At 47.1% G+C, this 57,671-nt stretch carries 57 protein-coding genes (1 of these 57 running past the window's edge); 40 read left to right on the top strand and 17 right to left on the bottom strand.

What is annotated here, in order from left to right:
• Positions 1–130: the final stretch of an L-threonine 3-dehydrogenase gene (locus tag C3B52_RS05740; protein WP_103105130.1), read on the top strand. It extends 833 nt beyond the left edge of the window; only the last 130 of its 963 coding nucleotides appear in the window; its start codon lies off the left edge, out of view; its stop codon occupies positions 128–130.
• A gap of 96 nt (positions 131–226) precedes the next feature.
• Here the strand turns inward: C3B52_RS05740 and C3B52_RS05735 are convergent, their stop codons facing one another.
• Positions 227–511 carry a hypothetical protein gene (locus tag C3B52_RS05735; RefSeq protein WP_103105129.1) on the bottom strand — a complete coding sequence of 95 codons (285 nt, stop codon included), beginning with the start codon at positions 509–511 and terminating at the stop codon, positions 227–229.
• Between the two features lie 139 nt (positions 512–650).
• Here C3B52_RS05735 and C3B52_RS05730 point away from each other — a divergent pair, with 139 nt between their 5' ends.
• Positions 651–986: a hypothetical protein gene (locus tag C3B52_RS05730; protein ID WP_103105128.1), complete on the top strand. Its 336-nt coding sequence runs from the start codon at positions 651–653 to the stop codon at positions 984–986.
• Between the two features lie 29 nt (positions 987–1,015).
• Positions 1,016–1,168 carry a hypothetical protein gene (locus C3B52_RS36330; RefSeq protein WP_164684711.1) on the top strand — a complete coding sequence of 51 codons (153 nt, stop codon included), beginning with the start codon at positions 1,016–1,018 and terminating at the stop codon, positions 1,166–1,168.
• Between the two features lie 85 nt (positions 1,169–1,253).
• Here C3B52_RS36330 and C3B52_RS05725 read toward each other — a convergent pair whose 3' ends face one another.
• The 4 genes from C3B52_RS05725 to C3B52_RS05710 form a co-directional block, all read right to left on the bottom strand.
• The gene (locus tag C3B52_RS05725; protein WP_103105127.1) at positions 1,254–1,445 is read right to left on the bottom strand and encodes a YozQ family protein; all 192 of its coding nucleotides are present in this window, start codon (positions 1,443–1,445) and stop codon (positions 1,254–1,256) included.
• 87 nt (positions 1,446–1,532) lie between these two features.
• Positions 1,533–1,901 carry a hypothetical protein gene (locus C3B52_RS05720; protein WP_103105126.1) on the bottom strand — a complete coding sequence of 123 codons (369 nt, stop codon included), beginning with the start codon at positions 1,899–1,901 and terminating at the stop codon, positions 1,533–1,535.
• Positions 1,902–2,033: 132 nt separating this feature from the next.
• Positions 2,034–2,618 carry an adaptor protein MecA gene (locus tag C3B52_RS05715; protein ID WP_103105125.1) on the bottom strand — a complete coding sequence of 195 codons (585 nt, stop codon included), beginning with the start codon at positions 2,616–2,618 and terminating at the stop codon, positions 2,034–2,036.
• Positions 2,619–2,944: 326 nt separating this feature from the next.
• Entirely contained in the window at positions 2,945–4,546 is a 1,602-nt protein-coding gene (locus C3B52_RS05710) for an S-layer homology domain-containing protein (protein WP_235615611.1), read from the bottom strand.
• 162 nt (positions 4,547–4,708) lie between these two features.
• Here C3B52_RS05710 and C3B52_RS05705 point away from each other — a divergent pair, with 162 nt between their 5' ends.
• Positions 4,709–5,686, top strand: a complete 978-nt coding sequence (locus C3B52_RS05705) for a YpdA family putative bacillithiol disulfide reductase (protein WP_103105123.1) — start codon at positions 4,709–4,711, stop codon at positions 5,684–5,686.
• 4 nt (positions 5,687–5,690) lie between these two features.
• Here C3B52_RS05705 and C3B52_RS05700 read toward each other — a convergent pair whose 3' ends face one another.
• From C3B52_RS05700 to C3B52_RS05690, 3 genes are all read right to left on the bottom strand, one after another.
• Positions 5,691–6,029 (bottom strand): histidine triad nucleotide-binding protein, encoded by a 339-nt coding sequence (locus tag C3B52_RS05700; protein WP_103105122.1) that lies wholly within the window; start codon positions 6,027–6,029, stop codon positions 5,691–5,693.
• A 273-nt stretch (positions 6,030–6,302) separates the two neighbouring features.
• Positions 6,303–6,632 (bottom strand): DUF3147 family protein, encoded by a 330-nt coding sequence (locus tag C3B52_RS05695; RefSeq protein ID WP_103105121.1) that lies wholly within the window; start codon positions 6,630–6,632, stop codon positions 6,303–6,305.
• A 99-nt stretch (positions 6,633–6,731) separates the two neighbouring features.
• Positions 6,732–8,018 (bottom strand): acyl-CoA thioesterase/bile acid-CoA:amino acid N-acyltransferase family protein, encoded by a 1,287-nt coding sequence (locus C3B52_RS05690; RefSeq protein WP_103105120.1) that lies wholly within the window; start codon positions 8,016–8,018, stop codon positions 6,732–6,734.
• A 152-nt stretch (positions 8,019–8,170) separates the two neighbouring features.
• Here C3B52_RS05690 and C3B52_RS05685 point away from each other — a divergent pair, with 152 nt between their 5' ends.
• From C3B52_RS05685 to C3B52_RS05615, 15 genes are all read left to right on the top strand, one after another.
• Positions 8,171–8,608 carry an Rrf2 family transcriptional regulator gene (locus tag C3B52_RS05685; protein ID WP_103105119.1) on the top strand — a complete coding sequence of 146 codons (438 nt, stop codon included), beginning with the start codon at positions 8,171–8,173 and terminating at the stop codon, positions 8,606–8,608.
• Positions 8,609–8,719: 111 nt separating this feature from the next.
• A complete protein-coding gene (locus C3B52_RS05680) occupies positions 8,720–10,027 on the top strand; it encodes a sigma 54-interacting transcriptional regulator (RefSeq protein WP_103105118.1) in 1,308 nt (435 codons plus the stop codon).
• A 196-nt stretch (positions 10,028–10,223) separates the two neighbouring features.
• Positions 10,224–10,613 carry a response regulator gene (locus C3B52_RS05675; protein ID WP_103105117.1) on the top strand — a complete coding sequence of 130 codons (390 nt, stop codon included), beginning with the start codon at positions 10,224–10,226 and terminating at the stop codon, positions 10,611–10,613.
• 154 nt (positions 10,614–10,767) lie between these two features.
• The gene (locus C3B52_RS05670) at positions 10,768–12,129 is read left to right on the top strand and encodes an ethanolamine ammonia-lyase subunit EutB (RefSeq protein ID WP_103105116.1); all 1,362 of its coding nucleotides are present in this window, start codon (positions 10,768–10,770) and stop codon (positions 12,127–12,129) included.
• Positions 12,130–12,149: 20 nt separating this feature from the next.
• Positions 12,150–12,977, top strand: a complete 828-nt coding sequence (gene eutC, locus C3B52_RS05665; protein ID WP_103105115.1) for an ethanolamine ammonia-lyase subunit EutC — start codon at positions 12,150–12,152, stop codon at positions 12,975–12,977.
• A gap of 83 nt (positions 12,978–13,060) precedes the next feature.
• The gene (locus tag C3B52_RS05660) at positions 13,061–13,270 is read left to right on the top strand and encodes a hypothetical protein (RefSeq protein WP_103105114.1); all 210 of its coding nucleotides are present in this window, start codon (positions 13,061–13,063) and stop codon (positions 13,268–13,270) included.
• A 107-nt stretch (positions 13,271–13,377) separates the two neighbouring features.
• A complete protein-coding gene (locus C3B52_RS05655) occupies positions 13,378–14,328 on the top strand; it encodes a helix-turn-helix transcriptional regulator (protein WP_103105113.1) in 951 nt (316 codons plus the stop codon).
• Positions 14,329–14,393: 65 nt separating this feature from the next.
• Complete coding sequence (locus C3B52_RS05650) at positions 14,394–14,885, top strand: GyrI-like domain-containing protein (RefSeq protein ID WP_103105112.1); 492 nt, start codon at positions 14,394–14,396, stop codon at positions 14,883–14,885.
• 131 nt (positions 14,886–15,016) lie between these two features.
• Positions 15,017–15,610, top strand: a complete 594-nt coding sequence (locus C3B52_RS05645) for a TVP38/TMEM64 family protein (RefSeq protein ID WP_103105111.1) — start codon at positions 15,017–15,019, stop codon at positions 15,608–15,610.
• A gap of 110 nt (positions 15,611–15,720) precedes the next feature.
• Positions 15,721–16,131 carry a VOC family protein gene (locus C3B52_RS05640; protein ID WP_103105110.1) on the top strand — a complete coding sequence of 137 codons (411 nt, stop codon included), beginning with the start codon at positions 15,721–15,723 and terminating at the stop codon, positions 16,129–16,131.
• A 171-nt stretch (positions 16,132–16,302) separates the two neighbouring features.
• Positions 16,303–16,647 (top strand): hypothetical protein, encoded by a 345-nt coding sequence (locus C3B52_RS05635; RefSeq protein WP_103105109.1) that lies wholly within the window; start codon positions 16,303–16,305, stop codon positions 16,645–16,647.
• A gap of 29 nt (positions 16,648–16,676) precedes the next feature.
• A complete protein-coding gene (gene secD, locus C3B52_RS05630; protein ID WP_164684710.1) occupies positions 16,677–18,839 on the top strand; it encodes a protein translocase subunit SecD in 2,163 nt (720 codons plus the stop codon).
• A gap of 80 nt (positions 18,840–18,919) precedes the next feature.
• On the top strand, positions 18,920–19,546 hold the full coding sequence (locus C3B52_RS05625; RefSeq protein ID WP_103105107.1) for a LysE family translocator: 627 nt from the start codon (positions 18,920–18,922) through the stop codon (positions 19,544–19,546).
• A 6-nt stretch (positions 19,547–19,552) separates the two neighbouring features.
• Positions 19,553–20,098 carry a GNAT family N-acetyltransferase gene (locus tag C3B52_RS05620; RefSeq protein WP_103105106.1) on the top strand — a complete coding sequence of 182 codons (546 nt, stop codon included), beginning with the start codon at positions 19,553–19,555 and terminating at the stop codon, positions 20,096–20,098.
• Positions 20,099–20,222: 124 nt separating this feature from the next.
• Entirely contained in the window at positions 20,223–20,582 is a 360-nt protein-coding gene (locus C3B52_RS05615) for a cupin domain-containing protein (RefSeq protein ID WP_103105105.1), read from the top strand.
• Positions 20,583–20,635: 53 nt separating this feature from the next.
• On the opposite strand, the gene C3B52_RS05610 is transcribed toward C3B52_RS05615, so the two are convergent.
• A complete protein-coding gene (locus C3B52_RS05610; RefSeq protein WP_235615625.1) occupies positions 20,636–21,736 on the bottom strand; it encodes a COG1470 family protein in 1,101 nt (366 codons plus the stop codon).
• Between the two features lie 226 nt (positions 21,737–21,962).
• Positions 21,963–23,192: an MFS transporter gene (locus C3B52_RS05605; RefSeq protein WP_103105103.1), complete on the bottom strand. Its 1,230-nt coding sequence runs from the start codon at positions 23,190–23,192 to the stop codon at positions 21,963–21,965.
• A gap of 214 nt (positions 23,193–23,406) precedes the next feature.
• Between C3B52_RS05605 and C3B52_RS05600 the strand changes: the two genes are divergently transcribed.
• The gene (locus tag C3B52_RS05600; RefSeq protein WP_103105102.1) at positions 23,407–24,390 is read left to right on the top strand and encodes an NAD(P)H-quinone oxidoreductase; all 984 of its coding nucleotides are present in this window, start codon (positions 23,407–23,409) and stop codon (positions 24,388–24,390) included.
• Between the two features lie 83 nt (positions 24,391–24,473).
• On the opposite strand, the gene C3B52_RS05595 is transcribed toward C3B52_RS05600, so the two are convergent.
• A complete protein-coding gene (locus tag C3B52_RS05595) occupies positions 24,474–25,907 on the bottom strand; it encodes a SulP family inorganic anion transporter (RefSeq protein WP_103105474.1) in 1,434 nt (477 codons plus the stop codon).
• Between the two features lie 262 nt (positions 25,908–26,169).
• Here C3B52_RS05595 and C3B52_RS05590 point away from each other — a divergent pair, with 262 nt between their 5' ends.
• The 5 genes from C3B52_RS05590 (at position 26,170) to C3B52_RS05570 (ending at position 32,679) form a co-directional block, all read left to right on the top strand.
• Complete coding sequence (locus tag C3B52_RS05590) at positions 26,170–27,351, top strand: P1 family peptidase (protein WP_123058846.1); 1,182 nt, start codon at positions 26,170–26,172, stop codon at positions 27,349–27,351.
• A gap of 237 nt (positions 27,352–27,588) precedes the next feature.
• Entirely contained in the window at positions 27,589–29,340 is a 1,752-nt protein-coding gene (locus C3B52_RS05585; RefSeq protein WP_103105101.1) for an ABC transporter ATP-binding protein, read from the top strand.
• Positions 29,341–29,372: 32 nt separating this feature from the next.
• Positions 29,373–30,155: a (2Fe-2S)-binding protein gene (locus tag C3B52_RS05580; protein ID WP_103105100.1), complete on the top strand. Its 783-nt coding sequence runs from the start codon at positions 29,373–29,375 to the stop codon at positions 30,153–30,155.
• A 217-nt stretch (positions 30,156–30,372) separates the two neighbouring features.
• Complete coding sequence (locus tag C3B52_RS05575) at positions 30,373–30,624, top strand: hypothetical protein (RefSeq protein WP_103105099.1); 252 nt, start codon at positions 30,373–30,375, stop codon at positions 30,622–30,624.
• Between the two features lie 12 nt (positions 30,625–30,636).
• Complete coding sequence (locus tag C3B52_RS05570; protein WP_268811878.1) at positions 30,637–32,679, top strand: EAL domain-containing protein; 2,043 nt, start codon at positions 30,637–30,639, stop codon at positions 32,677–32,679.
• 77 nt (positions 32,680–32,756) lie between these two features.
• Here C3B52_RS05570 and C3B52_RS36325 read toward each other — a convergent pair whose 3' ends face one another.
• The 4 genes from C3B52_RS36325 to C3B52_RS05555 all read right to left on the bottom strand — a co-directional run bounded on the left by C3B52_RS36325 (position 32,757) and on the right by C3B52_RS05555 (position 38,489).
• Positions 32,757–32,900, bottom strand: a complete 144-nt coding sequence (locus C3B52_RS36325) for a hypothetical protein (protein WP_164684708.1) — start codon at positions 32,898–32,900, stop codon at positions 32,757–32,759.
• 9 nt (positions 32,901–32,909) lie between these two features.
• Positions 32,910–35,768: a DEAD/DEAH box helicase gene (locus tag C3B52_RS05565; RefSeq protein WP_103105097.1), complete on the bottom strand. Its 2,859-nt coding sequence runs from the start codon at positions 35,766–35,768 to the stop codon at positions 32,910–32,912.
• Complete coding sequence (locus tag C3B52_RS05560) at positions 35,765–37,369, bottom strand: SWIM zinc finger family protein (RefSeq protein WP_103105096.1); 1,605 nt, start codon at positions 37,367–37,369, stop codon at positions 35,765–35,767. The genes C3B52_RS05565 and C3B52_RS05560 overlap by 4 nt, the downstream gene beginning before the upstream one ends.
• 76 nt (positions 37,370–37,445) lie before the next feature.
• Positions 37,446–38,489: a DUF4855 domain-containing protein gene (locus C3B52_RS05555; RefSeq protein ID WP_103105095.1), complete on the bottom strand. Its 1,044-nt coding sequence runs from the start codon at positions 38,487–38,489 to the stop codon at positions 37,446–37,448.
• Positions 38,490–38,707: 218 nt separating this feature from the next.
• Here C3B52_RS05555 and C3B52_RS05550 point away from each other — a divergent pair, with 218 nt between their 5' ends.
• The 13 genes from C3B52_RS05550 (at position 38,708) to cdaS (ending at position 53,213) form a co-directional block, all read left to right on the top strand.
• A complete protein-coding gene (locus C3B52_RS05550) occupies positions 38,708–39,589 on the top strand; it encodes a YitT family protein (protein ID WP_103105094.1) in 882 nt (293 codons plus the stop codon).
• 162 nt (positions 39,590–39,751) lie between these two features.
• A complete protein-coding gene (locus C3B52_RS05545; RefSeq protein WP_103105093.1) occupies positions 39,752–40,549 on the top strand; it encodes an IclR family transcriptional regulator in 798 nt (265 codons plus the stop codon).
• Positions 40,536–41,504, top strand: a complete 969-nt coding sequence (locus C3B52_RS05540; protein ID WP_103105092.1) for an ABC transporter ATP-binding protein — start codon at positions 40,536–40,538, stop codon at positions 41,502–41,504. The genes C3B52_RS05545 and C3B52_RS05540 overlap by 14 nt, the downstream gene beginning before the upstream one ends.
• Positions 41,505–41,542: 38 nt before the next feature.
• Positions 41,543–42,529, top strand: a complete 987-nt coding sequence (locus tag C3B52_RS05535; protein WP_103105091.1) for an ABC transporter ATP-binding protein — start codon at positions 41,543–41,545, stop codon at positions 42,527–42,529.
• Positions 42,530–42,593: 64 nt separating this feature from the next.
• Positions 42,594–44,177: an ABC transporter substrate-binding protein gene (locus C3B52_RS05530; protein WP_103105090.1), complete on the top strand. Its 1,584-nt coding sequence runs from the start codon at positions 42,594–42,596 to the stop codon at positions 44,175–44,177.
• 70 nt (positions 44,178–44,247) lie between these two features.
• Positions 44,248–45,183, top strand: a complete 936-nt coding sequence (nikB, locus tag C3B52_RS05525; protein WP_103105089.1) for a nickel ABC transporter permease — start codon at positions 44,248–44,250, stop codon at positions 45,181–45,183.
• The gene (locus C3B52_RS05520; protein ID WP_103105088.1) at positions 45,180–46,091 is read left to right on the top strand and encodes an ABC transporter permease; all 912 of its coding nucleotides are present in this window, start codon (positions 45,180–45,182) and stop codon (positions 46,089–46,091) included. Before nikB ends, C3B52_RS05520 begins: the two co-directional genes overlap by 4 nt.
• Before the next feature lie 12 nt (positions 46,092–46,103).
• Entirely contained in the window at positions 46,104–49,280 is a 3,177-nt protein-coding gene (locus C3B52_RS05515) for a M14 family metallopeptidase (protein ID WP_103105087.1), read from the top strand.
• The gene (gene pcp, locus C3B52_RS05510; protein WP_103105086.1) at positions 49,277–49,924 is read left to right on the top strand and encodes a pyroglutamyl-peptidase I; all 648 of its coding nucleotides are present in this window, start codon (positions 49,277–49,279) and stop codon (positions 49,922–49,924) included. Before C3B52_RS05515 ends, pcp begins: the two co-directional genes overlap by 4 nt.
• 65 nt (positions 49,925–49,989) lie before the next feature.
• Positions 49,990–50,718, top strand: a complete 729-nt coding sequence (pxpB, locus tag C3B52_RS05505; RefSeq protein ID WP_103105472.1) for a 5-oxoprolinase subunit PxpB — start codon at positions 49,990–49,992, stop codon at positions 50,716–50,718.
• On the top strand, positions 50,715–51,731 hold the full coding sequence (locus C3B52_RS05500) for a biotin-dependent carboxyltransferase family protein (RefSeq protein ID WP_103105085.1): 1,017 nt from the start codon (positions 50,715–50,717) through the stop codon (positions 51,729–51,731). The genes pxpB and C3B52_RS05500 overlap by 4 nt, the downstream gene beginning before the upstream one ends.
• Complete coding sequence (locus C3B52_RS05495; RefSeq protein ID WP_103105084.1) at positions 51,728–52,489, top strand: LamB/YcsF family protein; 762 nt, start codon at positions 51,728–51,730, stop codon at positions 52,487–52,489. Before C3B52_RS05500 ends, C3B52_RS05495 begins: the two co-directional genes overlap by 4 nt.
• Before the next feature lie 112 nt (positions 52,490–52,601).
• The gene (cdaS, locus tag C3B52_RS05490; RefSeq protein WP_103105083.1) at positions 52,602–53,213 is read left to right on the top strand and encodes a sporulation-specific diadenylate cyclase CdaS; all 612 of its coding nucleotides are present in this window, start codon (positions 52,602–52,604) and stop codon (positions 53,211–53,213) included.
• A gap of 83 nt (positions 53,214–53,296) precedes the next feature.
• On the opposite strand, the gene C3B52_RS05485 is transcribed toward cdaS, so the two are convergent.
• Together C3B52_RS05485 and C3B52_RS05480 are read right to left on the bottom strand one after the other, a co-directional pair.
• Positions 53,297–54,523, bottom strand: a complete 1,227-nt coding sequence (locus tag C3B52_RS05485; RefSeq protein WP_103105082.1) for an aminopeptidase — start codon at positions 54,521–54,523, stop codon at positions 53,297–53,299.
• 150 nt (positions 54,524–54,673) lie between these two features.
• Positions 54,674–55,090, bottom strand: a complete 417-nt coding sequence (locus C3B52_RS05480) for a hypothetical protein (RefSeq protein WP_103105081.1) — start codon at positions 55,088–55,090, stop codon at positions 54,674–54,676.
• Positions 55,091–55,257: 167 nt separating this feature from the next.
• Between C3B52_RS05480 and pepF the strand changes: the two genes are divergently transcribed.
• Both pepF and C3B52_RS05470 read left to right on the top strand, forming a co-directional pair.
• Complete coding sequence (gene pepF, locus C3B52_RS05475; RefSeq protein ID WP_103105080.1) at positions 55,258–57,057, top strand: oligoendopeptidase F; 1,800 nt, start codon at positions 55,258–55,260, stop codon at positions 57,055–57,057.
• Between the two features lie 111 nt (positions 57,058–57,168).
• Positions 57,169–57,507 (top strand): MGMT family protein, encoded by a 339-nt coding sequence (locus C3B52_RS05470; protein ID WP_103105079.1) that lies wholly within the window; start codon positions 57,169–57,171, stop codon positions 57,505–57,507.
• The last annotated feature ends 164 nt before the right edge of the window (positions 57,508–57,671 follow it).

Here is a 57,671-nt window from a genome sequence, read left to right as displayed (position 1 = left end):
CTGGCCGAATTCGATTGATGCGTCAGCTGCTATGCAGGAATGGGGCTTCAAAGCAGAGTATGATTTGGATAAGATGACAGAAGACATGCTGGCGAAATTGCGGGGAAAGCTGCTGCAAAAGGTCGGTTAATCATATAGCGTAGCACGTACAGCTGCCACTTCCTGTAATTAACAGGGTGGCAGTTTTTTTGTACCAAAAAATTGCCACTTCCTTGTCCAGCGTTAACTACCATTCGTACGTATTTTTCAGCTGCTCCATCGACTGCAAAAATTGTGTCTGCGCCTCCGGTTGCGATAGAAGCTGCTGAACGTAATCCTTATCAATTAAAAGATTGGCAACCTGATAATTATGGTGCAGCAAGTATTGATTCTTCTCGTCCAAAAGCCACATCAGAAACCATTTCTGTGTTTGCAGTAAACGAAGATGCTGCTGTAGTTCGTCTTCTGTTATCCAGGGGGCAATGCATTCAAATGAGAAAAAATTATCAACCAATCGCGAAAAATAACCCATTGTGCACCTCCACAACAAGAACTCTCCTAGAAAATACGAAAAGACGAGCCATTTGGTTTCGTGTTCTATGGTCTCGGATGTGTTTTTCTTCATTCGGGCAAAATAGTCGAGTAGCTTGGATGAAAGGATGGCATTCATTATGACCAAGAAAGATTATGTCCTTACGCTTTTGGAAAATATCGAAAAGCACAAGGGGATGTTCCCACAACAATTGCAGACACAGTTGGAGGAAGTGAGGCGGAATATCGAAGAGACTTCATCAGAGTCGTTCTTTGTGCAGACAAATGGTGTCGTTACCAGATCGGCGCTCCAGCAGTCCACGGAAACGAAGAACCCTATGTTTGCATTGTCGGAAATGTATTTCGATCTGAAAAAGATTGCAGAAGCAAATAGAGATACCTGCCCAGAATTGATTTCAGCACTTACCCAATATCAGGGCTTAACAAACGAATCAGAGGGTTATTCTCCCGAGTAACTATCATGAGAAGATTAAGGAGGGGAACGATGGATTTGCGAGCTAGCTTGAAAACGGACGAAGAAATGAAGAAAGCAAAAACTCAACCCACACAGGCTTCAATCGATAAGGATCGTGAGGAACCACAGGTTGAGAGCTGGGGATGGACGAATAATGCGGACACTGTTCGCCAAAATGATTAATCAGACAAAAACCGTCCCAGATCAGGACGGTTTTTTCTAAGTCTCACTTGGTGCTTTAAGCATGTCCTACAACTGGTTGAGGTACCTACATATTATTCTCCCCTGTATTTTCATCAATGTTTCCATCGTTCGTACCTTCCGCATATACATCGCTCACTTGTTCATGCGTAACAGCTAACCCTTTCTCTGTCTGAGATGTGCTTTTGTAATAGGATGGCTCGTACATTTTCTCGGCGACCTCATCAGTAGCATTGAACAGTTCCTGATTGTTTTTCATCACAGTTCCTCCTGTAAAGGGTTGATTTCCCGATGGATCAAGAGCGGCAATCGTACATACCTAGTAATAATTTATGCAAAAGGGTACCTAACTAACGTATTCTGCCGTATAGGAATTTGTACCAGCATGCACAGAAAGCAACGTATTGGCATATCCAACCAAGCGATTGACAATCTCGTCTACTACTGCATAGACGAGAGGATGCAGGATAGGGTCGTAAAGCGTTGGATCATCGAAGATCACGGTAGTGTGAATGAATATATCTCGATTCCCAAACAGATCGTAATGAATGAACACTTTTCCGCAAGCCCCTTTTGTTTGCGGATCTTGGTATCCCGGCAGAAAAAGATACCATTCCTCGGCTGTTGCGGAACGGAAATTTTTCGTAAAGGTTAGGCCTTGTATCGCTTCATCGGTTTTTGCTTTTAGTTCGCTACTCATTAAAATATCAGACATTTTATCTTCCTCCTTTACTCCTTTTCAGTATGAATATGGAAAAAGAAATTCATCCAAAAAAGAAAAAGCCAGCCCAGATAAGGGTGGCTTCATGAGTACAACCAATCAAGAGAGAGTTCAATTTTTAATTTTTCAGTCACAAGGGAAGAGTCTAGATATCTCATAGATAGCATGCTTCTCAAAAATGACCTTTCCGTAGGTATCGACGACCTCGGCGGTATAATCCGTAATTTTTTCACCATATTCGCTTGCGATAGAGCACGCGTCTTCATAATTGGCTGTTAAGGAAAACTCAGATTCTTGCAAAAGAAGCAAGTAATCATTCTGAAAGACATAAAGTTTTCCGTTTTTCCGCAATTCCATACGGATTTTCGCTGCGAACCGTGTGATGTCCTCGAAGTCTCGAAATGCGAAGAAAGCAGTAGAATTGTCCAAAAGACTTGCAGGTGCAATTTCATCCTTTTCTTCAGGATGATCCGTCAATGTAATTGTAATATACATACCTTGAGAAGGGACAAAAGCTACTTCAGTACGGCAAGGCATATCAATGGCTGGAAAGTCGTGTGTCGACTCAGCAAAAAGGAGAGCTTCATCTATCCAATGATTGATAAGAGCGAGGCTCGCCTCATGATCATCATGTCTATAACCCCGAGATGAAAGTTCGGTCTCATTCAGAAAAATCGAAATGGTCCGGTTATCAAAGATTTCCATCTTCATTGTTGATTCCTCCTTATCTATTCAGTGGCTAATCTTATCAAACGACTAGGGATGCGATAATGGGAGTGTAGGGGTAGCATTTAAATATACGCTAGCGCTATGGGTAAGACAATAGGAGGTTATTGGCTATAGAGTGACTAGTATCCGTACTTTTGAGACAAACTACTTGATCATCGAGCCTCCCAAACATCCTGGTGGAGCAGGTTCATCTGGCACTTATTAACACGAAGCTGCAAGCAGTTCGTGCCGATTGCAAAAAAGATGATTGTGAGAGCCCAGGTTAACAAGTGTAAGGGGCACCCACAATCATCTTCACTTATTTATTCTTACAGTCTTGCACGTGCCTGCTTGAGAGTAATCGAGTTGGCAATGGCTGTCCACATGTCGGTTGATTCAGAACCGACATACCAGTAAGCCAATCCTCCTATGTCCCACTGCAGGCTTGCTTGTACTTTTAACCCCATCGATCGGCTTTCCTCCAACCAGATCGTGTGTGTCACTCCTTGTTTTTTGTAGGTAGAACGGTATTGTCCGATAGAATCATCCCATGTCGTACTCGCCTTGTATTGTGAGATAAGCTGATACGATTGTGGGATACTCAGATCGACAGACTGCAATTGCTTGCCTGACTGATACCAGTCACGTGTATAGAGCGGCAGTCCGACAATCAGCTTTTTCGCAGGCATTTCAGCAAGCAAATCAGAGATAATCTTTTTTATCCAAGGCAGTGAAGCGACTGAGCCTGACTTGGTCCCTCCGACCCAATGTTCTTCATAAGCCATCAATACGAGATAGTCTGCATATTTTGCCAGCTTTGCGAAGTCGTAGGGCTCGCTCCAATCCGTACCTGAGTCAGGTGGAATATCGACTGAAAGAACGGCGCCCTTTGCGTGCAGGGCAGCAGCCAGCTCCTGAATAAACAGCGTAAAGTTATTACGGTCACCAGGGGCAAAGCCTTCGAAATCGACATTGATCCCATCCAATTGATACTTGTCAATAAAGCCTGACAATTTTTGTACGATTGCCTTGCGTTTGCCTGCATCAGATAGCGCGGCATGCGTAGCAGCGGAATCAAATTTGTTTCCAAAGAGAGCCCAAACCTGCTTTCCGTTGTCATGAGCCCAGTTAACGAGTGAAGCATCAGAGAAGTCACTCACTGTACCGTCTTTTTGCAGGAAATACCATCGTGGAGACAGTGTGTTGACGCCACTCTTTTTTACTTGAGCAATAAATTCCTCCGTTGTGGATTGGTACTGCCAGCCTAGTGATACGAGTGGCCGAGTAGCAGTTGTCTGTGCATTCAAATCATCCAGAATTCGCTGTAGGATAACGGCCGTCTCTTGACGAGAGAGGGCTGCAGACGGGCGGAAATATCCTTGGTAGCCAACCAGCCAATTATTTTGCATGGCCTTGCTGACTGAGTTGCGTGCCCAGCTCGAAACCATTTTCGCATCTTTTACGTTCAGGCTTGTCGTGGTGGAAGCATTTTGTTCCAATGCCCGAACGAGAAAAGCCGCCGCTTCTTCGCGAGAAATCGTACGTTTCGGGGCAAAAGTAGTCGGACCGATGCCGTTTGCGATATTCAGGGCAGCCGCAGCCTGTACGTATCCGTATGCCCATGAGTTTTTCGGGACATCTGTATAGGAGACGACAGTTCCTGAAACGGGCTTGATTCCTACTGTACGACTGAGCATCGTTACGAATTCTGCACGAGTGACAGGACTGGTAGGGTGGAAATACCCATTTTCATCACCGGCAATGACACCTGCTTCATGAAGCGAGCGAATCTGCTTTTGTGCGTAGCTGTTTCCGATGTCTCGCAGGTTGTTCGTTGATGCTGTTGAAGCGGGTACCCCAATGGCCAGCGTAAGGCTGTACATCAGAAATACAAGTGAAACAAACCAGATATGTATGCGTTGTTTATTCATCATACATCCAGTATAAGGAGATATAACCAGTCTTTCATTGGCTATTTATTGGTAAAAGCAATGCCAAGTGAAGGCATTAGAAAAAGTAGCGGTATGGTATGATAAGAGGGCAATGATAGGAGAGAGACGAAAAGAAACGAAAAGAAACGAGGCGGGAGAGAAATGGAAGACGTACTTATTGTAGGGGGAGGACCCTGTGGTCTCGCAGCAGCAATCGCCTGCAAGCGCGCCGGGCTTGATCCGCTCATTATTGAAAAGGGATCACTTGTTCATTCAATATATCGGTACCCCACATATATGATATTTCACAGTACGCCAGAGCTTTTGGAGATCGGTGGCGTTCCATTTGCGACGGCGAATGACAAGCCAACGAGACAAGAAGCTCTTAACTACTACCGATTGGTGGCTTCACGTGAAAACCTCCGAGTGAATGTCTATGAGACCGTTACTGGGGCTGGTCAGACAGCTGATGGCTTTCGTGTGAATACAACAGATCGCTACGGGACGTCCCATGCATACGATACCAAGAATTTGATCATCGCCACTGGTTATTTTGACAATCCAAACCGTTTGGGCGTACCAGGAGAGCAGCTTCCCAAGGTCTCATCGTTTTACAAGGAAGCACATCCGTATGCGGGGATGAATGTAGCTGTTGTCGGAGGAAACAACTCGGCAGTCGATGCTGCAATGGAGCTGGAGCGGGCAGGAGCACGTGTGACAGTCATTTGCCGCAGACCAGAGTTATCGGATAAGGTGAAGGCGTGGACCAGACCTGTATTTGAGAGTCTGATCAACAAAGGGCGCATCCGCATGTATTTTGGTGCAAACGTAGCAAGTATTGAAGAGCGTACAATCCATATAAACACGGGTGCAGAGGTTATCAGCTTGGACAATGACCACGTATTCTCCCTGATTGGCTATCGTCCAGACCGCACTTTTTTGCATTCACTAGGAGTGAAAACAGATCCGGATTCGGGCATACCACAGCATGACGCAGATACGATGGAGACAAATGTCCCACATCTGTACATCGCAGGTGTGATCGCGGCGGGCCACCACGCGAATGCTATCTTTATTGAGAATGGCCGGTTTCACGGGGAAGGAATCGCCCGCCACATCACTTCACAGATGCGAGATTAAGCTCTTACATGGTCCATTTCAGCTGCTTGCCGCCGATCAGGTGATAATGCAGATGGAAGACCGTCTGCTGACCGTGCTCGCCGATGTTGGTTACAATACGGAATCCTTGTTCAGTGACGCCCATCTCCTCTGCTACCTTTTGCAGGGAGAGGTGGAGGTGACCGATCAGCTCCTTGTCTTCCGGTTCAATCGCGAGGACCGATTGAATATGCTTTTTCGGGATCATGAGTACGTGTACGGGAGCAATTGGATTGATATCGTGAAAGGCGACTACATGCTCATCCTCATATACTTTCTTGGAGGGGAGTTCCCCGTTTACGATTTTGCAAAAAATGCAGTCCATCTTTGTCAGCATCCTTTCCTATATGAAATACGCAGTAAAGCCTACTTCGTCATCAAAGTAGGCTTTACCTGTTTCTATATAGTGCGAGTTCAAAAAGTTGGCTTTTCAGCACCGAGAAAATGGCGAGAACCGTACGAAGGAGGAGCGGAATGTAGGCAAACTACATGAGCACCGGACTTCGAAGGTGAACGCCATTTTCGATGTCGAACTCGCTTTCAGGACTGCTTCGTGATCAAAAGACGACTTTTTGAACAACCTCTTATGAGAATGATTTCATCCGGAAAATTGCTTATACATCCAAAAATATAAAAACAGTGTCACAATTGCAAAGGCGATCGCATAGATGGGTTTAACCCACGTTGTTAACACGTAGCAGGTGGATATGAACAAGACCAAACCGATCGCTCCGAGGATGCCGCTTTTTTGTGCGGAATGGAACTCTTGGCTGTTCATATATTTGATTTGGAGCATCATGTTCAACAGGGTGACGATAGGCAAAGTTGTGATAATGCCAGATAGAAAAATATTTTTCGTCTTGCTAAAATAAGTCGCTATGACTACAATCGTGCCACCTAATATAAACTTTACTACATAGTCAAGCATGGACTGCTAGCCTCCTGTATCTTGTAGACAATTCCGTTCCTCGTATGTAGGGACTTGTCCATTATAAACCCGAAGACTAGCACAGGGTAGACGGTAGTTTTATGGAAAAGTCGTTTCGAGAAAGCTGAGCACCTCACGCCAGGAATGCTCGGAAGCGTAGGCGTTGTTTTTCGCAGTACCGCCGTTTAAGCGTGTCCGTGTAGTCGGGATATAAGGAAAACGAATGGCGTGACCTGTGTCCGTATAGCTGAGATGAACGACACGATGAGGAAATTGATTCGCTTGTAACCGGGCAACCATCTGTTCGCAATGCTCGGCTGCAGGCCACCAGTGATCGTCATCGGATGAGAGCAAGAGGATCGGACCATTGATCCTTTCGACAGGAATAGCCGCGTCCTCTAGCCATTCGCACGCTTTCCAGGCAGCAGCATGGATGTGATCGATTCTTTCGCCCGCATCCAGCAGCTCCTGTGATTCCTCCGACTGTTCCTGTGTCCAGTGAACAAAAGGAAGAGGTTCACCACGGAAGGACCAGGAGGACTGAGGGGAAAACGTTTCGGAGTCAGTAGATTCGCGATCGCATCCAATATTCACGGTAGAGCTGGGGCTGGAAGCTATGACCGCCTTTATTTCAGGATCGATGGAGCCCATGATGAGTGCCAATTCCGCTCCTTTGGAACGACCGAAGACGGCGATTTTGTCCGCGTCTACAGCAGGCTGGCGTTTGAGCCATTGGATCGCTTCTTGTACATACTCGAGTGGGATCTGACGGATGTCATCTGGTAAGTCATCACATTGGAAGTAGGCAAGGGCGAGAGCTGGATAACCATTAGAAGCAAAAAGGGCAGCGAATTGTGAGCAGGAACCGATCCCGCCTTCACTCCCTCCCAATACGAGAATCGCTGGACGGGCTTGTGCCTGCTGTTTGTAAAAAAATTGACCGATTAAACCATTCTCCCTCACCTTTACGATGGAAACATCGCGAGAGACAAAGAAGCGTTTGACCGTTGCTGTAGCAATAGCTTTTTCATTAACTTCTGCTGTTAATACGATTTCCGTAGAGCGCGGTGAAAATTCAAAATCATCGAGGCTATATGGACTGTAAAATCGCTGGGCTTTTACGTGCATAGACCAAAACAGCCCCATCGGATCAATGCCTTCGTATGTCCCAAATAGAGGGGCTTGCGAGACCAGATCTACATTTCCATCTTCATCAGCTTGAAAGATAGCATGGGATGAAGCTGTCAGCTCTCCACCCGGAAGACCATTATTTAATGTGGCGTGTAGTGTAATTAATTGATGAGGAGCAAAACCGCTTAGTGTAATATGAACAGGTATGTCTAACAAGGCGGTTGCCGGTGTGACATCTATTTGTGGATGCATCATGCAGACGACACTCCTTTTCAAATAAATGGAATAAGGACAAGGCAATTATAGTTTACTGACGAAAGAACGAACGAAAAAGATGTGACGGAATGGTTAACTTGACTTCCTTTACCTGGTGTAACTATAATCATTACAACGAAAGGGTGACCCTCATGAGAATTAGCAGTCGCTTCTCTGTAGCTGTCCATATATTATCGCTACTATCAGTAGACCCGCATGCTCACAACACATCCGAATGGATTGCGGGAAGTGTGAATACCAACCCCGTCATTATCCGCAGAGTGCTCGGTCAGTTAAAGAAAGCGGGGCTCGTGCATGTTCGTGCCGGCGCTGGTGGCGCTACACTTGCCAAGGATTTGGAGCAGATTACGTTGCTCGATGTCTATCGTGCTGTTGAGGTGGTAGAAGAAGGGCAGCTTTTTCATATTCATGACCAACCAAATCCGAATTGCCCAGTTGGAGCCAACATTCAGTTTGTGCTAGAGCTGATTTTGACCCGCGCCCAGCATGCGATGGAAGATATATTAGGAGGAGTGACAATGTCCCAGCTGGTTTGCGATCTTCGCGTGAAAATAGGAGAATCAGTCTGATATTCGTGTATTGATGCACCTCAACCTGTGTATGCCCGAGAAGGGATACATCCAGCCGTGTCGTATGATATTAAGAAGGAGACTTCATTGTATCGAAAGGGACGGGGACGTATGACCATGCAAAAGATGATGCAACCGATTACCACCTACCTAAGCCCAACCGACACACTAGAAGACGCCGCTCGCGTGATGCTGGAGACGCAGATGGATATGCTTCCTGTGGGAGATACCCAGGGCAGATTGGTAGGTGTTTTTTCGCATCGTGAGCTGTATCGGATGATACTGGAAAAAGCTCCTTCCACGACTGCTATCGAAAGCTATATGAGTACGGAGAGCATAACAATCTCTCGGGAACAAAACTGCGGGACAACAGTCGATAAGGTTGACCCTGGCAAAGGAATGAGCCAGATCGGAACACGCTTGCTCGTCGATAAGGTCGATCAGGCAAATCGCCAAGCAGATAAAGCATTGCAAAAACATTTTCCGCAAGCCTTGTATCATTGGGAGCATATTTTGACTGTAGATAAAGTCATGCTCGATCTGATCAGCTCGGCTCACAAGGCGGCACGCCGAAATACCGCTGTCATGATTCGTGGGGAAAGCGGAACGGGCAAGGAATTGTTTGCACACGCTATCCATCATGCGAGTTCGAGAGCCTCGGGTCCTTTTGTTACGATCAACTGTGCGTCTGTCCCCGAACATTTGCTTGAGGCTGAATTTTTTGGTTATGAGAATGGCGCCTTTACGGGTGCAGATCGGGCAGGACGAATAGGGAAATTGGAGCTGGCACATGGCGGAACCTTGTTTTTGGATGAGATAGGGGATATGGCCATGCATTTGCAGGCAAAGCTGCTACGTGTAATCGAGGGCAAGGAGTTTTTTCGGATCGGGGGTACCAAATCGATTCAAACCGATGTACGTATCATCTCTGCAACGAATGCTCCTTTGGAAGAGCTGATTATGCAAAAGAAGTTTCGGGAAGAGTTATTTTACCGTCTCCACGTGATCACATTTTCCATCCCGCCACTGCGAGCACGCAAAAGCGATATCCCGGTATTGACAGACGCTTTCATCAAGCAGCTAAATCCCATTCTGGATACAACCATTACAGGAGTAGAGAATTCTGTCGAAAAGCTGATTGAGCAATACGAGTGGCCTGGGAATATTCGTCAGCTTCGCAACGTCATCGAGTGCGGTATGATTATGGCTGAAACGGGACGCATTTCAATTGCAGACTTGCCTAATGAGTTGCTCAAAAAAGCGGATGAACGGGATCACATAACGCTCGTTCAGGCTGCAGAAAAAACAGAGCTGGAACGCGCTCTTCGCAAGACGAACGGGAACAAATCCAAGGCTGCTCGGATGATGGGTATTAGCAGATCTGGATTTTACGAAAAATTGAAAAAATATCAGCTGTAGCTTGTTTGGTAGGCACTCACGTAATTCGAACTCTCTCAATTGAACAGAGCTGGATTAAGGGTGGAAATAGTAAAAAATTACGGATATAATGTTATTATTCTGAAAGAAATAAGAAAGATCGACAATGGCGTCGATTTTTGTTGCAGGGACAAACAGTGTTGGCACGTCCATTCTCTGACGATCAGGAGGTGGAATTTTGCGTCATCATTATCGAATCATTATTGTAGACGATGATCCTATTACCCGAATGGACCTGATAGAAATGCTGCAAGCGGAGGGTTACGACGTAGTGGCTGAAGGAAAAAACGGGGAAGAAGCCGTTCGATTGACGCAAAAATGGAAGCCCCATCTCATCATCATGGACGTGAAAATGCCGGTCATGGATGGATTGACAGCGACTGGTATTATTCGCAGGGAATCGGATGTAGACGTACTCCTTTTAACCGCCTATAGCCAAAAGGATATGGTGGGTCACGACAAGGCAAATGGAATTTGTGCCTATTTAGCAAAGCCCGTGATGGAGGAAGACCTTCTACCGGCCGTAGCTTCGGCATTTGCCAAAAAAAGCATTGTATATGAAAAGTGAAAACGTAAAGCAAAGGCGCTTGATGAACGGCGGTTATTTCGTCTGTTATTCAAAGCGCTTTTTTCTTTGAAAAACGTCTCGATGTTTTTCACAACATTGGACATGACTGTTTTGTTATTAAATGACTCAAACGCGAAAGAGAGTGAAGCTGAATATGAAGTTGGCATGTGTGATTCGTAAGCAAACATATCAGTTTGGGTCCATACGAGAAGTGTTGGCAAAAGCAAGCGAAGAGAAATCTGGAGATCGCATGAGCAAGCTGGCAGCAGAGTCCGCACTGGAGCGCATGGCAGCAAAGGTTGTTTTGAGTGAGATGCGCCTCTCAGATATTTATGAAAACCCGGTTATTCCTTATGAAAAAGACGAAGTAACCCGCATTATTTACGACGATATGAATCTTTCGGTTTACGAGGAAATTAAAAATTGGACAGTCGGTGAGCTTCGCGATTACATCCTTTCCTTTTCGACTGGAATGCCTGAGCTGACTCGGATCGGCAGAGGTCTCACAAGTGAAATGATCGCCGCAACCGCCAAACTGATGTCGAGTATTGACCTCGTCATGGCTTCTCAAAAAATGCGGCACCAGGCTTATTGCAACACACTGATCGGGGAGCCGGGGCGACTCGCTTTCCGTTGTCAGCCTAACCATCCGATCGATGATCCAGAAGGCATCCTGGCCTCGATTAAAGAAGGACTGTCTTATGGCTCAGGAGATGCTGTTATCGGGATTAATCCTAATAATGATTCAGTTGAAAGCGTAACCAAGCTGTTGAAGATGACGCATGATTTCATGCAGCACTGGCAAATCCCAACGCAAAACTGTGTACTGGCACACATCACAACACAAATGCAGGCACTGCGAGGTGGAGCCCCCATTTCCTTGATGTTCCAAAGTCTGGCAGGCTCCCAACGTGCGAATGATGCCTTCGGGGTCAGCAAGGAGATTTTGGACGAAGCGATGGAGCTAATGCTGCGCAAAGGGACAGCTACAGGACCGAACGTCATGTATTTTGAAACCGGTCAGGGCTCAGAGGTATCTCTGGAATCCCATGAAGGTGTCGATATGCAAACATTGGAGGCGCGTACGTACGGTTTTTGCCGTCACTGGAAGCCTTTTATGGTCAATAATGTTTCTGGCTTTATCGGCCCTGAGACACTGTACGATGGCAGACAGATGATCCGTGCGGACTTGGAAGACTTATTTATGGGCAAATTGCATGGACTGCCAATGGGAATTGCGCCTACCTACACTAATCACATGCATGCCGACCAAAACGATCAGGAGATCGCTGGTATGTTGACCACGCTCGCGGGCGCCAATTTTTACATGGGAGTGCCGGGTGGTGACGATGTCATGCTTAGCTATCAGGATACGAGCTTTCATGACGACGCTAGCTATCGTGAGCTGCTCGGTATGCGACCACTGCGAGAATTTGAGAAATGGCTGGAAAAAATGGGGATTATGGAAAATGGTCGCTTGACAGAGCGGGCTGGAGATTTAACGATATTTGACTAGCGAGAATGGGGGCAAGCACAATGAAGCAGATTAATTTGGATGACCTGGTCCAACGCGTACTGGAGGAGCTTACCCGGAAAGATCAAGACGTGATTCAATTTCCTGAGCAGAAACAACGGGGAATAGAGAAGCCGAACAATCCAGAGGCTTTGGAGCGTGCGATGAATCGTACACCTGCCAGAATCGGAATCGGACGCGCTGGCACTCGTATGAAGACAGGCAGCTATTTACAATTTCGGATTGACCAGGCTGCCGCTCATGATGCCGTCATGAAAACAATTAGCCCAACACTGCTGGAAACGTTGCAGCTACCAGCTCTGCACACAAAAGCCACTGACATGTCCGACTACTTGATGAATCTGGACTCCGGACGCGTGCTTTCCGATGAGTCAGTTCGTTGGCTCGAACAAAACGCGGATAAAGGCAAGGACGTGCAAATCATTATTTCGGACGGACTCAGTACGTCGGCCTGCGAAGCGACCATTCCTGACCTGTTACCTGCACTGCTGCAGGGCCTAGCTATGCGCAATATCAGTGTGGGAAAACCAGTGTTTATCCATCGTGGACGTGTATGGGTCCAGGATCAGGTAGCGTCAATCGTCAATTGCAAGGTCGTCATTTCTTTGATTGGGGAAAGACCGGGCCTTGCTACCGCTGAAAGTCTCAGTGCTTACATGATTTACAAACCGGATGCGAATACGGTAGAATCAGATCGTACAGTCATTTCCAATATTCATCGCGGAGGGACCCTGCCGATCGAGGCAGGAGCTTATCTGGCGGAGCTTTTAGAGGATATTCTGAAATATCAGGCGAGCGGGGTCAAATACATGCAGCTTCGTGCAAAATAACGGGTTGATCCCTGCTAGTAGTTCCTCTGATCTTGCTCTAGAATACATGGGAGAAGACCATTATTTATGAGGGGTTGCTATGCATGACGGAGCCAAATCAAAACGAAAAAGAAACCGTAGAACAAAAGCCTGGAAAAATTAGCCTGCAAGAGGCAATGAAACGCAAATTGGCAGAAAAGAAGCAAGCACAGGCGCAAGCCAATAATCCTGCTAATCAAAAAGCAAAAAATCAAACGATGAAGAGCCAGCATACAAAAAAACCTAACAACCAACGCAGACGTACTGGTGTATAACAATTTTTGATGGGAAGAATTACGAAGGGGATTTACAGCAGAATCGATTCGCTGTAGATCTCCTTCTTTGCATTGTTCTCGAAACAACTCGTGGGGAGGTGAGAATTGTGAAGCTGGAACGATTGCTAGCAATTATCATGATGCTACTCAACAAACGGAGGCTTAGCGCACGTGAGCTTGCGGACCATTTTGAGGTATCACTGCGCACGATATATCGCGATTTGGATGCCATCAACGCAGCAGGAATTCCTATTGTGGCGTATCCAGGAGCAAGCGGCGGTTATGAAATTATGGAAAGCTTTACGATTGATCGACAGTACCTTTCACTGGAGGAGCTGGTGGCGGTCATTGCTGCGCTGAAGGGAGTGCACTCTACCACGGAGGACAAGCAAATCGGTCACCTCCTGGAAAAAATCAATGCGCTGCTCTCCACTACGCCCTCCGGTGCTCCAGATAGTCAGCACCCAGTCGTCTATGACTTTAACCCTTGGGGCAGCACACCTGCTATCGCACAAAAGGTCAGCTCACTCCGGGATGCTATTGAGCGTAGAGTGCGCACGCGTATCGCCTACACGAAAATAGGTGGACAATCCGAGGAACGAACGATAGAACCTATTACGCTGATCATTAAAGGTTATGTCTGGTATGTATACGCCTTTTGCTTACTACGCACGGAATATCGGCTGTTTCGGCTTTCGCGGATTGAGAGGTGGGAGGTGCTCGCCGAGGAATTTTTACCCCACCAAAGCGATGTTGAACAGCTGCGGTGGCAGGAGGATTGGGATACTGGGCAGCGTAGGCTACTTGTGCTTCGCTTTACTCCCGCTGTTCATGTGCGAGTGAGAGATATGTTTGGTCCAGAGGCGATTGAGACGCAAGAGGATGGCTCTTTGCTGGTGCGGACCGTCATGGCTGATGACGAATGGCTGCACGGAATGCTGCTCAGCTATGGTGATGCTCTGTTTGTAGTCGAGCCTGTCTATATCAGGGAGCGGATGCGGGAAACCATCAAAAAAATGTATCTTCTATACGAAAAGGATCAAAACGTTGACAGATAGTTGTCAGGGTAGTGTAGGTATACTGTTTCGTGTAAGCAACTTTTTACGAGGAGCGTTGATATCCCATGAACCATACTATTGTCAAACTCGATGAAAAACGGGTCGCTGGCTTAAAAATCATAACAACCAATGAGGCAGAATGTGGGCCAAATGCCAAGATTGGGGCGCTTTGGCAGCGGTACTATGCTGAAGGCTTTCCGTCTAGCACACCTCACCAAACAGAGCCAGGAGTCGTTTACGGAATCTATTCGGACTATGAAAGTGATGAAACGGGTTCTTACTCCCTTCTGATAGGAGCGGAAGTGGAAAAAGGTGAAGAGCTCCCAGCTGAATTGTCTGTGACGACCATTCCGCCAGCAACATACGCCGTATTTACCACACGCGTGGGTCCGATAATAGAAGTCGTTCAAGAAGCGTGGGCTCATATTTGGGAGTGGTCGAAGCAGCCAGGAAACAAACGCACGTTTATCGCTGATTTTGAACGGTATGATGGTGTGCGCTGCGCTGATCCTAATCATGCACAAGTGGATGTGTACATCGCTATTTCCGTAGAATAAGATACAGGGACGAGACAAGCTGTTGTAGCTTTCGGGCTATAACAGTTTGTTTTTTTACGCTCAATTGTTTAAAGTAAAATCTCAGACTAGTATTATTTCTCTGTAATGGGAGAGAGGGGTTCCACGAACGAATGGATTGGTTGACAAATGTGGACGGATTAGCAGAGTGGATTCGTTCCTGGGGGATTCTGGGGATTGCAGGGAGTATTCTTTTAAATATCCTCATCAGTGTTGCGGGAGTTCTTCCATCGATTTTTTTATCGGGGGCCAATGCTGTTGTCTTTGGACTTTACGGGGGCTTCTTGATTTCGTTGACTGGCGAGGTAGCAGGGGCTGCTGTAGCTTTTCTGCTCTATCGCCGTGGGATTCGCAGCAGCAGGAGATTGCAAAAAATGGAGTCGTTCCAATGGGTCCATCGAATAAACGGTTCTTCGCGATTTCGCAAGTGCCTTGCAGTAGTACTGCTCCGCTTGAATCCATTTATCCCATCTGGTGTGATTAATTTGGGGGCAGCGCTTACGACACTGTCCTTTGGAGATTTTCTGCTAGCTACCACAATCGGGAAAATTCCTTCGATGGTGTTCGAGACGTTTGTCGGTCATGATTTAATCTACTTCGAAGAAAATAAGCTCCGGCTGCTCTTTGCCCTTATAGCAGGCGCGCTTGTGCTGGTCCTGTTTTGGAAAAAGGGCGGAAGTGGTAACGAGAATGGAAAAGAGACGTAATGTCGAAAAATGCTCTCTTGATTCGTTCAAAATATTCTTGCTAATCTATCCCTCTTAAATGGTACAATCGGATTGCTAGACTTCCAATCCAATAGTAGAGGTGATCGAGTGTGGGTGTTACGGCAGATAAAATTTTTGTGAATTTACCAGTGAAGGATTTACAAGCATCCATCGAATTTTTTTCCAAGATCGGCTTCGAATTTAATCCGCAGTTTACGGATGACAATGCAACATGTATGGTGATAAACGATCACATCTTTGTCATGCTATTGGTTGAGGGCTTCTTTAAAACGTTCACCAAAAAGGAAATAGCCGACGCTACGAAAAGCACAGAGGTCATTGTAGCACTTTCAGCGGACAGCCGGGAGCAAGTTGACGAGATCGTCAATAAAGCGCTAGCAGCTGGAGGAACGACTCCTAATGAACCAACTGACCATGGCTTCATGTACGGCAGGAGCTTTCAGGATTTAGACGGTCACCTCTGGGAATTGATTTATATGGAGGAGGGCGTCGTGGAGTAGGGCTAGGCTCGGATTAAATCAGATTAGATTAGTTTGGATAACACTGCCTTCAAAAGGTGGTGTTTTTTTGTTCCACCAAAAAGTGAAACTTTTTCCATCTGCTTTCGTAAAAAGGGGAACGATTAAAAAAATCGCATAGTCGAGGCTTCGAGAAGGAGGTGAGGGTATACAATGGCCAAATTTGTAAAAATTTTTCTTTTGATCATGATGATTGGCTTGTTTTGCTTGAATTCGATTCAGCTACCAACCGAAACAGATACAAGCACAGGACAATCTTTATTCATAGAGCATCTGCCTTTTGAGGAGCACGCTACATTCCTCAAGGAAAACAATCAGATCACTTCTTTTTTTACCATTCTTTATTTACTTTGTATCGTTCTTACGTTTTTTCATGTTTGCTATCGCTCTAGCATCAAACGTTTTCTTCGATCAGCCATCCCGATCTTAAAACGAACCTTTCTATTATTTCCGATCAAATTTGAATCACGGTACATAGCTTTGCCTCCTTTCATCTAGAAAAATAGGATGAAATGGGGAATAAGAGAGTGAAGAAATGGTCCAGAATCGTCAGTTTTATCGTTTTCGTCGTGGCAGCTTGCTGGGTAATGATGACCACTACTCCGAAAATAACGCAAAATATCAGCTTGGGCTTGGATTTACAGGGTGGCTTTGAAATACTGTACAAGGTCGAGCCTATGCAAGAAGGAGAAGCGGTTACGAGGGAGTTACTCAAGGTAACGGCATCCATGATTGAAAAGCGTGTCAATATCGGAGGCGTCAAAGAGCCAGAAGTCACCATCGAAAATCCTGATCGAATCCGCGTCAAGCTGGCAGGTGTAACGAATGAGGAAACACTGCGGAGCCTGATTGGAAGACCTGCCGTACTTACCTTTCGAGACGAGCAGGGTAGGACGGTGATGGAAGGGCGTGACTTGGCGCCAAATGGTGCAACGGTTGATTTTGACGATTTAAAAAGACCGCTGATCGTATTAAAATTTGCAGATCCTCAGAAATTTGCCGACGTTACAAAAAAGAACCTAAACAAAAAGGTAGCTATATACCTTGATGACGAGATGCTGACCAATCCGGTGATAGAAGAAGTGATTCCCTCAGGAAATGCCCAAATCAGGGGACAGCATTCTCTAGAGGAAGCAAATCAGCTCGCGGATATATTGAACTCAGGAGCATTGCCATCGAGGCTGGTTGAGCTCCAAACGAACTCAGTCGGAGCGAGTTTAGGAGCAATGGCGCTGGAAAAGACGGTATTTGCCGGCTATGTAGGGTTTGGCGTTGTTCTATTGTTCATGCTGTGGATTTATCGGATGCCTGGCATGATTGCCAATCTCACACTTATTTTTTTCACTTATATTTGCTTGATGGTGCTGTCATGGATGCAAGCCACTTTGACCCTGACTGGGATCGCAGGCTTTATTCTGTCAGTGGGAATGGCGGTTGATGCAAATATCATCACCTACGAGCGCATCCAAGAGGAGCTTCGTAACCAAAAAACAGCACTGTCAGCTTTTCGTACAGGACAAAGACGATCGTTTATTACCATTCTTGACTCTCATGTGACAACGATTATTGCAGCTCTCGTGTTGATGGCTTTTGGTTCAAGCTCTATTCAGGGCTTTTCGGTCATCCTGATCATGACGTTAATTGTAAGCTTGTTTACAAATGTCTTCGGATCGCGTTGGCTGCTTGCATGGCTTCTTAAGACTAATCTGTTTAAGAGACCGACCTGGTTTGGCGTCGCGGAGAGAGACATACGTGAGCAGGAGAATGCCGAGGTCATTCGATTTGATATTGTCAAACGGCGCCGCAGCTTCTATCTGTTCTCCACAAGCATTCTAGTTCTGGGACTTTGCTCAATGTTCATTTTTGGCTTACATGTAGGTGTTGATTTCAAAGCTGGAACTAGACTTGATATGTTTATCGGAAAAGAATTCCAGACATTGGAAATCAGTCCCATCCTCCAGAAGGAGGTTCCTGATAGCAAATTCAAGCCTGTAACCAAATTCGGCACACATAACGAATGGGCAACGACAACCTTTGAGAAGCCGATAAACAAGACAGAGCTGGAGAATATTCATAAAAGCCTACAGCAGCATTACGGCAGCCAGGTAAATATGCAAGAGTCAACCGTTGATCCGATTATTGCGGATGAGATGGTGCAGAAAGCGGCGTTGGCGGTGATGCTGGCAGCAATCGGTATCACCATATATATCGCGATTCGCTTTCAGTTTTTGTTTGGACTTGCTTGCATCGTCGCTCTGTTACACGATGTGTTTGTCCCGCTTGCGCTTTTCTCTGTTTTTCAATTGGAGATTGATTTGACGTTCATTGCCGCGATCCTCACGATTGTGGGCTTCTCGATCAACGATACGATTGTGATTTTTGACCGGATTCGTGAAAATCTACAGAATCGAAAGGTGCAGACCTTTGATGAACTGCAGGAGCTGGTAAATGTCAGTCTGTGGCAGACCATGCGCCGTTCTGTTTTTACTGTGCTTACTGTATTCATTACGGTTTTGGCAATCGCAATGTACGGAAGTGAAGGCGTGTACCATTTCTCCCTGGCATTGATATTTGGCTTGGTGAGCGGGACCTATTCGTCCATTTTCATCGCCGCGCAGCTTTGGGTCAGCTTTAAAAAACGTGAATTCAGCAAAGAAAAAGCTGTAGTAGCCAAGGAGACAGTAGAGTAGTGAAAACTTGTCGCAATGTTCTGTAAGGACTATAATGAGAAAGTCTGCTGTCGATGTTGAAATGAGAGGAAGAAGACATCATGATTGATTTTTCTACATTGGGTGCTTTTCTGGCGGTTGTAATAGGACTGTTCCTGATTCCGGGACCAGCTGTATTGCTAACAGCCACGAGAACCGTGCAGGGCGGTCGAAAAGCAGGGATCATGGCAGGCTTTGGTATTGCGACAGGTGACTTCATCCATACGATTTTTGCTGCAGTTGGTCTTTCTGCGATTTTGATGACCTCTGCGTTAGCGTTTAATGTCGTGAAATATGCGGGCGCTGCTTACCTAGTTTATTTAGGAATTCGCGCTTTGCTGGAAAAACCAACAGACCCACAGCTGCCAAAGATTGCTCCATTGTCACCGTTAAAATCGTACGGTCAAGCCATTGTCGCCGAGGTACTCAACCCAAAGACCGCTTTATTTTTCCTGGCGTTTTTACCACAGTTTGTGCACCCGGAGCTAGGAGCATCCGTGATGCAATTTCTCGTACTGGGGTTGATTTTCGTCATTTTGGGCTTCGGTTATACGACCTTGATCGCCCTGAGTATTCGTCCGTTGGGGCATTTGGTTAAGCGGGTCTCGTGGCTGGGGCGCTGGAGTGGCAAAATAGTCGGCTCCGTTTATATCATATTGGGATTAAAGGTAGCCCTTCAACAGAGGTGATGACGATTGACCGATCGTACAAAGATTTACTACCGTACCTTGCAGCAGTCTGACTTCACTCCTGATCTGCTGGCTCATTTTCACCGTTACCAAGAAACGACCCGCGTCTGGTATGAGACAGATGGAGAGTATCTGCTAAAAGAGGATCACTTTATCGACGAGTGGGATGAACACAAAAAGCAGCAAGTCATTTCGTCCTTGCAAGCCTGTGTCGCTTCCGGCGGAGCTGTAGTGGGAGCATTTGTGGAAAATGCCTTGATCGGTTTTGCCAACGTAGAGGGCGCACGCTTTGGCTCTGCAGGGCAATACGTCGAGCTGCCGTATATTCATGTATCAAATGAATGGAGAAAAGCGGGACTCGGGAGAAGCCTGTTTCAACAGATCTGCGACCAGGCGAGGCAGCTAGGTGCCAAGAAGCTTTACATTGCTGCTCATCCTTCAGAGGAAACACAGCATTTTTATCGCCGGGTGGGATGCACGTATGCGGTGGAGATAAATGAAGAAATCCTTGCCAGAGAACCGTTGGATATCCAGATGGAATATCTGTTGTAAGATGAACAAGTAAGATAAGAATGCTTGCCATGATGAGCCGGGGGAAACGTTAGGATCTCCCGGTTTCTTAACAAAATCAGAAAGAATAAACTTCACGGTGCATACAAAGAGAGGGTGTTGGACCATGCAAAAAGTGAATCTTCAGGAAAAATTCTCGCTTTTTCACGACTATTGGAGCCCAAAAATCGCTGGGGAGATTAATGATTCACATGTAAAGCTAGTGAAGCTCAAGGGAGAGTTTGTTTGGCATCATCATGATCACGAAGATGAAATGTTTCTTGTCGTAAAAGGAAAGCTATTAATTAAGTTCGGAGACAGGGATGTTTGGCTGGATGAAGGTGAATTTATCATTGTTCCAAAAGGCGTCGAGCACATGCCAGTTGCCGAGGAAGAGGTACATGTGCTGCTTCTTGAGCCAAAAACGACTCTCAATACGGGAAATCAAGTGAATGAAAGAACGGTTTCCGACCTGCAGACAATTTAGAGATAAGAAATCCCCACTCGACACCGATGCAATGAGAGGGGATTTCTTTTCTTTTATTTCACTTCAACTGTAAAGTCCTTCAGTGGTTGGCTTGACCAGCCTTGCTTCAAGGATACGATAAAACGATAGCTTGCTTTCGGCGCACTTTTGCTGGATTTGACCTTGATTTGAACCGTTGCGGTTTCACCAGGCATCAGTTCCAGATTTTTTTCAGGATCGGTGATGACCTTTACCATATTTGGACTATTGAAGGCAAAGTGATAATTGACATCGATTGTGTATTTCGCGGTGTGAACTTTGCTGTTATTGGTCACCTGAACGTTTTCAATAAGAATTTCTTCTCCAGGAGACATCACGTACCCACCCTTGGCATTCGTCTGCTCTTCTTTAGCGGAACTTGGTGCTTGAGGTGCCTGTGCGAAAGCTGGTGCTTTTGCCACAGGCGATTGCTCTGGCTGTGGCATGGCGATATGCTCATTTTGCGGATAGCTTTTTAGCATGTACACAACAACGTCATTTGATTCGGGATAATAGTCGACCTTTACGGAAGTATAACCAGTAGGGGACTCATAAAAGTCTACGTTTCCCGTATCGAGCGTTTTTGTCAGACTAGACAGCCACTGCTTTTCCAGCAGCTCCTTTTTCCCCTCGTAAGTCATGTAGCTGATATATTGGTCATTCTCATCGAAGAAAATGGAGAACGGTCCGTAGTTATAACTCAAGCTTCTGGTTTCACCATCCACATAGGCTTCTGACTTAGGCTTTCCAAGCAAAGTTTTCACTTCTTCTTTTGTCATGACAAAAGACAGTACCTTTTCTGTTCCATCCTGATTGTATATCGCTACATACTCGCCCATCTGAAGCGATGCATAAAAAGGGTCCGAGGCATTTGCAGCAGCTGTGCTCGCCTTTTCGGCAGTAGGAGAGGCAGTCTGTGGATCACTGCTTTCTTGAGTGGATTCTTCTCCTAGGTTAGGGGGTGCTCCTGTACTAATTTCCCGCGTTGTGTCCTTGGGAGCTGTCGTTTTCACGGGGAGAGCATTTTTAGAGTCAAATACAAACTGATTCAACAAAAAGATAGAGCCTCCAGCTACCCCAACTACGATTCCGATTACCGCTAGGAATTTCCCTAGCTCGCTTTTTGCGTCATTCATTTTGGCCAAGATAATCCTCCTACATCGTCACGGTCATTGATCACTGTGATTTGTGCCAATTTACGTATGTCATCTAATACTTATTACCCATTATCGGTGATTTGCTAAACATTCTGAAGGATGAGATTAAGTTTGGAATTGAAGAGGAAATGAAAAAACTCCCTGTGAAAGCAACTACGAGATAGGATCGCAATAGTTGCTTACGGAGAGCTTCTTAAAAGAATGTTTACTTAGTAGCCAGCTGTGGATCGTTAACCGATTGCTTCACATTTTGGCTGGCAGGACCTGGCTTTTTATAGTGAATGAGGATCGCTGTCGCGAGTAGAGCAATCCCGTTGATAATGAATACGACTCGAATCGGGATGAGCCCACCCAAAACTCCTCCGAGGACTGGTCCGAGCATGGTGGCGAGCTGTGTGGCTGACTGATTGAGGCTAAAGGCTCTGCCACGAAACTCGGGCTCTGTTACTTTCACAATCATTGCGTTGATAGATGGGTACACAGCTGCAAAAAATAGCCCGTACATAAAGCGCAAGATCCCGAAGCCGTACAAATTGGTGAAGAAAAATTGCAGCAGATTTCCGAGAGCACCGCCAAGCAAGCCTACGAAAAGAATTTTTGCGTACCCGATTTTGGTACCGAGCTTTCCCCATTGCGGTGCGGCAATCACAGTTGCGATTCCTACTGCGGCGAAAATGATACCGGCACTAAGCGATGCTTCACTCTGAGAGGCGCCTAACTGCAGGACGTAGACAGTGAGCAACGGCTCGAGCAGCATCACGGAAACAGTAACCATCAGGCTAAGACCGAGAATGGACATAAGAGGACGATTGGCTACCGCCGAACGTAAATCCTCCCGCACATTAGAACGTACACCTGAGCGATTCATGTTTGTTTCTTTGACGAGGAAGGTAGCGATCATAGCCGCAACCAGAACAACAACGCCGGAGAACAAAAAAGCTTCTGCATTTCCGAAAATGTGACTGACTACACCACCGACCAGCGGACCGACGATCCCGCCTGTGGCTCCTGCGGTCGCCATGACCCCGAGTGCATAGCCGACATTCTTTTCAGGTGTATTTGTCGCGACGAGTGCAATCGCAGCAGGTACGTATCCTGCAAGCAGACCCTGAAAAATGCGCAATACAATAAACAAATAAGGATTTGTGATAAAGTAAGTCAAAAAATATAACAGGGCCAAACTAAATCCAGAGCGAATCAGCATCGGTTTCCGACCGTATTTATCCGCCAGTGAACCCCAATAAGGAGAAATCAGGGCACTCGCCAAAAAGGTAATGCCGAATGAGATCCCAGACCATGCCTCCAAATGCTCATTGACACCGAGTGTTGTGTGCAAGAAAATCGGCAAGAATGGTATGGAAATAGAGTAGGCGGTGCTACAGAAAAAGACTCCAACCCAAAGTAATATGAGATTACGTTTCCAAGAAAAATCCATATTTCTCTCACAACCTTTGCAGTTAAAAAGCAGGGATATTCATATGGATCATTCTAGCACTGGTTCTAAAAGGTGACCAATAAAGAAATATGATCGCACTATTGCAAAAAAGAAATAAGGGAAAACCTTGACGTATTGATTTTTCTGTTAAATTGGTTAAAAATGCTATCATGCTGATTGAATTTTGATCTTACAAAAAGGAGGTTTTTCTCCGATGAAAGCTATCGTGGTGGATAAACCAGGTGGTCCAGAGATGCTCAAGCTAGTGGATATTCCTGCGCCTCTCGCAGGGGATGATGAAATTCTGATCCGAGTACAAGCAGGTGCGATTAATCGAATGGACATTCTCGCAAGACAAGGAGGGGCCTCCGAATTCAAAAAAGCTACGGCTCAATTAGGCGTAGAAGTCGCAGGGATCGTCGAGCAGGTGGGGAAGGGTGTCACGGACTGGAAATACGGAGACAAGGTAATGGGCCTTGTCACTGGAGGGTATGCCGAATATGCGGTCATGCCTGCCAATCGAGCCATGGCGATACCGGATAGTCTCAGCTTTGTGGAAGCGGCAGCGATTCCGGAAGTTTTTTTAACCGCCTATCAAACATTGTTTTGGATTGGAAAGCTACAGGAAAAGGAAACGGTACTCATTCATGCCGGAGCCAGTGGAGTAGGAACCGCTGCAATCCAATTGGCAAAGAAGGTAGCGAAGGCAACTGTTATCGTGACGGTTGGCTCAGACGACAAAGCTGCTTTTTGCAAGGAGCTAGGGGCAGATTATGCAATCAATTATAAATCGGCAGCATTTGAAGAAGAGGTAGCGAGGATTACGAATGGCCAAGGCGTTAATCTGATACTCGATTTTATTGGGGCGTCCTACTGGAAAAAGAATATCGCAAGTGCCAGCATAGATGGACGCATTGTTTTGATTGGCATCCTGGGTGGCAGAGAAGCGGAACCGATCGACCTGATGACGCTCATGGGGAAAAGGCTACAAGTGACAGGCACGTTGCTTACTCCACGTAGCGATGAGTACAAAGCACAATTAAGCAGGGATTTGGCGAAACATATTTTACCTCTGTTTGCTTCTGGTGAGATTAAGCCGATCATCGACCGAGTCTATCCACTTGAAGAAATCGCTCTCGCTCATGTCCGCATGGAAGAAAATCAGAATGTAGGAAAACTAGTCTTTCGCATCGAGTAAACAAGCAAACGCAAAATGAAAAAATCCCCTCCAGCAGCCAAGTGAAAGTGCGTTCCTTTCAAGGCTGAGGAGGGGATTTGTCGTCAATGACTGGATGGAGCACTGATGCCAATACGGTCTATAAGTCGCTTGCTCTCTTCGTTTAGGCCCGTAATGACGACGTGCTTATCCATTTGTCTATATTTGAGGATGACCTTAGAAATCGCTGTGACTGCCGAATGATCCCACACGTGGGAGCGTGAAAAATCAATGATTACCTGCTCTGGATCATCGGTAATCGTAAATTGTTCCACGAAGTGAGACATCGTCCCGAAAAATAACTGTCCAGAGATGACATACACCTTTTCACCGGTTTCACTCACATAAGAAGTGGAGCTTAAGCGAGACATTCGCCAGCCAAAAATGAGTGCGCTGAGAATGACGCCAGCGATGACACCTTTGGCCAAATCATGTGTTGCAACTACGATGATAACGGTCGTAATCATTACAGCCGCGTCTCCTAACGGAATCTTGCGTATATCCCGAATGGATTGCCAATCAAATGTGCCAATAGAAACCATCACCATGACACCAACAAGAGCAGCCATCGGAATTTGTTTCACGACATCGCCTAACACGAGAATCAGAAAGAGCAGGAATACCCCTGCTACTAGTGTCGACAAGCGACCACGTCCGCCTGACTTCACGTTGATAACGGATTGGCCAATCATCGCACAGCCTGCCATACCGCCAAAAAAGCCTGTTACCACATTGGCGATGCCTTGTCCCTTTACTTCTCTGTTTTTGCTGCTGCGTGTGTCGGTCATTTCATCCAAAATCGCAGCCGTCATCAAGGACTCCAAAATTCCGACTAGGGCGAGAGGAAAGGAGTATGGCAAAATAATCCAAAGAGTTTCCAGGGTGAGAGGGACGCTAGGTGCGTGAAACAAGGGGAGCGCGCGTGTAATCTCACCCATATCACCCACCGTTCTCAAGTCGAGCCCAGCAAGCATCGCAATCACTGTCATTACGATAATGGCAACGAGTGCGGACGGTACAGCTTTGGTCAAGCGCGGGAGGAGATAAATAATCGCCAGAGTACCAGCAAGCATCACGTACATTACCCAGGAGGCTTCTACAAAGTGTGGCAGCTGCGCCATAAAAATAAGAATGGCAAGGGCATTTACGAAACCAATCACCACTGAATGCGGGACGAATGTCATCAGCCTGCCAATTTTACATACACCCATCAAAAATTGCAGGATTCCGGTCAAAATGGTCGCAGCAAATAAGTACTCGAGGCCATGCTCCTTCACCAGCGTAACCATTAAAAGTGCCATTGCGCCCGTTGCGGCTGAGATCATCGCTGGTCGTCCACCTACAAAGGCGATCGTTACTGCCATGCAAAAAGAAGCGTACAAGCCAACCATCGGGTCTACTCCAGCAATAATCGAGAATGCAATCGCTTCTGGAATCAGTGCAAGCGCCACCGTAACCCCTGCCAGCACGTCAGCACGTACGTTAGAAAACCATCCCATTTTTAGTTGTTGAAAATTCAATACAGTACCTCGTTTCTATGTTGTATAGTGACTTTCCCCTTTCAGAAAAGTCGGGGCCGTTTTTCACAGATTTTCAGTATAAAGAAGATGCAGACAGAACACCAGACTTTTTTACAGTTGTAACTGGTAGTGAGTACAAGGAAGGATTGAGCAACTCTTAAAATCGGTTTATGATAGTAATAGACGGAAATTTCAGAATAATAAACATCCATCATATTCTTGTAAAAAGGTGGGTATGACAATGGCCAATGACTGGAAGCAAGAAGAAACGGATGCACAAGAGGTTTTGACTGAGCAAGGAAACCAAAGTGTTTCGCGACGAAGATTTTTAAAGAAGACGGCGATGCTTGGATTGGCTGCTGCAGTACCTGGCTCCTTGCTCACACTTGGTTCCGCATTGGCAGAGGAAAAGAGTGAGGCCAAAGACGGCTCACTGGGCGTTTTGGCTTCTGGAAAGCCTGTCATGGCAAGCGGGACGATCGTTGATGTACCTGGCGTCAAAGTAGGACAAGTACAAGACGATAAAGCATTGACAGGCTGCACAGTGATCGTACTGGAAAAAGGATCGGCATGTGGAGTGGATGTGCGCGGCTCGGCGCCTGGTACGCGAGAAACGGACCTGTTAAACCCGATTAACCAGGTCCAGGAAGTAAATGCAGTCGTACTGACGGGTGGTAGTGCATATGGCTTGGACGCAGCGAGTGGTGTCATGCGGTATATGGAAGAACAAGGACTCGGTTACAACGTCGGAGTAGGTGTCGTGCCGATTATACCAGCAGCGGTCATTTTCGATTTATCGCTCGGAAGCGCAAAGGTTCGTCCAGATCAAAAAATGGGGTATGAAGCAGCAAAAATCGCGAGCAAAGAGCCTGTTCAGCAGGGGAACTTCGGTGCAGGGACAGGCGCGACCGTAGGAAAAATGGCAGGGATGAAAAGAGCGATGAAGGGCGGATTAGGCTCGGCTTCTCGCCGTTTGCCAAATGGTCTGGTCGTTGGAGCCATCGTGGCTGTCAATGCAGTAGGAGAGGTGCGTCTCCCTACTACTGGTGAAATACTCGCTGGAGCACGGGGAGAGGATGGCAAAATTCGTGATAGTCTCTCCTGGATGATCGATGCGAGTACGCCTCCAGTACCGGCTGGAACGAATACAACGATAGCGGTAGTAGCGAGCAACGCCAATCTGAATAAGGTACAAGCCAATAAAGTCGCCCAAATGGCCCATAATGGACTAGCGAAAACCATTCACCCGGTACATACAATGAGTGATGGGGATACGATTTTTGCGATTGCTACCGGAGGGGTAGACGCTTCTGTCAATCTAGTGGGAACCTTGTGTGTCGAGGTGCTTGCAGAAGCAGTAGTGAATGCGATTCTCTCAGCCAAAAGTGCCGGTGGTGTCCCGGCGTATCAGGATTTGCAGTAAGAAGTGTAATACTCCTAACCATAATGCCTGGCTTGATCGTCATCTCTTTTGCTAAGTGGGGGGCGCTTGAACCAGGCTTTTTTCCATGCAACGAGATTACCCCTAGAAACTCTGATCGTAAAAAAATACCAATAAAAGATCGAAAATGTAAGGAAATACATATATAATGACAATGATTATCACTATAAAGGGGGCGTCATGATAAACGCTTCGCGGAAAAAGAGAGGAGTAGCATAGATGATTCGCAGATTTTTTTCCTATTATCGACCATATAAAGGATTGTTCGTGCTAGATTTTTCCTGCGCGATTTTCGTAGCTCTGCTGGAGCTGGGATTTCCACTCGCGGTTAATATGGTTGTCGATCAATTACTTCCGAGCAAGGATTGGGAGCTCATCGTTTGGGCTTGTATTGGCTTGCTCATTTTGTACGGGATCAATTCCGGTATGAACTATGTCGTGACCTACTGGGGTCATATGCTTGGTATTAATATTGAAACGGATATGCGCAAAAAGCTTTACGACCATATTCAAAAGCTGTCATTTCGTTTTTTTGACAATACGAAAACGGGGCATCTGCTATCACGACTGACCAATGACTTGATGGAAATCGGCGAGGTTGCCCACCACGGACCTGAGGATTTGTTTATTGCCATCATGACACTAGTTGGGGCATTTATGCTGATGTTTAGTATCAATGAAGAAATGGCGATTCTTACATTCCTCGTCATCCCAATTATGATTTTCTTCGTAGTCTTCTTTAATCGCAAAATGACAGCTGCCTTCCATCGACTGTACGGCGATATGGCTGATTTCAATGCGCGCGTGGAGGACAATGTTGGCGGGATGCGCGTGGTTCAAGCATTTGCTAACGAGAAATTCGAGAACGGCCGCTTCGCAGAAAATAACCAGCGTTTCCGCTTGACTAAGCTTCTGTCTTACAAAATCATGGCTCAAAATGCTTCGGTCAGCTACATGATGATGCGTTTGGTTACCCTGTTTGTTTTGATTTGCGGAAGCTGGTTTGTCATCCAGGGAGAATTGACTTACGGGGAATTTGTTGCCTTTTTGCTTTTGACAAATGTATTTTTCCGACCACTTGAAAAGATTAATGCCATTATCGAGAGCTATCCAAAAGGTATAGCCGGCTTCAAACGCTATATTGAGATTTTGGACACAGAGCCGGATATTGCCGACGCTCCTGATGCGATTGAAGTACAACAGCTTCGTGGTGATATTCGCTACAAGGATGTTACCTTCAGCTATGATCGCGAATCGACTGTCCTGCAAAAAATTGATTTGAGCATTCGCGCTGGAGAAACCATCGCATTTGTTGGTCCATCTGGTGCAGGTAAAACTACGCTTTGTAGCCTCTTGCCACGGTTCTACGAAATTGATGGAGGTAGCATCTCGATTGATGGGATAGACATTCGCAATATCACATTGTCTTCACTTCGCAGCCAGATAGGGATTGTACAGCAGGACGTATTTCTATTCTCTGGCACAATCCGCGAAAACATCGTCTACGGAAAGCAAAATGCCTCTGATGAAGAGATCTGGGATGCGGCTCGTCGCGCGAGACTCGAGGATTTCATTCGCTCGCAGCCCGCAGGTCTCGAAACGATCATCGGAGAACGGGGAGTAAAGCTGTCTGGGGGACAAAAGCAACGTCTTGCTATTGCACGGATGTTTTTGAAAAATCCACCGATCTTGATTCTCGACGAGGCGACGTCAGCGCTTGATACCGAAACAGAAGCTGCGATTCAGCAATCTCTCGTGGAGCTGTCCAAAGGGCGTACAACACTTGTTATTGCGCACCGTTTGGCAACGATTAAAAATGCAGATCGAATCATTGTTGTGACGGAACAAGGCATTACGGAACAAGGCAGTCATGATGAGCTGCTAGAGCAAGAAGGGATTTATAGCAGACTGTATCAGGCGCAGTTTGGAACGTACCTGGACCAGTCCCGTAATGTATATTCGGGCTCTTAATCAACCGATTGATGAGAAAGTGGGAGGCCAGGATGAGCAAGATTGATTTTCAGCACTTGACGGAGAATTTTCCGATTACTACCGAGCCCAGGGAGAACGTCCTTCTATCGTTCAGGGCAGACGAGCTGGTCGATCCCAAAAACATGGAGCTGCTTGTCCAGACGTATGCGCCTTTGATCAAAGCAAAGGATGAAAGTCCTGTAGGCACCTATTTCTGCAGCTGGCTCGGCGCACTCGCTCTTGGACATCAATATATGATCTCCGTTTGGAACTGTTCGCTGGATATGGCGCTTGGGAATTGGACAGTGGAGTTGTATGTAGATGGTGAAACGGGCAGGTTCGCTTTCTTATGTCATGATACAAAGACACGGACAGCTCCAGAGGGGGAAGAGCTGCGAAATCACTGGCGGGAGCAGCAGTACCGGGAACTTTACCAGCGAACGGTGAAACCTGTCATCCAGGCACTATCATCAGCGACTGGTAATACTTTGGGCATTCTTTGGGGACAGCTTCCTTCACGCTTCAATTATTACATGGAGTTGTTCATTGACACTGTGGCTGATCCAATAGGAAAACAGCGACTGGAACAAGATTATCATTTTTTGAGCCGCGAGCTTGACAGTGAAGTTTTTGGTCAACCCAAAAATCCGTTCGATGTGAAAATACATTGGGTCGAGGATTTACGGGACCCGCTGAAGAAGGTACGTTTGAAAAATCAATGCTGTTTGTATTTCAAAACAGAAGGTGGATACTATTGCTACACATGCCCGCGATTAAAGGAAAGTGAGCGTGCAGAGCGGAGAAAACAGGCATAGCAAAAGAGGGAAAGGAAAGACCCAGTGCTGAGACAAAGTGCTGGGTCTTTCTGTCTGATGGGACGAGGTAAAGCTGACATGGATGTGACTTCACATCTAGACATGGCGTATAATTATTTTATAATGAATAGAAAGGATGGATATGAAATGGTCTACATGATGGAGAAGCATCGGTAAAACAGCATCGCGCAAAAACGACAAGAGGAAGTGGTGCGTATTGCAAAAGTGGGAGCATAATGAGGACATTGCAGAGCCAGATGATGGGGAGAAAGATCTCCCTCAACCACTTGATGGCGAAGAATACAATCTACGCTATTTACCGCTTGTTGATTTGAAGTCGGGTAAGTGGATCGGTGCAGAGCTTCTTTTAGTTCGAAATATTCCGAAAAATAAATCTATGCTTGACTGCTCACTGCCAGAGAAAAGCGGAGTTGCCGCTAGGGAACAATGGGTCCTGCAGACCGCTTGAAAACAAAACAAGCTGTGGCAAGAAGCAGGGTTATCACCGTTTGTCGTAGCTGTTCGTATATCTGCAGAATCATTTTATGATGCGGGCTTCGTCAAAGCAGTCGAGCAAACCATACTGAAAGCCGGACTTCCTCCTCATTTTTTAGAACTTCTCATTCCCGAGGCGATCGTGCTGGAAGCGGAGCGAAGCCTCGACATTTTGATACAGCTAAAAAAGATTGGCGTACAGATATGCTTGGACGAGTTTGGACTGGGCTTCAGCAGTCTTACACAATTGAGCCGATATCCGGTCAATCGTCTGAGGATCGATCGGACCTTCGTTCAACAAAGCACGATGAACCGCGAAAATGAAACGGCCGTCAAAATGATAATAGGTATTGGCAGAAATCTTCAGGTGCAAGTAACAGCAGATGGTGTGGGTACAGCTGAGCAGTTAGCCTTTCTCCACGAGGTCTCTTGTGATTCGGCGCAGGGACTTTACTTTGGTGAAGCTCTGGCTCCTGAGCTGGTGCTTGGGCAGTGGAAACTTACAGGTAATAACGCCACCTGTCGGAGTGTGGGACAGGCATTTGAAGAGCACGTCCGTGAGCGAGCAGCACCACCTCCGCTGCACGAGGACCTATTTGAAACTTTGCGTAATCAGCAAGGAATGACCTTTTCTTTTCGCAGACAAAATGGCAAGTTTATACATACCTTGTGTCAGGGTGAGCTACTCTACCGGATTGGTTTAACACCTGAACAAGTGGTAGGAAAACCATTGATCGAAATATTACCTGCGACCGAAGCTGTCAGAAAAGAAAGTTATTATGAACGTGCATGGGCCGGGGAAGAAAATGTGAACTACGAAGGCTTTGTCAATGGCGTTTTTTATTTGGCAGCTCTGCGACCCATTTTTCATAAAGGGATTGTTAAAGAAGTGATTGCGTCTTGTGTGGACATCACCGAGCTGAAGACAGCGGAGGAAGAAAAACGCATCAGTGAAGCGAAGTTCAGGCTGATTGCTGAAAATATGTCAGATGTGATCGTCATTTTGGATCGTCATTTTTCCATGACCTACGTGTCGCCATCTGTGAATGAGGTCCTGGAGGTCACACCTGAGGAGCTCATGCATCAACCGATTGTATCCTTTTTATCAAAAGAAGAAGGCAATCGGGTACTGGCGACCTTGCTGGAAATTATGGAAACAAAGCTTCCCAAGCTTATCACGTTTTCATGGGGGCAACAAAATGGCAAAAGAACAATACTGGAAGCGAAAGGAACGCCAGTACTCAGTGAGTGTCAGGAAAGAGGACAAATTATTTTTGTGATCCGTAATGTCACGGCACAATTGCAGGCGGAGGAGTTTATTAGAAAAATGGAGAAGCTGTCTGTTGTTGGCCAGCTTGCAGCAGGGGTGGCTCATGAAATTCGCAACCCTGTCACGTCGATAAAAGGGTTTGTCCAGTTACTCCGTCGAGATCAAGGGAAAAAAGAATATTTCGATATTATGCTTCAGGAATTTCAACAGCTGGAGAGCATTTTGCGAGAATTTGTGTTTCTTACACAGCAGCATTCCAATTATTACGAGCTGACAAATGTAAGGAATATGATTCAAAGCATTGCGTCCTGCATTCAGGCTGAGGCTGACCAGCATAAGCTGGAGCTCACTTTTTGGATAGCAGAGGAGCAGCGCATGTGGTGCGATCCCGGGCAAATTAAGCAAGTGATGAGTCATTTACTAACGAATGCAATAGAGTCCATGCCAGATGGAGGAATCATCCAGATCCTGGTTAGACCGGAGGGAGATGACAAAGTGATGATTCGGATCGTGGACACAGGCTGCGGCATGAGCGAAGAGAGATTGAAGCGCATAGGTGAACCGTTTTATAGTACCAAAGAAAAAGGAACCGGCTTAGGCCTTATGATCAGTTATAAAATTATTGAGAATCATGCTGGTGTTATTCATTTTTGCAGTGAACCGAATAAGGGAACGACAGTGGAGGTATATATTCCGATCAAACAACCGCTGTCGACGCCTATACTCGAAGGAACAAAAATCATCTATGGAAGCGAGTGAGCTTTCATTTCCATAAAAAAGAAGGTCCGATGATAGAAAAATCGTCGGACCTTTTGCTTTGTCAATTCCATTACTCTTTATTCGCTCAGCTTTTTCGCCGCGCTAAAGTGACGGGAGACTACTTCCAAAAAGTGGCGCCAAGCTGCCGGTAGCTCAGGCGGCTGTTCCTGTTTACCGGACTTGACTGCAGAATCAACGGATTTTTCTTCAGGAGCTTGCATGTGTCACATCTATCCTTTCTTCTCCAACCAATCGTGTCGCAGTGTGAACAAATCTCGAAGCTCTGCTGTAGAGAGCTCGGTGATCCACGCTTCTCCGGTACCGACAATTTGCTGGCTTAACGATAGCTTTCTTTCCATCATCTCATCAATTCGTTCCTCGATGGTCCCGAGCGAAATAAATTTGTATACATGGACATTGCGCTGTTGTCCGATTCGATGGGCACGGTCAGTCGCCTGATTTTCTACAGCAGGGTTCCACCAACGATCCAAGTGAATGACGTGATTTGCTTCTGTCAGATTCAGTCCCGTACCGCCCGCACGCAAGGACAGGATAAAAACCGTCCCACGCTCGTGATCAGGAAGCTCAGGGTTTTGGAACCGAGCAATCATCTCATCGCGTTTTTCTTTTTTGGTGGAGCCATTCAGAAACAGCACAGGTCCATGGCCCTCGCGAGTGAGTACACGCTGGAGCATATTGCCCATTTCGATGTACTGGGTAAAGATCAGGCAGCGTTCTCCTTTTTGCCGGATGTCTCCTACCAGCTCCAGGAGCCGTTCCAGCTTGTGCGAACGAACAGCTTCATCATTGGTCGTAATTTCATTGAGGATCAATGCAGGGTGATCACACAATTGCTTTAAACGAGTCAGAGTCGTGAGGATGAGACCACGTCTTTCCATCGGAGAAGCATTTGCCATGCGGTCAAACATATCCTGAATCGCGGTTTCATACAGGGCACCTTGTTCAGCAGTGAGTGGGACGTATTCCTTCCCTTCACTTTTCTCCGGCAAATCTAGCTGGATGCTTGGATCGGTCTTCACCCGGCGCAGCAAAAACGGTTGTATCAAGCGCTGCACTTGTGTGATCAAGGCCTGATCCTGATCTCGTTCGATCGGCTGCACAAAGCGATGGGAAAAGTCACCGAGACTACCGAGGTAACCTGGATTCAGGAAGTCAAAGATGGACCACAGCTCGCTCAGTCGATTTTCGATCGGTGTTCCTGTCAGTGCAATCCGGTGCCAGGCACGCAGATCTCTGACGGCAGAGGCCTGCTTCGTGTAAGCATTCTTGATATTTTGCGCTTCATCGAGACAGATGGTATTCCAGGTAAGAGAAGAAAGCTCTGTCTCATCCAGATGGGAGAGGGCGTAAGAAGTAATAACCAAATCTGCTGACTGTATGGCAGGCAGAAAGTCTTCTTTTTTCTTGCGACCGTTTCCATAGTGAATAAAGACTTTCAGGGATGGGGCAAACCGCTCCAGCTCCTTTTGCCAGTTTCCGATTACCGAGGTCGGACAAATCAGCAGGGAAGGGGCTTCGGAGACATCATTTTGTTTCAACTCAAGCAGATACGTAATAAACTGGACGGTTTTTCCGAGTCCCATGTCATCCGCCAAGCAAGCACCAAGACCAAATCTGCGCAGAAAGAGCAGCCAGGAGCTGCCTTCCAGCTGGTATTTCCGTAGTGTGCCGTGAAAGCTAGCAGGCTGCGGCAAAATCGGAATGTGTTTCGTTTCCTGCAGCTGGCGCATGAGCTCGCTCAGATGCTGGTTTAATTCAACTTCAACCGCAAGCGAGTATGACGTATCGAGATCGTCTTCCTCCGGCACTTCTACCTCTACCGGGGCTGACAGATGCATTTTCATGACATCGCGCAAGGTTAAGCCGTTTTTTCCCTTGTTCTTTTTCAGAGCTTCTTGCATTTGCAAAAACAAGTCTGGCGTCAATTGGACCCAGTGTCCTCTGATTTTCAACAGCCGCTGCTTTTGTTTAATCAGTTGTTCAAATTCTTCTTCACTCAGCTCAACAGGACCAAGAGCGAGCTTCCACTCAAAATCCATCACTTGGGAAATCCCTAAAAAGGACTGCCTGCCAGAGCCAACAGAGGATGTGACCTTTGCTTTCAATTTTGGCTTGACCCTGCGGACCTGCTCCCACCATGCCGGTAAAAAGACATGGATGCCCGCCTGTACGAGCTGTAGACTGCTTGATGTCAAAAACGTCCAAGCCTGCTCGTTGGTGAGGTGTGTAACAAAAGGATAAGCGCTCTTGCGGCCTGTGTGCAGCCAGGGCAGGATCTCCAAGCATTTCTGTAAGTCAGTGAGGAAACGGGCCCAATGCTCCCTCCATGCGTCTGGAATTTCTGCAAAGGAAACACCTTCCGCATGCAGCCAGTCAGGCTCAAGCAAAAAGAGTCGATCAGGCTGTGCCCGATCCTGCAAATAGACATGCAGGGACCAATCATCCGAGCTGCCCTCCGTTTCCACGATTTGCAAACATGTGCGAAACGGAGTCAAGTCAGGAAGCCACCCGATAGATTGCAGCCATTCACTCTCCTGTAGGTGAGATGATAAGTCTGCGCCCATGACAGTGAGGGCAGGAAATTGCGTGACCAATTGATCCCATGCGCGTCCCACAGCTCCTGTATCCGCAATCGTTTCCTCCAAGGCGAGAGAGAGCCAGCGATCTCCGAGAATAGAGGCTTCCTCCGGCTCACAGGCGATTTTCCAGCCCAAGCGTCCCTCCTTCCAGCTGGAAAAGTCAGGGACGATAGCTCCATCACTAAGCGCGCGCATAATCAGAATCGCGGTATCACGAAACGTAGAAAACGCATGGTCCCACGAATAGGTTCGATGCGCCAGCCAAGGCGGGTTTGTGAAAAAAGAGAGGGCTTCAGACGGACGTAGGAGGAGGCCGCGTTCGGATGTTTCCAAGAACGTTCCGTAGTACGAGCTCTCATCCCAGGCGAACAACGCTCCCGCCAAATGCTCGGGATCTATCCGTTCCCCATGTTTACCTGTCCCAGCAATCAGGAAACGTCCGTCTGCCAGGAGCTCTCCGGTTAGAACGAGTGTCATGACGGTACTCATAGATTCAGATTTCCTCTCCTTAATTCCTCCTGAAAAGCACGCAAGCGGTTATACTTTGCCGACAATTGATCTACATAGCGTTCAAAACGAGCATCTTCATTTGCTTTGCTGTAAGTAGACCGCACTTTTTTTAACAGCTTGATTGCTTCCTTGTAAGCGGGGCGATTTCGTTCGTTAATCAACCGATTTACTTCACGCAAATAAAGCGGAAAGAGAAGGGAGGGATGTGATTCCTCGATTTCCTTTGCTTGCGTTGCTGAAATATCAGCAAGCGGGACCTGATAGGACATCTGCAGGTCGATCCATTGCTTGAATAGCTTGTTTTCGTACAGATAAGCCGCGTACTCTTGAAAGCTATTGGGTAAAAAGCGTTTGAGCATGGCACCAGAATCCGCTAGCTGTCCCGTCTGCTCCATGGCTTCTAGCCAGATGGCGGTCACCAGACGATAGTGCGGTGCTTCTGCTTCCCCAACGAGCTGCTCCAGCGATTCCACCCAAAACAGGAATCGTTTCCATTCATTGTTTCGTGCAAAGGCTTTTAGGTACGTGAGGTAAAAGGGTAACGTCAGTTGACGGTTTTTCAGCCAAATACGAAGCGCTGCCTCATCATTGCGCGCCATCACGTAAAAATGAGCGCGAAGCATAAGGTATTTGTCTTGTACTGTTGTCTTTGTCTCGGAATCACTAATCAGCTGGTCTAACTCTTCCGTTTCTTGCTGAATCCAGCCATCGTCACAGAGCAAATACCACCACATCATGTGATAGGCAAAGCTCCAATAGAGGGACGGTGCTTCGTCCTCTTTCATTTTTTTAACGATGTACAGTGTTTCCAATAAGGCTTCCGAATGGTTCTCCCGCAATGCTGAGATGTCTGCGTAAAACAGAGACGCTTCCAGTTGCTCCAGCAGTCGCTCGGCTGTTTGTGTCAAATCCAAATACCAAAATGATTGTCGGTACTTTTTTACGAATTCCTGTAGGGTCAGTAAATGAAACAGGTTGGCATGTATGGTAAACAATTGCGCGCGGTCGCTTGGCCACGTGGCAGCGACACCAAGCACGTTTTCGTAGCTGGAAAATAGCTCTGTAGAGGCGCGGTATGTCTCCATAGCAGAAGAGAGGTTCCTCGTCCAGCTTTCAAAAAAAGTCCACCAGTCGCGCACAGGGCTATTTGCGGTGAGGGAAGATTGAACGGGATGACCGTCGCTTGCCCCTACGAGATGACTCCTATTTTTGAATGCCGGAGTGAGCATTGATTTGGAGAACTGAACGCGCCGAGGCTTTTGCGAACGCGTTAAATAATGACGCGGGTTTTCAAAGACGCTGTACATTTGAAAAAATGTTGCAGCAATATGCTTGCACAGTCTGGAATACGGGCAGCTACATGTGCTGTTTTGTACTGCGTCAAGGTCCAAGCTCACATGATAGACCTCGCCTCCCTGTACATCACTTGTTAACAGGGTGCCTTTTTCTACACGGGTGTTAAAGACGACGCCATCCGAAAAGTAGTTGTAGCCCCGTTCAATGATATGTCCCTCGATATGTGCGAGAATTTGCTCTCCTACCTGAATGACTTGTTCCCGTGTCAACTCTCTTTGCAGCATCAGCCCAGATCCTCCGAACGAATTGTCATCCCTCCATTATAACCCAAAAATCGGTGAATGGAAAAAGGAAGAGAATCTATAGCTCTGCGACTCCGTTAATAAAACGATAAATTTCATCGTAAAGCGGATCATTTGCTTGATAAAGGCTGACTACGGCTTGCTTACGACCGTTTTTGCCAAAAAACCAGCCACCTGTATACCACGCGATAGGGGCTTCATACATGTACGGGGAAAAGGAGCGTCCCTGTAAATCAGAACCACCTGTTTCTCCTGCTTGCAAATAGGCGCGGAGACGCTCGCGTTTGGCTTTGTCGTACGTTACGCCTAAATCAAACTCGATTTCCACCCCCATCCCATACGCATAGGCATCCGCGGCAGCATCCTCTAAGCTTTTTTGCGGGTTGAAATACGTATTTGGCTGGAGAAAGGCGAGATCAAAGCCGAGAGTCTCCCATTCATTCCAGCCATTCGCCTTTTGGTACGGAATCCAGATCGAACGCAATCTGTGGCCATTAAGTTTGCAAGCATGGATTTCTTGATTGACGTTCTGAATGACGAGACGGTCGTCATTTTCCGGACCGCGAAAATATAAGCTTTCTTGCAGCCAATAAAAGCCCTGCAGCTTTAGGCAATCGTCCCAAGACTGACACGACCATCTATCGAGGAATAAGCACATCCAGTCTGTCACAGCTTGTACACGGAGTCTGTCAGTCGGAAAAATTTGTGGATTTGGGTAAGGAAGCGCGATCCAGACGTTGATCCGGCAAAGGGGTGAACAGCGAACCGCCTGACAGAGGGCATCGAGATTGCGGTCACAAAGAAACAGCTCATTCATATAGCGCAGCCATTCGTTCCAGTTCGCTGGCTTTTTTTCATCTCGTGTCAATATTCTGCCTTCCCCGTTGTCATTCAGAATCCCTAAAGCGAGAAAGAGAAAATCAGTAAACATGGTCCCATCCGGGCAGCCAGTGCTCCGATCGGTATGTGTCAGGAGGGGGAGGAAATCACCTGGCTCCCAAAATTGATAGTGAGGCGTACCGTCTGTACCGATACTGTAGCCAGTGTACGCTAGAAATAGTTGATCAATCTGCCCTTTTCCAAGCGATGGATACGGAGACATCAGGCACCATCTCTTTTCTTTTTAAAATGACAGGCGAGGTACCACTTACACGTATGTATGCAGGAAATCGGACAGAAAAGACGTCTATGGCAAAGAATGACTAAATTTTTTGGAGAGGAAGGTGTACACAAAACCAGTATGTTCGCTGGTTGGCTATTTTTTTTGCTTAAGCGGGGAATGATGTAGCAGAAAACAATAAATGGGTAAGGATGGTTTTTATGGAAGGAAAGGTCTTGCCAGGCCCCCGTAAGCGAACGAAAAAACGAAAGATCTTCATGCGCACCCTGGCCATTATGATCGGAGCGGTGCTGGTCGCAGTCGGACTCGAAATCTTCTTGGTCCCCAATAACATCATTGATGGTGGAGTGACCGGATTATCCATTATGATGTCTCATCTGACTGGACTCAAGCTGGGATTATTCCTATTTATTTTAAACCTGCCTTTTTTAATTATCGGCTACAAGCAAATCGGCAATACCTTTGCCATCTCGACTTTGTTTGGGGTAGCGGTGATGTCAGTTGGAACCGCACTGCTGCACGACGTTCCGAGCTTGACAGAGGACCTGCTGTTATCTGCTGTTTTCGGAGGGATCATTGTCGGTATAGGAGTAGGCTTGGTCATTCGAGCGGGGGGCTCGCTAGACGGAACGGAAATCGTCGCAATTCTGCTGACGAAGAAGAGCCCTTTTTCTGTAGGCGAAGTAGTTATGTTTTTTAACCTGTTTATTTTAGGGAGCGCCGGTTTTATTTTTGGTTGGGATCGAGCGATGTACTCTTTGATTGCCTACTATATCGCCTACAAGATGATTGATCTGACCATGGTTGGACTGGAGCAATCAAGATCTGTCTATATTATCAGCGAGCAGCCGGACGAGATCGGCGACGCCCTTGCAGAACAGTTGGGAAGGGGAATCACGTATTTGAGTGGAGAAGGGGGCTATTCGGGTGAAGCGAAAAAAATCATTTTTTGTGTCATTACCCGTTTGGAGGAAGCCAAGCTCAAATCAATCGTAGAGGAGATCGATTCCTCTGCCTTTCTAGCGATTGGGCATATTCACGATGTTTCTGGAGGACGCTTCAAGAAAAAGAACATTCATTAGCGAAAATGGATACAAAGAACCCCTGTCAAGCAGGTATAACGAACTGCTTGACAGGGGTTTTAAAAATATATTGACCGTATAAACAGAATATTTTAAAATGACAGCATACCAAAATACAAAATATGGTTCCGTATTTTGGGACGGAAAAGCGGTGATAAAAACATGGAGAAAACAACAGCAAATCGTAGTGTCCTCAAAACGCTTGATTTTTTGGAATATTTCATTCAGAACAACGAGTTGAGCTTAACTGAATTGGTTGAATTATCGGGCATGCCAAAAAGTACGGTGTTTCGGATTCTTCAAACCCTTGAAATGCGTGGGTTTGTCTCCAAAACAACGACACATAATCCGCCGCGTTATCAGCTGGGCTTAAAGCTGCTCGAATTCGGAAACATCGTGGCACAGCGCCTGGAGATCAGGAAGATCGCTCTGCCGTATATGCTGCAATTGCGAGATCGCGTAGATGAAGCGGTCAACCTGATTATTCGCGACCAGGACGAGGGCGTTTACATTGAAAAGGTAGATACACGTCAATATGTTCGGGTGTATACGCAGGTAGGACGAAAGTCACCACTTTACGCTGGAGCATGTCCGCGAATTCTCCTGTCCTATTTGCCAGATGAAGAAATCGAAGAACTGCTGAATCGCGTTGAGCTGCAAAAAATCGCTCCGGATACCAATACGGACAAAGGGCTGCTTTGGAAATGGATTCACGACGCACGTGAAAGCGGATACACCGTGAGCTACGGAGAATTAGAGCCGGATTCCGCTGCGATTGCCGTGCCAATCCGAGACTTTACTGGACAAGTAATCGCGGGACTCAGCCTCGCTGGAGCTACCTCTCGTTTCCAACAAGATCGATTGGATTATTTGGTCAAAGAAACAAAAGAAATTGCCAAAGAAATCATGAGCAAGCTAGGGTATGTCGAGCAAAGGGGGGAATTTGATGCTGGAAATTAAGAATCTTCAAACGAAATTTCGCACCGACAATGGCGAGATTACCGTTCTGGATGGGGTGAGCTTTCAAATCAACAAGGGCGAAACCATCGGAGTAGTAGGGGAGTCGGGATGCGGTAAGAGCGTCACTTCCCTCTCCATCATGGGATTACTGCCACGAACGGCACAAATTACTCGCGGAGAAATTTTGTACAAGGGTGAAAACCTGGTTGGCTATTCCAAAGATCAGATGAGGAAGGTCAGAGGAAAAGAAATTGCGATGATCTTTCAGGAGCCGATGACTTCACTGAATCCGGTGTATACGATCGGCGCGCAAATCATGGAGCTGGTCTTGAATCATACGGCTATGAACAAGAAGCAAGCTAAAGAACATGCAATCCAGATGCTAAAGCTGGTTGGGATTCCCCGTGCTGAAGAAATTGTCGACGAGTATCCGCATCAGCTATCAGGTGGGATGAGACAGCGTGTGATGATCGCGATGGCAATGTCCTGTAGTCCTTCGCTTTTGGTCGCCGATGAACCTACAACCGCTTTGGACGTAACGATCCAGGCGCAGATTCTCGATCTGATGCGAGAGTTGCAACAAAAAAGCGATATGACGATCATGCTCATCACCCACGATCTGGGCGTCGTTGCTGAAATGTGTGATCGCGTAGTGGTTATGTATGCAGGACAGGTTGTAGAAGAAGCAGAGGTAGAAAAGCTGTTTGAAACGCCAAAGCATCCATACACGGTTGGCCTGCTAGGCTCCATCCCTGACATGGATGTAGAACAAGAGTACCTTTTCACAATCGGTGGAACCGTACCAAGTCCGGGTCAAATGCCAGTGGGCTGTCGCTTCGCTGAAAGATGCAACAAGGCTTACGACAAATGCACCGCGCAGGCACCACCATTGTTTGATTTACCTGATGGGACAAAAAGCAGGTGCTGGCTACATGAGTCCACGGCAAACGAATAGACGAAGCAACGATGATGGAGAAAAGGGGTTGAAAAGAAGTGGACAAGTCTGAATCGAAACCCTTGCTGGAAGTGAAAGGCTTAAAAAAGTACTTCCCAATTCGCAGTGGATTGTTAAAGAAAGTAACGAATCATGTGAAAGCAGTCGACGACATTTCCTTCTCGGTAGAAAAAGGTGAAACATTAGGGATTGTCGGAGAATCGGGATGTGGGAAATCGACGACGGGCAGGGCAATCCTGCGTCTGATTGAGCCCAGCGGAGGGGATGTCATTTTTCAGGGAGAGAATTTGGCCAAGCTTAGCCCCTACGAGATGCGAATGAAGCGCAAGGACCTGCAAATCATTTTTCAGGACCCTTTTGCTTCCCTGAACCCGCGTATGACAGTCGGAGACATCATTGAAGAGCCGATGATTATCTACAATCTGTATCCGACACCAAAGGAACGTAAACAGAAAGTCGCGGAATTGATGCAGGTCGTAGGGCTGAAGCCGGAAAATGCAGAGCGCTTTCCACATGAGTTCAGTGGAGGTCAGCGCCAACGGATCGGTATCGCACGCGCCCTCTCTCTTAATCCCAAGCTGATCGTGGCGGATGAGCCTGTATCTGCACTGGATGTATCGATCCAATCACAGGTGTTGAATCTGATGAGAGATTTACAGAAGCAATACGGACTTACATACATATTCATTTCTCACAACTTGAGTGTCGTCAAGCATTTTTGCGATCGTATCGGTGTGATGTATTTAGGCCGTATGGTTGAGCTGGCGCCGAAAAATGCACTATACGAGGAGCCGCTGCACCCGTATACACGCTCCTTGCTCTCGGCGGTTCCGATTGCCAAGCCGAAAATGAAGCGTGAACGAATCATTTTGACGGGTGATGTGCCAAGCCCGGCCAACCCGCCTAGCGGTTGTACGTTCCATACGCGCTGTCCAGATTGTATGGAGATTTGCAAAACAGAAAAACCCCAGTTTCATTCCATGGGGGATGGGAGATATGTCGCTTGTCATTTGTACAATCCATAGGTACGAATGACGGCTGCCATATAAATGAAAGCATGCATATCAGAACAAACAAGGGGGATTTGAATTGAAAAAGTTAGGTATCACAGCGTGCTCAGCTTTGCTGGTGCTCGCAGCCGCACTTGGCGGATGTGCTAGCAAGCCAGCGGACTCTGGCACCCAAGCGAACCCACAACCAAAAGCAGAAACCGCAGCACCTGCCGCTGGGAAAAACGAACTGACACTTGGTGTTAACGGCGACCCGCATTCCTGGGACCCAATCGATACGTTCCTGCTCGACTGGAGTACAGTAGCAACATCTGTATTCGAGGGCTTGGTAGAACGCTCGACAGATCTGAAGCTCCAGCCAGGACTTGCAGAATCTTGGGAATTTAAAGACGATAAAACACTCCAATTCAAGCTTCGTCAGGGTGTTAAGTTCCACAATGGCGAGCCTTTCAATGCCGAAGCTGTAAAATTTACGTTTGATCGCTTACTTGGAGAAGAAGGCAAAAAAGGACCTCAGCAAGCAAACTACGCTTCGATTGACCATGTTGAAGTCGTAGACGAATTTACCGTAAACATGATCCTGAAGGAAAAGGACCCTGTACTGATTACGAAGCTGGCGGGTTATGGCGGTGTGATCGTTCCTCCGCAATACTTTAAGGAAAAAGGGGACGAGTACTTCAATACTCATCCAGTAGGTACTGGCCCTTTCAAAATGGAAAGCTATGAAAAAGATAATAAAGTGGTACTCGTGAAAAACGAGAACTACTGGAAGCAAGGCCTGCCTAAGCTGGACAAAGTAACCTTCCGCTTCATTCCGGAAGCAACTACACGTCTTGCTGAAATGCAAACCGGTGCGATTGACGTAATGAAAAAGGTAGAGATCAGCCAAACCGATTCCATCAAAGGCATGTCTGATCTGGAGCTGATGCAAGTAGGCTCTCCAACTGTTTATGCTCTGCGCTTCGATACAACCAAGAAGCCTGTTGACAATGTAAAAGTACGTGAAGCGATTGCCTATGCGATTGATGCTGATCTGATCATCGACACATTGCTCGGCGGTTACGGTAAGCGTGTGAACTCATTCCAAAGCGAAATGTCTTTCGGTCATGATCCTAGCCTCCCATTGCGTCAGTACGATCCAGAAAAAGCAAAGCAATTGCTTGCTGAAGCGGGTGTGAAGGAAGGAACTGAGCTGGAGCTCTTCCTGCCAGGTACAGATGCAACCTTTAAAGAAGTGGCACAAGCAGTTGAGCTTCAATTGGGTCAAGTCGGTTTGAAAGTGAAACTGAATCTGGTTGATTCCTCCACATTTACTTCCGATCTGATTCCAAACGGAAAAGCTGGTCATATGTACCGTAACGGTTGGGGTGGCTGGACGCTTGACTTTGACAACACCGCATACCTGATGTATCACAAGGGAGAGTTCTGGAATCCTGATTTCTATGATGAAAAAGTAGAAGAATTGCTGGCAGCTGAACGCTCCACCTTCGATCAAGACAAACGTCTCGAAGCTTTCAAAGAGCTGAACAAACGTCTGTATGAGCTGGTACCAGAAGTACCGCTCTATCAAACAATCAACCTGTGGGCTGTTAACAAACGCGTAAAAGGATTCCAGCCTCCAGCAGATGAGCGCATCGATCTGCGTGAGGTATCGGTAGAATAGGAAACAGATTGAACAGGGGAGTAGAAGAAGTCTCTTCTATTCCCCTCATTTATGAAAAAGGAGGAGCGGGATGACAACCTTTTTGATTCGACGCTTGTTACATAGTATTTTTGTCGTTCTTGCTATCACCCTTGTTATTTTTGTACTCGTTCGTTTGACAGGTGATCCGGTTTCGATCATGTTCCAGGCAGGCGAACCTACAAAAGAAGCCATAGCGGAATTGCGTAAAAACCTTGGCTTGGATGAGCCCGTGTATGTTCAGTTCGTTCTTTATTTGAAAGACATGTTTACTGGGAATTTGGGTACCTCGTTTCGTACAGGTGAAAGTGTAATTGGAATGATGCAAGAGAAGATGGGGGCAACACTGTTGCTCGCATTTGGCGGGATGTTCGTCGCCCTCTTGATTGCGATTCCTGTCGGGATTATTTCCGCCGTTCGCCGAGGAAGCGTAGCCGACTTTTTCGGTCGTATCTTCTCCTTGCTCGGCATTTCCTTCCCGAACTTTTGGCTTGGGATCATGCTGATCATTATTTTCGCAGTTAAGCTACGCTGGTTCCCGGCTTCTGGTTATCAAGGTCTGGAATATCTCGTACTGCCGTCTGTGGCGCTCGGACTTATTTTGTCAGGTATCCTGGCACGCCTCGTGCGCTCTTCGATGCTTGAGGTATTGAATCAGCAATACATTAATACAGCTCGTTCCAAAGGGATCAAGGAATGGATCGTGGTTATCAAGCATGGCTTGCGTAACGCATTGATTCCTACTGTCACGTTCATTGGTCTGCAGTTCGGAACGCTTCTCGGCGGTACAGTTATTATTGAACAGGTCTTTTCATGGCCAGGGATTGGTCGGATGCTGATCGATGCCATTTCCCAGCGTGATTTTCCAGTCATCCAAGGGTCGGTCATCATCTTGTCCTTCTTGATGATTTTCGTGAACCTGCTGGTTGACATCAGTTATGGCTTTATTGATCCACGTATTAGGCAGGGGGGAGGAAAAAGCGAATGACAACGGCTGCAGTTACTAACAATCAGACGAATCCGCCAGTAAAAAGACGCGGAAAATGGAACAAGATGGGGAGACGCTTTGTTCGTAATCCGTGGGCAATGACAGGGATGTTTTTGCTCCTGATCGCAGTGTTATCAGCTCTTTTTGCACCAGTACTAGCGCCGACTACACCTGACAAGGCTGATTTGCGAGCGCGATTGACAGCCCCATCCTGGATGGATGATACGGGGAAATCAGAGCATATACTCGGAACCGATCAGGTCGGCCGTGATTTGCTTAGTCGGATTATTTATGGAGCACGCGTGTCACTGCTCGTAGGTGTCGTGTCTGTATTAATTTCCATGGTCATCGGTGTCATTTTGGGCCTAATTGCCGGTTTTTATGGGCGATGGGTTGATGATCTCTTGATGCGTTTGGCAGATGTTCAGCTTGCTTTTCCTTTTATTCTGTTTGCGATCATTGTCATGACGGTTTTTGGGGCGGGATTATGGAAGCTCATTCTCGTATTGGGGATTAGTAACTGGGTTGGATTCGCCCGATTGGTTCGAGGTCAGGTTATGAGCGTAAAAGAAATGGAGTATGTACAGGCAGCCAAAGCGATTGGTGCTACGAATTTACGTATCATCAGAAAGCATGTTCTCCCGAATGTTCTATCATCCATCATCGTATTGGCTACGTTAAATGTTGCGGTAAACATTTTGCTGGAGGCGTCCTTGACATTCATTGGTCTTGGTGTGGACCCTTCCATCCCTACCTGGGGCGGTATGCTTGCAGATGGTCGTAACTATTTAGAAACAGCCTGGTGGGTAGCTACTTTCCCAGGTATTGCGATTATGCTGACCGTATTTGGCATTAATTTGCTCGGCGACTGGCTGCGTGACGAGCTTGATCCTAATTTGCGTGTGTAAGGAGGCAGACTGGTGAGAGGACTACGTGACATCTTTACGACTGCAGGTTTGGTGGGCGATCAAAATCATGATGGAATTGCTGATTGCCTGTCTGTTTCGTTTTTTCAGCAAACAGGGATCGCGGTAGAAGGGTTGATTGACTTTTGCGCGCGGTTGGGATTGGAAACCAGTGAGCTGGATTTACCCGTAATTCGCGAAGTGGATACTCCTGGTGAGGCACAAGCAACAAAAGACGGGGATTGGGTGTGCACTGTTTTTATCGATTCAGCCAATGAAACGGATGAGGCAGCCTGTCGTATACAGCCGGATCATAAGCGGCTAGAATTTCTTGGTGGAAGCGAGTCGAGCATTAGCCAGATGATGCGCTGGATGGCATCAAGCTGGCCAGCTGGGGTAATTAGCAGTTCAACGGATCATGACATTCAAGCAATCAAATACCGTGCTGGCATGATCGAGCTTTATACGATGGCAGACAGTTCTCCAGTTGATCAGATCGTGGTTGCTCTTGTGAATGAGGCGACGAATGGCGCAAAGACATCAGTAGATCGTCCGGTGCCTCTCGATAGTCTTGGAGAGCTTTGGACGACTGCCGGGTTTTATCAAGCAGGCCGCATCGATGTTACAAGTCAAACCGATGTTTTCTTTACTGGAATTATCTCATGCGCATCTATTACAGCTGCTGCTCGTTTCGCTGCTCGCATTGGCCTGGCATCGACTGGGCTTCGTTTTCCCCTGACAGGTGAACAAGAACGCGTGGCAGAACTGACTTTTGCAGTAAACATCGAACCAAACAAGTCAAACACGCAGGCCGAGGTAGTTATTGTAGCTGATGAGCAAGAAGCTACAGCCAGAGTGATTCGTATCACTGGTGGAGAAGGTGCCGTAATTTCTGCACTTGATTACTTCGCGAGTGCGACCCCGCATCAAACCGGCGGCACCTATGGCAAGTGGGAGAATGCGGCAAGCGAGAACATTCAGCAGGACTTTCCGCTTTTTGTAGAGAAAACATGGAGTGACCCGGGTGAAAGAAGCGAAATGGAGCAGTTGTTTCAGGAAAAGGTAGAGACGCTCGTTCAGCAGCTGAAAGAGGGCAAGCAAGTATCGGCTCCTCTGGTAATCACCGCCTTTATGTCTGAACCGGTAGAGATACGACGGGCGCTGGAACGAAGCTGGGGTCATACCATCTCCCGGTTGCTCCCGCAAATGGAACACCATGTACATATACATTCAGCATTTAAGCCAGGCTTGTGCTGGGTAAAGGAAACGATCATTCCAAGCTTACAGCGTTCAGGAAAGCGAGTGGAACGAGTAGCAATCTCGTTTCAACGGGAGTCGCGTAAAGATGGAATGGAGCTATCGCATCGTTGGCTACAGGAGCTTTATCCCGTAGACCAGCTGCTTGCCAGGGAGCTAGGAATTTCTTTGTCCCAAACTTCATTCGTGATGGATGAACGGTTGCAGACGACCTATCAGGTAGAGGTGTATGGAAAAAATCAGAACCTGCTGGGAACATGGCAATTGGATGTTCCTGTAGCATCAGTTCCGTATGCTGATCAGGTGAAACTTGCCTATCCGACGACATCTGGTCTGACCATTAACGACGGTCTGGCGGTCAACCACTATATAGTTCCTACTGATCGGGAAAGATTTTGGCAGTATTATACGCAGCAATTTTTACCGGAGCTGACAGCAGCTCTTATGCAAAAGCAACAAGGTCCATATCGAGGGGACATTCCTCTTTTTTACTCAATCGATGTTGAAGTCGCGATGAGTGAACAAGAAGAACGGCTGAATATCGATGAAGAGACGATTTCATCTTTAGAAGCATTGCACGAGGATATTTATTTTTACACGCTTGACTACTATGCCTATCTAGGTGAAAAAGAAACGGGAGTGGCATGGAACTCACCGGGGGCGGTACGTCCGTATGTCCGGGTGGAAACAGGGATCACGCCCCATGCAACCATTCGCGTAAAAGAATATAGCGAGAAGCAAGCGCTCACTATTGCCACCACACATCTGTACTTTGATGATCAGCAAACAGAGCCAGTGCGTGCAGGTTTATTGTTGAGAAATGATTCGACGAGCACGGTCGAGGAGTGGGACTACGCACCTGCTGGGCCAAAGGAAGACCCTATGATTGATGAGTGGGCTGAGCTCGCTGCACATCCGTCTGTCCATATTTGGGAAGTCGAAAAATCGTTTGAAGGTCGATCAATCTACACGGTGGAGGTTACGACCCCTCGTGTTTCCAGTTATGTATCGACTCACAAGCTGTCTCTATACAAGCCGACTGTGCTGATCGAAGCGGGGCATCATCCGAACGAAGTGTCCAGTATGCCCGCCATCCGAGAGCTCGTAAAAGAAATCGTAACCGAAAGAGCGGAATGGCTAACGCGCTTCAATCTCGTCGTGATTCCCTTTGCCAATCCGGATGGGATCGCCCTTCATCAGGAGCTGGTGAAAGATAACCCATATTGGAAGCATCACGCCGCCCGCTATAACGCAGTGGGTCTGGAGTATACGAATCATCGCTTTAAACCGAGTATTTTTGGTGAATCACGGGTTGTCCCGCAGCTATTTTATCGCTGGCTGCCTGATGTGATTATTGATGATCACGGAATTCCTTCTCACGAGTGGACGCAGCCTTTTGCTGGGTACAACAGTCCACCGCGATTCCCCGTATCGTATTGGGTGCCGATTTCGCTCTTTTACGGAATTGGTCGTGAGCTGGATCGAACAGCATATCCTCACCATGCACTCGCGCTTGATACGATTCAAAAGGCGACAGAGGATGGCATGAGGCAAAATCCGTATCTCTGGAACAAAAATAAGCAGTATGTGGAACGCTACGTACGATATGGTCACAGCTGGGAACCAGCAATTTTCCCGTTGCCAGATGATCAAGAGCTGCTATTTTACCGCTGGCCCACCAAACCTGATCGCTCGTCCACTTCTTTGGTCTCGCGTTTTCCAGAGTGGGTAACGCTTGATTTGATCACGGAAGCAGCCGATGAGACGGTTTGGGGTGATGCACTGCGAGACTGCATGGAAACACATAAGGTATTTAACCGGGAAGTACTCAGAAGTGTTGCGGCATGTCCACATGTAGTTTCACGTCAAGTTGAGCAAAGCAGCATTCGTATGAAGCGTTTGCGACCGATACAGATAGGGGGTAAAAAGTTATGACAAAGGTTCTTGTTACAGGATTTGACCCTTTTGGAGGAGAGCCTATAAACCCAGCTTGGGAGTCAGTCAAAGAGCTGGCTAAAATCGAATCTGATCAATACAAAGTGGAAGTCCGGCAGATTCCTACTGTTTTTAATAAATCGATCGAGCATCTGTATGCAGCAATTGAGGAGACGAAGCCAGATATCGTCTTGTGCATAGGCCAAGCAGGTGGCCGTGGTGACCTTTCTATCGAGCGCGTCGCGATCAATGTGAATGATGCTCGGATTTCCGATAATGAAGGAAACCAGCCCATCGACACCCCGATTGTGGAGCATGGCCCTGCTGCTTACTGGTCGACTCTTCCGATCAAGTCAATGGTCCATGAGCTGCAGCAACAAGGAATCCCTGCTTCTATCTCGCAGACAGCGGGCACGTATGTATGCAACCACGTTTTTTATGGCTTGATGCATTACGTAGCTGAGAATAAGGCGGCCATCCGCGGCGGGTTCATCCATATCCCGTACCTTCCAGAACAGGCAGCCAGACAGTCAGGACAACCAAGCATGGCGCTGGAAACGATTGTAAAAGGTTTGCGTGTGGCAATTGAAGCCGTGATTTCCCATGATCAAGATATGGTCGTAAGTGGCGGACAGATCAGTTGATCTTAGAGGAGTGAACCTCCTCTTTTCTTTTCTTATAAGGTAACGTGACAGAACCGATAATCGAAATGGAGGGGGAAATGTTGCCTAACCATGAATTCTCTCCTCTTGGGGATTCGGGTGTCATTGTCAAACTAGGGGACGTCATTGATCAAACGACACATGAGAAGGTCGTAACGTTTTCTGAGTACCTTCAGAAGCATCCTTTCCCCGGAATGGTAGAATTCGTACCAGGCTTTACTTCGGTAACGGTCTATTATGATCCCATCCTTCTCTCTGATCCAAGTAGTGATGTCATACCTTACGAGCGTGTCCTCGCAATTCTCAAGAAAATGGCAGAGCATCTTCCAGAAAGCTACGCGCGAGAAGCTAGGCTCGTAGAAATTCCGGTTTGCTACGGTGGCAGCTTCGGTCCGGATTTGGAAGTAGTAGCAAAGCATAACGGTATCAGTAGTGATGAGGTCATTGCCATCCATTCCTCTAGAGAGTACCTGGTCTACATGATCGGTTTTGCTCCAGGATTTCCGTATTTAGGCGGGATGGATGAGCGACTTTCTACACCACGACGGTCTTCGCCACGACTCTCTATTCCGATGGGAAGTGTAGGGATCGGGGGCTCTCAAACTGGAATTTACTCAATTGAAAGCCCCGGCGGATGGCAAATCATAGGTCGAACACCACAGTGCTTGTTTCAGCCAGATGAACACTCGCCGAGTCTTTTGCGCTCAGGTGACAAGATTCGCTTCCATCCTATTTCTGAAGAGGAATACGATGAGAGGAAGAAGGTGTCTTCGTGAGTATAGAAGTCATTTCGCCCGGACTTAGTACAACTGTGCAAGATCGTGGCAGATATGGATATCAACAGCACGGTGTCAATGTAGGTGGAGCGATGGACGATTTGGCTTTGCAAATGGCTAATCTCTTAGTCGGCAACAAGTCTACTGACGCAGTTCTTGAGATCACGATAAAAGGTCCAACCTTGCTGTTTCAAAAAGACATGGTTATAGCGATATGTGGTGGCGAGTTCAGCCCGATGATCGATGGCCAGCCTGTTTTATCGAATCGTCCCGTATGGATTAAAAGTGGGAGTGTCCTGCAGTTTGGACATGCCAAGCACGGATGCCGTGCCTATTTAGCGGTAGCAGGTGGGTTGGACGTTCCTCTAGTCATGGGGAGTCGGAGCACCAACCTGAGGGCAGGCTTTGGAGGCTTCGAGGGAAGAATGCTGAAGTCAGGTGATAAGCTTGGCCATCATGAGCAAAGTCCGTATAGTCTTTTTCTCGCTCAACACTTGAAAAATCAGGTGGGTACGTCCGCCTATTCCCATATGAATTGGTTTATTTCCGCTAATTCCTATGCTACGACTCAAGAAGCTGTTGTACGAGTGATTCGCGGAGAGCAATTTGATGATTTCACAGAGGAGAGCAGGCACAGCTTTTTTCGACAATCCTTTCAGGTTTCGCCACGTTCCGACCGGATGGGATATCGCCTAACCGGGCCGCCCCTTACTCTGACTTCTCCAAACGAGCTGATTTCAGCTGCCGTCACCTCAGGAACGATACAGGTCCCACCTGACGGACAACCGATTATTCTCATGGCGGATCGACAAACGATCGGTGGTTATCCCAAAATCGGTTACGTGGCAAGTGTAGACTTGTCAGTTGTAGCTCAATTACGGCCAGGCGAATCCGTTCGTTTTGTGGAGATCTCGCTTCGTGATGCCCAGACAGCGCTATACGAGCGAGAGATCTTGTTGAAACAGATTAAACTCGGGATGGAAATGTATGTGGGATGGAGGGTCGAACGATGAAAGCTGTAGACATTAACTGCGACATGGGAGAAAGCTTTGGTGCTTACTCGTTAGGAAATGACAAGGAAATATTGACGTATATCAGCTCGGCTAACATCGCCTGTGGCTTCCATGCAGGGGACCCTGCCACCATGAAAAAGACAGTACGAATGGCATTGGAAGCGGGCGTAGCGATCGGGGCTCATCCAGGATTTCCTGATCTGGTCGGGTTTGGACGTAGAAATATGGCGCTGTCCGCAGAGGAAGCTCATGATATCGTCGTTTACCAGATCGGAGCGCTACAGGCCTTTGTCCAAGCAGAAGGTGGAGTGATGCAGCACGTAAAACCTCATGGCGCTTTATATAATATGGCTGCCACCAGAGCACCACTTGCTGAAGCGATCGCAGAAGCTGTGTATCAGGTTAATCCCAATCTCATTCTGTTTGGACTGGCAGGCAGTGAGCTCACGAAGGCATGTGAGAAGATTGGCCTGCGTGCTGCACATGAGGTTTTTGCTGATCGGACGTATCAACAAGACGGTACACTTACACCACGCACCCAACCGAATGCCATGATTACAGACCAGGAAAAGTCATTGACGCAGGTCGTGAGGATGGTTAAAGAAGGCGTTGTGCAGTCCGAGCAAGGGATCGATGTGCCTATTTCCGCTGATACGATATGCATTCATGGAGATGGGGCTCATGCACTCGAATTCGCCCAGCATATTCGACAGGCACTTACCGCCGCGCAAATTTCGGTAAAGGCTTTTCATGCTTAGGGGCAGGTGTATCGATTTTCAGGTGCTGTAAGCCGGATGCTTTTGTCAGTAGATGGGAACACTCAACCATAAGAGAAGGACGGAAAGACAATTTTGTGATTGAGGGGTTTCCATGGAGCATGTGAATTGTGATACATCGCTGTTGAAGCAGGAGCTGCGAGCAGAATTAGTCGCGATTTCAAAAGCAATGGAAGAAAGCATAGACGTTCTCGCTAACGAAAATGGGTGTCTTCTAGGTACCTTTGAAAAGATCAGAAGCAGATTCAGTAGACTGGAGACGGTAGCGGCATCCTTTTATTTGCAATGCTATTTAGCGCCGTATACAGACAAATACGAGGATGTTTCTGTTGCTGTCCAGCACTTGGCAGCGAAAAGACAAGGGGCTCTCATCGTTATTGAGCGCAATGACACGCTGAGCACGCTTCTGCAAGCAGGTATTCCGATTGGAGCGTGGCTCAGCCATTCTTTGCTGGAGTCAATCTTTTTTCCGGGCGGTCCTCTGCATGATGGTGCAGTGCTCGTTCGGCAAAATCAAATTATTTCCGCCGCAAACGTGCTTCCGCTGTCACAGGTCGTGGTCGGGGAAAAAAAGCTGGGTACGCGGCATCGGGCTGCGATCGGCATGAGCGAAGTGAGTGATGCTCTGATCATCGTAGTCTCTGAGGAGACAGGGAAAGCATCCTTTGCGCTTCAGGGGCATCTATATCCGATCATTACGCAATAGCTCAGGGATGTAGCTTCGTCGCGCTAATTTTGTATCGTACAGAAAAAAGGAGAGGCGGTCACCTCTCCTTTTTCGCCATGAATTTAAGCCCAATTGCCTTTGCGGAAAATAGGCTCCCGATTTCCGTCAGCCGTTTCCCCGTCGATATCCATCTCAGCCGAGCCGATCATGAAATCCACATGCGTCATGCTCGTATTGATTCCGTATTGCTCTATCTCTTCTTTGGTCATGTTTGCTCCATTTTCGATATTGACGGAGTAAGCATTTCCAATAGCGAGATGGTTAGAGGCATTCTCATCAAACAATGTATTGTAAAAAATAATATTCGATTGGGAAATAGGCGAGAGATGAGGGACTAACGCTACTTCACCCAAGTAATGTGAGCCTTCGTCTGTTTCAATCAATTGCTTGAGCGATGCTTCTCCTTTTTCCGCTGTTGCTTCTACGATTCTGCCATCTTTAAAGGTCAGCGTGAAATTTTCAATGAGATTGCCGTGATAGCTAAGCGGCTTTGTGCTGGTTACCTTGCCGTTTACTCCTGTTTTCAGAGGAGCAGTAAATACTTCCTCCGTCGGCATGTTTGCCATAAAGAAAACACCCTTTTCGTTATGGCCACCGCCGCCAATCCAGATGTGTTTGGGAGGCAGCTCGATCGTTAGCTCAGTTCCTGGAGCTGTGTAATGCAAGTATCGATATTGCTTTGCATTTAGCAAATCGACCTTACTGTTCAGCGCCGCATGATGATCATGCCATGCTTGTACTGGATCATTCATGTCAGCACGGGTTGCCCGGAAGATGGCTTCCCACAGCGCAGCTTCCTGCTCCTCAGCAGGGAGGTTAGGGAAGACCATGGCAGCCCATTGTGGAGAAGGCACGGCGAGGACGCACCAGCTCACTTTATCGGACATGGTGTAATTGCGAAACGCATGTAGGGCTTGACCCGCAGCTTTATTAGAGGCAGAGATTCGATCTAGCTTTACTCCCTTTAATAGATCAGGGTTAGACGCTGTTACGTACAAAAAGGCTGCGCCGTTCTCAGCCATTTCCTCCAACCCTTTTGCCTTCCACAGTGGGTATTCTGAAAAGGCTTCGTCTGGAGCGAGATCAAATTTCAAGCGTGTCAATTCATCATCTGACCACTCCATAATGACATGCTTTGCTCCTGCTTCATATGCCTTTTTTGCAACCTTCCGGACAAAAGGGGCAGTAGAAATAGGAGCCGTGATGACGAGTGTTTGCATCGGTTGTACGTTTACCCCTATTTTGACGGCGAGCTCTGCATAACGTTCAAAATTAGTATCAAAAGACATGGTGAAAACCTCCTCTTCCATTACAAAGCGAGCATTCTGTTCTATTATACCTATTTGTCTGGAAATACTTGCTACTTATTTTCTCATTTCCTAGGAAAGCGCAGAAACAGACAGATCCCATGCGATTTCGAGCTAATTTACCTTGATGAGTTAAAAGTGAATGTTTTTTGGTCGAACCGTGTTGGTTTCAATCAGTTCCTCATTCTCACCCAGAGGAATACGTACCAGCAGCTCATGCTGTATCGAAAAGTAGTAGAGAATAATGAGATCTTTTTCTGGATGCTTCTTGGACTTGGAGGCGACTTTTACTAAATAGGCTCCAAGAGGTTTGCCATCCTGATAAATAGTAGAGGGGATAGGAAGTGACACCAGAGTAACAGGATAACCAATTTCTTGGGCATCCTCTCTTGCGATTTCATGTATTTGAATCAGCTTATCAACTGTGTCCGTATCAAGCTCCAAAGCTTCTGCTGATGGAATCGAGTAAGCTTCCTGAGTGGATGAACATGCAGACAACAAGGAGCATGATAAGACGATTTTGAATATTGCATTGTTTGATTTCATCATATGGAGCTCCTCCTACGTAAGATAGTAGCAATAGGTGAGTGCTTCATCCAATATTTTACATTATAATAAGTATACTTTTATTTTTAAGAATTAGAGGAAAATTCGAAAGAGAATCAAACTTTAATAATAGAAAACATTTTATTGAACCATCGAGGGAGGCATAAACCGTGAAAACAAGACAGACGCGTGACCAAGTCGATGTATCGCTTACGTGGAATTTGGATGATCTGTTCGAAAGTCAAGAAGCGTGGGAAACTGAACTATCTGATATTGTGAGTCAACTGCCGGTTGTTACTGCGTTTCAAGGTCAATTACATACGAGTGCTGAAACACTGCTTGCTTGCTTCGAGGCAAGAGAAGCTATTACGATCCGGGCACAGCTTGTGGCGTCCTACGCAAGCCTGCGATCCTCTGAAGACGGAACGAACCCACAAAATCAGGCGAATTCTGCGCGAGTAGGGGATATGGTTTCTCATCTAAACGCATCGCTTTCTTTTATCCCTTCGGAGATATTAGCATTGCCAGAAGGAGAAATTGAAAAATTCCTGCAGGAAGAGCCTGGCTTGGAGCCTTTCCGCAAACACCTGTCTGACCTTTTAGAAACGAAGCCGCATCGTCTCTCAGCGGATACGGAAGCAGCTTTGGCAGCATTGGGCGAAGTGTTTGCAGCCCCTTACACCATCTATCAGCGTGGAAAGCTTTCGGATATGTCCTTTGAATCCGTGACAGACAGTAATGGAGTAGAGAATCCGGTCTCGTTTGCTCTGTTTGAATCTGATTATGAAATGTCATCTGATATAAAGCTGCGCAGATCTGCCTACGAGTCGTTCTCGCGCACGCTTGCATCCTATCAGAATTCCTTTGCTTCTGTGTATGCAACAGAAGTCAAGAAACAGACGGTCATGTCCAGATTGCGTGGATATGAGTCGGTTACCGAGATGCTCCTGCACCCGCAGCAGGTGACACTGGAGATGTACCATAACATTTTGGATATTATCGGGACGGAGCTTGCACCACACATGCGTCGCTTTGCAAAGCTGAAAGCCAAAGAGCTCGGACTGGAAAAGCTCTCCTTCTGTGATTTGAAAGCGCCGCTCGATCCTGAGTTCAGTCCGCCAGTTACGATTGAAGAAGCAGGACGCACAATCAAAGCAGCTCTTGAGGTAATGGGACCTGAATATGCAGAGATCATGGAAAAAGCGCTGAATGAGCGCTGGATTGACTATGTAGACAACGTAGGCAAGTCCACAGGGGCCTTCTGCTCCACACCGTACAGCAACCATTCCTACATCTTGATTACCTGGTCGGGCAATATGCGCAGTGCGTTTACACTGGCTCACGAGCTTGGTCATTGCGGTCATTTCGCACTGGCGGGACGCAATCAGACTTTTACCAATGCACGTCCATCCCTGTATTTTATCGAGGCACCGTCGACGATCAACGAGCTTTTGCTGGCACAGCATATCATGCAGCAATCCGACGATCCTCGTTTGAAGCGCTGGGTAATTTTGCAGCTGATGAATACGTACTACCACAACTTTGTCACTCACTTGCTTGAAGGTAGAATGCAGCGTAAAGTATATGAAGCTGCGATGCAAGATGTGCCGTTGACTGCGAAGAAGCTGTGCGAATGGAAAGGCGAGGTGCTCTCCGAATTCTGGGGAGACGCAGTCGATCTCGATCCGGCAGCGAGCCTGACCTGGATGCGTCAACCGCATTACTACATGGGCTTGTATCCGTACACGTATGCAGCGGGCCTGACTGCCTCTACTGCGATGGCTGCAAGCATTCAAAAGGAAGGTCAGCCTGCCGTTGATCGTTGGCTGGAAGCACTGAAAGCAGGCGGTACAAAAACGCCTTTGGAGCTGATGCAGCTAGCAGGTGTCAACATGGCAGATCCACAACCGATTCGCGATGCTGTAGCGTATGTCGGCAGTCTGGTAGACGAATTGGAAAAACTGTTTTAAACTAACGCAAAAGACGATGATTTGAATTTGAGACGTGTGGGGGCTTGTGATGGCGAAAGCGTCACAAGCCCGCTTGCCTATCAACGAAAGGAAGAGGGGCACGAAAGGAATATGAGGCCTTTTACGGAGAGGGCGATCGCCATTATTGGCAGCATTCCCGAAGGACGCGTCATGACATACGGACAAATCGCTGCATTGGCAGGAAGCCCGCGGGGAGCGAGACAAATTGTTCGCATACTCCATTCGATGAGCAAAAAGTACAAGCTGCCTTGGCACAGAGTAATCAATGCCAAAGGCCGAATCGGACTTACGGATGATGAATCATTCACTTTGCAAAAGATGTACCTGGAAAGCGAAGGTGTGGTGGTTTCGGCGGAAGGGGAGATCGATCTTGCCAAGTTTTTGCATGAGCAGTTTCCTGCTAGCGAGAGTGATGAATCGTTTACTTAATAAAAATACCTCCACCAATCGCATGTCTGCTACGATTTGATATGCTCCCCTTCGGGTAGACAGTTGAAATAATAAAACTGTCTACCTGCAAGGAGGAGCATTTTTATGTCTCACAGAGCAAAGATTTCCGGTCCGGTAAAAATTACGGCTATTGAACAAATCCT

Origin of the sequence: Brevibacillus reuszeri, from assembly GCF_002897295.1 — a bacterium.
GTDB lineage: Bacteria > Bacillota > Bacilli > Brevibacillales > Brevibacillaceae > Brevibacillus > Brevibacillus reuszeri_A.
The sequence above is the reverse complement of the archived record's forward strand: the minus strand, read 5'-3'. Positions and strand labels throughout refer to the sequence as shown.

Bases quoted from the DNA above. Each gene is read 5' to 3' on its own strand.
- nikB (WP_103105089.1), top strand. From the start codon at position 44,248: ATGACAACCTTTTTGATTCGACGCTTGTTACATAGTATTTTTGTCGTT.
- C3B52_RS05695 (WP_103105121.1), bottom strand. From the start codon at position 6,632: ATGCTTGACTATGTAGTAAAGTTTATATTAGGTGGCACGATTGTAGTC.
- C3B52_RS05700 (WP_103105122.1), bottom strand. From the start codon at position 6,029: ATGGACTGCATTTTTTGCAAAATCGTAAACGGGGAACTCCCCTCCAAG.
- C3B52_RS05540 (WP_103105092.1), top strand. From the start codon at position 40,536: ATGCTGGAAATTAAGAATCTTCAAACGAAATTTCGCACCGACAATGGC.
- C3B52_RS05585 (WP_103105101.1), top strand. From the start codon at position 27,589: ATGATTCGCAGATTTTTTTCCTATTATCGACCATATAAAGGATTGTTC.
- eutC (WP_103105115.1), top strand. From the start codon at position 12,150: ATGAAGCAGATTAATTTGGATGACCTGGTCCAACGCGTACTGGAGGAG.
- C3B52_RS36325 (WP_164684708.1), bottom strand. From the start codon at position 32,900: ATGCAAGCTCCTGAAGAAAAATCCGTTGATTCTGCAGTCAAGTCCGGT.
- C3B52_RS05635 (WP_103105109.1), top strand. From the start codon at position 16,303: ATGGCCAAATTTGTAAAAATTTTTCTTTTGATCATGATGATTGGCTTG.
- C3B52_RS05720 (WP_103105126.1), bottom strand. From the start codon at position 1,901: ATGTCTGATATTTTAATGAGTAGCGAACTAAAAGCAAAAACCGATGAA.
- C3B52_RS05690 (WP_103105120.1), bottom strand. From the start codon at position 8,018: ATGATGCATCCACAAATAGATGTCACACCGGCAACCGCCTTGTTAGAC.
- C3B52_RS05660 (WP_103105114.1), top strand. From the start codon at position 13,061: ATGACGGAGCCAAATCAAAACGAAAAAGAAACCGTAGAACAAAAGCCT.
- C3B52_RS05605 (WP_103105103.1), bottom strand. From the start codon at position 23,192: ATGGATTTTTCTTGGAAACGTAATCTCATATTACTTTGGGTTGGAGTC.
- C3B52_RS05685 (WP_103105119.1), top strand. From the start codon at position 8,171: ATGAGAATTAGCAGTCGCTTCTCTGTAGCTGTCCATATATTATCGCTA.
- C3B52_RS05680 (WP_103105118.1), top strand. From the start codon at position 8,720: ATGACCATGCAAAAGATGATGCAACCGATTACCACCTACCTAAGCCCA.
- C3B52_RS05715 (WP_103105125.1), bottom strand. From the start codon at position 2,618: ATGAAGATGGAAATCTTTGATAACCGGACCATTTCGATTTTTCTGAAT.
- C3B52_RS05595 (WP_103105474.1), bottom strand. From the start codon at position 25,907: ATGGGATGGTTTTCTAACGTACGTGCTGACGTGCTGGCAGGGGTTACG.
- C3B52_RS05590 (WP_123058846.1), top strand. From the start codon at position 26,170: ATGGCCAATGACTGGAAGCAAGAAGAAACGGATGCACAAGAGGTTTTG.
- C3B52_RS05495 (WP_103105084.1), top strand. From the start codon at position 51,728: ATGAAAGCTGTAGACATTAACTGCGACATGGGAGAAAGCTTTGGTGCT.
- C3B52_RS05650 (WP_103105112.1), top strand. From the start codon at position 14,394: ATGAACCATACTATTGTCAAACTCGATGAAAAACGGGTCGCTGGCTTA.
- C3B52_RS05545 (WP_103105093.1), top strand. From the start codon at position 39,752: ATGGAGAAAACAACAGCAAATCGTAGTGTCCTCAAAACGCTTGATTTT.
- C3B52_RS05625 (WP_103105107.1), top strand. From the start codon at position 18,920: ATGATTGATTTTTCTACATTGGGTGCTTTTCTGGCGGTTGTAATAGGA.
- C3B52_RS05735 (WP_103105129.1), bottom strand. From the start codon at position 511: ATGGGTTATTTTTCGCGATTGGTTGATAATTTTTTCTCATTTGAATGC.
- C3B52_RS05485 (WP_103105082.1), bottom strand. From the start codon at position 54,523: ATGTCTTTTGATACTAATTTTGAACGTTATGCAGAGCTCGCCGTCAAA.
- C3B52_RS05555 (WP_103105095.1), bottom strand. From the start codon at position 38,489: ATGTCTCCGTATCCATCGCTTGGAAAAGGGCAGATTGATCAACTATTT.
- cdaS (WP_103105083.1), top strand. From the start codon at position 52,602: ATGGAGCATGTGAATTGTGATACATCGCTGTTGAAGCAGGAGCTGCGA.
- C3B52_RS05615 (WP_103105105.1), top strand. From the start codon at position 20,223: ATGCAAAAAGTGAATCTTCAGGAAAAATTCTCGCTTTTTCACGACTAT.
- C3B52_RS05550 (WP_103105094.1), top strand. From the start codon at position 38,708: ATGGAAGGAAAGGTCTTGCCAGGCCCCCGTAAGCGAACGAAAAAACGA.
- C3B52_RS05645 (WP_103105111.1), top strand. From the start codon at position 15,017: ATGGATTGGTTGACAAATGTGGACGGATTAGCAGAGTGGATTCGTTCC.
- C3B52_RS05470 (WP_103105079.1), top strand. From the start codon at position 57,169: ATGAGGCCTTTTACGGAGAGGGCGATCGCCATTATTGGCAGCATTCCC.
- C3B52_RS05610 (WP_235615625.1), bottom strand. From the start codon at position 21,736: ATGAATGACGCAAAAAGCGAGCTAGGGAAATTCCTAGCGGTAATCGGA.
- C3B52_RS05725 (WP_103105127.1), bottom strand. From the start codon at position 1,445: ATGAAAAACAATCAGGAACTGTTCAATGCTACTGATGAGGTCGCCGAG.
- C3B52_RS36330 (WP_164684711.1), top strand. From the start codon at position 1,016: ATGGATTTGCGAGCTAGCTTGAAAACGGACGAAGAAATGAAGAAAGCA.
- pxpB (WP_103105472.1), top strand. From the start codon at position 49,990: ATGGAGGGGGAAATGTTGCCTAACCATGAATTCTCTCCTCTTGGGGAT.
- C3B52_RS05520 (WP_103105088.1), top strand. From the start codon at position 45,180: ATGACAACGGCTGCAGTTACTAACAATCAGACGAATCCGCCAGTAAAA.
- C3B52_RS05580 (WP_103105100.1), top strand. From the start codon at position 29,373: ATGAGCAAGATTGATTTTCAGCACTTGACGGAGAATTTTCCGATTACT.
- C3B52_RS05480 (WP_103105081.1), bottom strand. From the start codon at position 55,090: ATGATGAAATCAAACAATGCAATATTCAAAATCGTCTTATCATGCTCC.
- C3B52_RS05730 (WP_103105128.1), top strand. From the start codon at position 651: ATGACCAAGAAAGATTATGTCCTTACGCTTTTGGAAAATATCGAAAAG.
- C3B52_RS05560 (WP_103105096.1), bottom strand. From the start codon at position 37,369: ATGCTGCAAAGAGAGTTGACACGGGAACAAGTCATTCAGGTAGGAGAG.
- pcp (WP_103105086.1), top strand. From the start codon at position 49,277: ATGACAAAGGTTCTTGTTACAGGATTTGACCCTTTTGGAGGAGAGCCT.
- C3B52_RS05600 (WP_103105102.1), top strand. From the start codon at position 23,407: ATGAAAGCTATCGTGGTGGATAAACCAGGTGGTCCAGAGATGCTCAAG.
- C3B52_RS05710 (WP_235615611.1), bottom strand. From the start codon at position 4,546: ATGAATAAACAACGCATACATATCTGGTTTGTTTCACTTGTATTTCTG.
- C3B52_RS05705 (WP_103105123.1), top strand. From the start codon at position 4,709: ATGGAAGACGTACTTATTGTAGGGGGAGGACCCTGTGGTCTCGCAGCA.
- C3B52_RS05670 (WP_103105116.1), top strand. From the start codon at position 10,768: ATGAAGTTGGCATGTGTGATTCGTAAGCAAACATATCAGTTTGGGTCC.
- C3B52_RS05565 (WP_103105097.1), bottom strand. From the start codon at position 35,768: ATGAGTACCGTCATGACACTCGTTCTAACCGGAGAGCTCCTGGCAGAC.